At 39.7% G+C, this 41,614-nt stretch carries 38 protein-coding genes and 2 pseudogenes; 7 read left to right on the top strand and 33 right to left on the bottom strand.

What is annotated here, in order from left to right; translation table 11 throughout:
- Positions 1-355: pseudogene (locus tag I5515_RS16740) on the top strand (acetyl-CoA C-acyltransferase); the annotation flags it as partial.
- A gap of 10 nt (positions 356-365) precedes the next feature.
- The gene (gene pcaD, locus I5515_RS16745; protein WP_199968788.1) at positions 366-1,145 is read left to right on the top strand and encodes a 3-oxoadipate enol-lactonase; all 780 of its coding nucleotides are present in this window, start codon (positions 366-368) and stop codon (positions 1,143-1,145) included.
- 71 nt (positions 1,146-1,216) lie between these two features.
- On the opposite strand, the gene I5515_RS16750 is transcribed toward pcaD (I5515_RS16745), so the two are convergent.
- The 14 genes from I5515_RS16750 to I5515_RS16815 all read right to left on the bottom strand — a co-directional run bounded on the left by I5515_RS16750 (position 1,217) and on the right by I5515_RS16815 (position 17,177).
- The gene (locus I5515_RS16750) at positions 1,217-2,704 is read right to left on the bottom strand and encodes an NAD-dependent phenylacetaldehyde dehydrogenase (RefSeq protein ID WP_199968790.1); all 1,488 of its coding nucleotides are present in this window, start codon (positions 2,702-2,704) and stop codon (positions 1,217-1,219) included.
- A gap of 43 nt (positions 2,705-2,747) precedes the next feature.
- Positions 2,748-4,355, bottom strand: coding sequence for a GMC family oxidoreductase (locus I5515_RS16755; RefSeq protein WP_199968792.1), 1,608 nt, complete (start codon positions 4,353-4,355; stop codon positions 2,748-2,750).
- 65 nt (positions 4,356-4,420) lie between these two features.
- Positions 4,421-5,698: a hypothetical protein gene (locus I5515_RS16760; RefSeq protein ID WP_227562755.1), complete on the bottom strand. Its 1,278-nt coding sequence runs from the start codon at positions 5,696-5,698 to the stop codon at positions 4,421-4,423.
- Between the two features lie 83 nt (positions 5,699-5,781).
- The gene (gene tynA / locus I5515_RS16765; RefSeq protein WP_199968794.1) at positions 5,782-8,097 is read right to left on the bottom strand and encodes a primary-amine oxidase; all 2,316 of its coding nucleotides are present in this window, start codon (positions 8,095-8,097) and stop codon (positions 5,782-5,784) included.
- A 209-nt stretch (positions 8,098-8,306) separates the two neighbouring features.
- The gene (feaR, locus tag I5515_RS16770) at positions 8,307-9,221 is read right to left on the bottom strand and encodes a transcriptional regulator FeaR (protein ID WP_199968796.1); all 915 of its coding nucleotides are present in this window, start codon (positions 9,219-9,221) and stop codon (positions 8,307-8,309) included.
- A 196-nt stretch (positions 9,222-9,417) separates the two neighbouring features.
- The gene (locus I5515_RS16775) at positions 9,418-10,374 is read right to left on the bottom strand and encodes a p-hydroxyphenylacetate 3-hydroxylase reductase component (protein WP_199968799.1); all 957 of its coding nucleotides are present in this window, start codon (positions 10,372-10,374) and stop codon (positions 9,418-9,420) included.
- 45 nt (positions 10,375-10,419) lie between these two features.
- The gene (locus I5515_RS16780) at positions 10,420-11,373 is read right to left on the bottom strand and encodes a PDR/VanB family oxidoreductase (RefSeq protein WP_199968801.1); all 954 of its coding nucleotides are present in this window, start codon (positions 11,371-11,373) and stop codon (positions 10,420-10,422) included.
- A 34-nt stretch (positions 11,374-11,407) separates the two neighbouring features.
- On the bottom strand, positions 11,408-12,145 hold the full coding sequence (locus tag I5515_RS16785) for an SDR family NAD(P)-dependent oxidoreductase (RefSeq protein WP_199968803.1): 738 nt from the start codon (positions 12,143-12,145) through the stop codon (positions 11,408-11,410).
- Between the two features lie 9 nt (positions 12,146-12,154).
- Entirely contained in the window at positions 12,155-12,640 is a 486-nt protein-coding gene (locus I5515_RS16790; RefSeq protein ID WP_016137987.1) for an aromatic-ring-hydroxylating dioxygenase subunit beta, read from the bottom strand.
- Positions 12,641-12,650: 10 nt separating this feature from the next.
- Positions 12,651-13,928, bottom strand: coding sequence for an aromatic ring-hydroxylating oxygenase subunit alpha (locus I5515_RS16795; RefSeq protein WP_133973404.1), 1,278 nt, complete (start codon positions 13,926-13,928; stop codon positions 12,651-12,653).
- A gap of 29 nt (positions 13,929-13,957) precedes the next feature.
- Complete coding sequence (locus tag I5515_RS16800; protein WP_199968805.1) at positions 13,958-14,485, bottom strand: nuclear transport factor 2 family protein; 528 nt, start codon at positions 14,483-14,485, stop codon at positions 13,958-13,960.
- A gap of 10 nt (positions 14,486-14,495) precedes the next feature.
- Positions 14,496-14,855, bottom strand: coding sequence for a hypothetical protein (locus I5515_RS16805; protein WP_000387554.1), 360 nt, complete (start codon positions 14,853-14,855; stop codon positions 14,496-14,498).
- Positions 14,856-14,882: 27 nt separating this feature from the next.
- Complete coding sequence (locus tag I5515_RS16810) at positions 14,883-16,031, bottom strand: acyl-CoA dehydrogenase family protein (RefSeq protein WP_199968843.1); 1,149 nt, start codon at positions 16,029-16,031, stop codon at positions 14,883-14,885.
- A 36-nt stretch (positions 16,032-16,067) separates the two neighbouring features.
- Positions 16,068-17,177: an amidase gene (locus I5515_RS16815; RefSeq protein WP_199968807.1), complete on the bottom strand. Its 1,110-nt coding sequence runs from the start codon at positions 17,175-17,177 to the stop codon at positions 16,068-16,070.
- A 148-nt stretch (positions 17,178-17,325) separates the two neighbouring features.
- On the opposite strand from I5515_RS16815, the gene I5515_RS16820 reads away from it, so the two are divergent.
- From I5515_RS16820 to I5515_RS16830, 3 genes are all read left to right on the top strand, one after another.
- Positions 17,326-17,793, top strand: a complete 468-nt coding sequence (locus tag I5515_RS16820; protein ID WP_199968808.1) for a MarR family winged helix-turn-helix transcriptional regulator — start codon at positions 17,326-17,328, stop codon at positions 17,791-17,793.
- Between the two features lie 409 nt (positions 17,794-18,202).
- On the top strand, positions 18,203-19,549 hold the full coding sequence (locus I5515_RS16825; protein WP_199968809.1) for a spinster family MFS transporter: 1,347 nt from the start codon (positions 18,203-18,205) through the stop codon (positions 19,547-19,549).
- Positions 19,550-19,661: 112 nt separating this feature from the next.
- Positions 19,662-20,918 carry an OprD family outer membrane porin gene (locus I5515_RS16830; protein WP_199968810.1) on the top strand — a complete coding sequence of 419 codons (1,257 nt, stop codon included), beginning with the start codon at positions 19,662-19,664 and terminating at the stop codon, positions 20,916-20,918.
- A gap of 35 nt (positions 20,919-20,953) precedes the next feature.
- Here I5515_RS16830 and I5515_RS16835 read toward each other — a convergent pair whose 3' ends face one another.
- The 4 genes from I5515_RS16835 to I5515_RS16850 are packed head-to-tail and all read right to left on the bottom strand — an operon-like array spanning position 20,954 to position 24,788.
- Positions 20,954-21,697, bottom strand: a complete 744-nt coding sequence (locus I5515_RS16835; protein ID WP_016145469.1) for an SDR family oxidoreductase — start codon at positions 21,695-21,697, stop codon at positions 20,954-20,956.
- Between the two features lie 15 nt (positions 21,698-21,712).
- Complete coding sequence (locus I5515_RS16840; protein WP_199968811.1) at positions 21,713-22,411, bottom strand: histidine phosphatase family protein; 699 nt, start codon at positions 22,409-22,411, stop codon at positions 21,713-21,715.
- A complete protein-coding gene (locus I5515_RS16845) occupies positions 22,408-23,529 on the bottom strand; it encodes a phosphotransferase family protein (RefSeq protein ID WP_199968812.1) in 1,122 nt (373 codons plus the stop codon). The genes I5515_RS16840 and I5515_RS16845 overlap by 4 nt, the downstream gene beginning before the upstream one ends.
- A 17-nt stretch (positions 23,530-23,546) precedes the next feature.
- The gene (locus I5515_RS16850) at positions 23,547-24,788 is read right to left on the bottom strand and encodes an acyl-CoA dehydrogenase family protein (RefSeq protein WP_199968813.1); all 1,242 of its coding nucleotides are present in this window, start codon (positions 24,786-24,788) and stop codon (positions 23,547-23,549) included.
- An 88-nt stretch (positions 24,789-24,876) separates the two neighbouring features.
- Between I5515_RS16850 and I5515_RS16855 the strand changes: the two genes are divergently transcribed.
- Both I5515_RS16855 and pcaU read left to right on the top strand, forming a co-directional pair.
- Positions 24,877-25,797: a LysR family transcriptional regulator gene (locus tag I5515_RS16855; RefSeq protein ID WP_199968814.1), complete on the top strand. Its 921-nt coding sequence runs from the start codon at positions 24,877-24,879 to the stop codon at positions 25,795-25,797.
- Positions 25,798-25,839: 42 nt separating this feature from the next.
- Positions 25,840-26,652 (top strand): IclR family transcriptional regulator PcaU, encoded by an 813-nt coding sequence (gene pcaU, locus I5515_RS16860; protein WP_199968816.1) that lies wholly within the window; start codon positions 25,840-25,842, stop codon positions 26,650-26,652.
- 52 nt (positions 26,653-26,704) lie between these two features.
- Here the strand turns inward: pcaU and I5515_RS16865 are convergent, their stop codons facing one another.
- The 15 genes and pseudogenes from I5515_RS16865 to I5515_RS16935 form a co-directional block, all read right to left on the bottom strand.
- Entirely contained in the window at positions 26,705-27,571 is an 867-nt protein-coding gene (locus I5515_RS16865) for an MBL fold metallo-hydrolase (protein WP_199968818.1), read from the bottom strand.
- Between the two features lie 4 nt (positions 27,572-27,575).
- Positions 27,576-27,989, bottom strand: coding sequence for a DUF6691 family protein (locus I5515_RS16870; protein ID WP_199968820.1), 414 nt, complete (start codon positions 27,987-27,989; stop codon positions 27,576-27,578).
- Positions 27,990-27,993: 4 nt separating this feature from the next.
- A complete protein-coding gene (locus tag I5515_RS16875) occupies positions 27,994-28,407 on the bottom strand; it encodes a YeeE/YedE family protein (protein WP_199968822.1) in 414 nt (137 codons plus the stop codon).
- Positions 28,408-28,541: 134 nt separating this feature from the next.
- Entirely contained in the window at positions 28,542-29,000 is a 459-nt protein-coding gene (locus I5515_RS16880) for a DUF6438 domain-containing protein (protein WP_199968845.1), read from the bottom strand.
- A gap of 651 nt (positions 29,001-29,651) precedes the next feature.
- Positions 29,652-32,081: a glucose/quinate/shikimate family membrane-bound PQQ-dependent dehydrogenase gene (locus I5515_RS16885; protein ID WP_199968825.1), complete on the bottom strand. Its 2,430-nt coding sequence runs from the start codon at positions 32,079-32,081 to the stop codon at positions 29,652-29,654.
- Positions 32,082-32,162: 81 nt separating this feature from the next.
- Positions 32,163-33,482, bottom strand: coding sequence for a carbohydrate porin (locus I5515_RS16890; RefSeq protein WP_199968826.1), 1,320 nt, complete (start codon positions 33,480-33,482; stop codon positions 32,163-32,165).
- Between the two features lie 58 nt (positions 33,483-33,540).
- Complete coding sequence (locus I5515_RS16895; RefSeq protein ID WP_199968828.1) at positions 33,541-34,992, bottom strand: NosD domain-containing protein; 1,452 nt, start codon at positions 34,990-34,992, stop codon at positions 33,541-33,543.
- A 23-nt stretch (positions 34,993-35,015) separates the two neighbouring features.
- Positions 35,016-35,843, bottom strand: coding sequence for a type I 3-dehydroquinate dehydratase (gene aroD / locus I5515_RS16900; protein WP_199968830.1), 828 nt, complete (start codon positions 35,841-35,843; stop codon positions 35,016-35,018).
- A gap of 75 nt (positions 35,844-35,918) precedes the next feature.
- A complete protein-coding gene (pcaG, locus tag I5515_RS16905; RefSeq protein ID WP_199968832.1) occupies positions 35,919-36,548 on the bottom strand; it encodes a protocatechuate 3,4-dioxygenase subunit alpha in 630 nt (209 codons plus the stop codon).
- 14 nt (positions 36,549-36,562) lie between these two features.
- On the bottom strand, positions 36,563-37,288 hold the full coding sequence (gene pcaH / locus I5515_RS16910; protein WP_016137964.1) for a protocatechuate 3,4-dioxygenase subunit beta: 726 nt from the start codon (positions 37,286-37,288) through the stop codon (positions 36,563-36,565).
- 10 nt (positions 37,289-37,298) lie between these two features.
- Complete coding sequence (pcaC, locus tag I5515_RS16915; RefSeq protein ID WP_005306044.1) at positions 37,299-37,712, bottom strand: 4-carboxymuconolactone decarboxylase; 414 nt, start codon at positions 37,710-37,712, stop codon at positions 37,299-37,301.
- Between the two features lie 15 nt (positions 37,713-37,727).
- Positions 37,728-39,083 carry an MFS transporter gene (locus I5515_RS16920; protein ID WP_199968834.1) on the bottom strand — a complete coding sequence of 452 codons (1,356 nt, stop codon included), beginning with the start codon at positions 39,081-39,083 and terminating at the stop codon, positions 37,728-37,730.
- Positions 39,084-39,125: 42 nt separating this feature from the next.
- Entirely contained in the window at positions 39,126-39,911 is a 786-nt protein-coding gene (gene pcaD / locus I5515_RS16925; RefSeq protein WP_199968837.1) for a 3-oxoadipate enol-lactonase, read from the bottom strand.
- Positions 39,908-41,266: a 3-carboxy-cis,cis-muconate cycloisomerase gene (pcaB, locus tag I5515_RS16930; protein ID WP_199968839.1), complete on the bottom strand. Its 1,359-nt coding sequence runs from the start codon at positions 41,264-41,266 to the stop codon at positions 39,908-39,910. Before pcaB ends, pcaD (I5515_RS16925) begins: the two co-directional genes overlap by 4 nt.
- Positions 41,267-41,268: 2 nt before the next feature.
- A pseudogene (locus I5515_RS16935) lies at positions 41,269-41,614 on the bottom strand (acetyl-CoA C-acyltransferase); the annotation flags it as partial.

Here is a 41,614-nt window from a genome sequence, read left to right on the forward strand (position 1 = left end):
GGTGGGTGTAGAACCACGAATTATGGGGTTTGCTCCAGCGCCAGCGATTAAAAAATTACTTAAACAAGCCAACCTGACTTTAGAGCAGATGGATGTGATTGAGCTGAATGAAGCATTTGCAGCACAAGCTTTGGCCGTGACCCGTGATTTAGGTTTGCCAGACGACAGCAACAAGGTAAATCCAAACGGTGGTGCAATTGCTTTAGGCCACCCACTTGGTGCATCAGGTGCACGCCTAGTCACCACAGCTTTAAACCAGCTTGAACAAACAGGTGGTCGTTATGCCTTGTGTTCAATGTGTATTGGTGTGGGTCAAGGGATTGCTTTGATTATTGAACGTGTTGAAGCACTTTAAGGAGAAACAAATGCCATCTTTTCAATCTGCCGATGCACAAATTAACTATCAAACTTTTGGCGAGCCATCTTCCCCTGCTCTGGTGTTTTCCAACTCTCTGGGTACCAATTATGGCATGTGGCAAAAACAGTTTAATGAACTAAAAGATCATTTTTTTGTGATCTGCTATGACACCCGTGGCCACGGTTCATCATCTACACCGAACGGCCCATATACGGTAGAGCAACTAGGTGAAGATGTTGTTCGTTTACTTGACCATCTGAATATTACCAAAGCTGCTTTTTGTGGTATTTCCATGGGTGGTTTAACTGGTCAATGGCTTGCTATTTACTACCCTGACCGCTTTAGTCATGTGGTTGTGGCAAATACTGCCGCTAAAATTGGGCAAGAACAAGCATGGCTTGACCGTGCAAAATTAGTACGTGAGCAAGGTTTACAACCGATCGCAGCTACAGCAGCTTCGCGATGGTTTACAGATCCCTTTATCCAAAGTCACTCTTCAATTGTCAACAACCTGTGTAACGACTTAAGTGCTGGCAGCGCAATGGGTTATGCTAATTGTTGTGAGGCTTTGGCTAAAGCGGATGTCCGAGAGCAGTTAAAAGACATTAAAATTTCTGTATTGGTGATTGCTGGAACCCAAGACCCTGTAACTACAGTTTCAGATGGTGAATTTATGCAGCAACGCATTCCACAATCAAAACTTGCAGAAATAGATGCTTCTCATATTTCCAATATAGAACAGCCCGAAGCTTTTAATAAAATTTTAAAGGACTTTTTAGTAAGCTAACTTGAAGTTTAATGATTCAAAAGAAATGGCCTATAAAGGCCATTTTTTATATCTCCATTTAGTCTTTAAAATTAATACCGAATCATGACCGATTTTAATTCGGTGTAATCTTCGATAAATGCATCTGAAAACTCTCTACCAATTCCTGAAGCTTTCACCCCACCAAATGGAACGGATGGATCTAAGAACGTATGCATATTCATCCATAATGTCCCTGCTTCAATTTTAGGAATTAAACGTAAAGCTTTAGATAAGTCATTTGTCCAGATACTTGCGGTTAAACCAAAGCGCGACTGATTCATCAACTGAATAAGTTCTTCATCAGTGTCGAAAGGCATTACCCCAACCACTGGACCAAAAGTTTCTTCTGAAAATAAAGGATCATCGGTATTTTTAAAGGAAATTAAAGTCGGCTGTACAAAATATCCTGTCTGATCTAAAGCCTCACCACCAGCAATAATCTGGTTGTTGGCTTTTGCCATATATAAATAGTGTTTTACTTTATGAAAATGTGGCTGGTTAGAAAGTGGACCAAACATACTTCCCTCGTCCATAGCCGAACCAATTTTAAACTGGGAAAGTGCTTTAGAGAGTTTTTCGACTAGTTCATCATGTTTCGTATGGTGTACAAAAAACCGTTCTGGCGATGCACAAACTTGACCTTGATGCACAAAAGTTGCTTGCAGCAAAGTTGGTAAAATCTCATCAATATTTGCATCTGCCAAGATAGCTATCGCATTTTTACCGCCCAACTCCAGACTTACACGGGTTAAATTACTGCTCATCGCAAGCTTACCAATAGCAATACCTGTTGGTACTGAACCTGTAAATGAAACTTTCTTAACGAGCGGTGACTCAATTAAATATTGTCCTGTATCGCCCTTACCCGTAACCACATTAATTACACCAGCTGGAATACCTGCCTCAATGGCAAGTTCGGCTAAACGTAATAAAGATAAGCTGGCAAACTCACTTGGTTTAAGCACAATGGTGCAGCCAGTTGTTAAAGCTGAACCAATTTTCCAAACACCAATCATCAGTGAAAAATTCCAAGGCACAATCCCTGCAACCACGCCAATCGGTTGTCTTAAAGTAAAGGCCGTATATTTTTCACCTTGCATAGAAGGAATAGAAGGCTGCATGGTTTGACCATTAATTTTTGTTGCCCAACCAGCAAAATATCTTAAGAAAATAACGGATTGTGCGACTTCAAGATGGCGGGAAATATTAATGAGTTTTCCAGTAGACAACGACTCAAGCTGTGCAAGTTCTTCACCATATTGCTCAATTAAATCTGCAAGCTTGTTCAGTTTAACGCCACGTTCATACGGCGTCGTTTCAGCCCAAGCATTTTGAAAAGCATGTTCAGCACTTTTCACCGCATTTGCGACATCTTGTTGACTGCCAATACTAATTTGAGCAACAACTTGTTCAGTCGATGGATTTACAATATCCACTTTATCTAAATGCTCAGCATTAACTAATTTTCCATCAATAAAATGTCCATGTTGTCGCGCCATAAATTGCTGTACGCTTTCTAAAATCTGAACTTCACTCATTTTCTTTTCCTCTTTTCATTTCTAAATATTGATATGACAGCAACTAGGCAACCTGATTCAAAATAAAGTCTGCACCACGTTCACCAATCATGATGGCAATTGCGTTGGTGTTCCCGCTTGGAACTTGTGGGCAAATAGAACAATCCACCACACGCAAGTTTTTAAAACCATGGACTTTTAGGGTCTGATCTGTGACCGAATCTTGCGGAGCATTGCCCATTTTGCAGCTACCTGCGGGGTGATAAACCGTTTTAATGTTCTGGCGCATCCATCTATCAATCGCTTCAATATCATCAGGATCGATATTTGCTGGCTCAATGACTTCTTTGACAATTGCTTTCAATGCGGGTTGTTGTAATAAGCGAAGTCCTGCCTGCACTGCACGAATATTTGCGTCAATATCTTCTTGATGGCCTAAATAATTAGGATCAATGACAGGTAAATCTTTTGCATCTTTACTACTTAAACGTAAAGTCCCACGTGCTTTTGGCTGTACATGTCCAACTTTAATGGTAAGTCCGTGTGCTTGAGCCACTGCTTTTTCACCTGGCGTATTATCAAAATTATCCAGCACAGGTAAAAAATGAAACTGGACATCAGGTCGACCATTGTTGTTGGTGTCTATAAAGCCACCACCCTCCAAAATATTTGTCGTCAATAAACCCGAACGAGTAAAACACCATTGTAAAAAGTGCCTTACTGCTTTTAAACCTTGGTCTTCACCGAGCAAGCTATTATTGGTTGTTACCGTTGCATTGACTGACATATGCAAATGATCATGAAAATTTTCACCCACTGGTAAGTCTTGAATGCATTCAATGCCGAGTTCATCTAAATGCCGTTTTGGTCCAATACCTGAAAGTAATAAAACTTTAGGACTGCCAATTGCTCCTGCACTCAGAATGACTTCTTTTTGGGCCTGTACAGTGATTGGTGACTTCCCGCCAACGCTATAAGTCACCCCAGTAACCTGATCACCTTGAGTTTCAATTTTATGGACCAAGGCATCTGTAATCACCGTGAGGTCTGGATGATTTTCGACTGACTTTAAATAAGTTTTTGATGTACTGGCACGTGAACCATTTTGAGTAGTAGTTTGATAAAACCCTACGCCCGCCTGATCCCAGCCATTCATATCATTGACGTAGTTCATCCCCATTTGCTGGCCCGCCTGAATACAAGCAAGGGTTAAAAAATGGCGATAGCGATTTTCACTGACAGGTAAAATGCCATCTTGTGCGTGATACTCACCAGCAAGGCTTTCATTTTTTTCTGACTTTTTAAAAAATGGCAGTACATGTTGATAAGACCACTGATTGCATCCCCATTCTGAAGCCCATAAATCATAATCCTGACGTTGACCTCGGCAGTAAATCATCCCGTTGACCGAGCTGCCACCACCCAACACTTTTCCTTGTGCAAGGATCATTTCACGATGATTACAATATTTTTGTGGAACGGTCATGTATTGCCATGATTTTTGCTGGAATACTTTAACCACCGTTGCAGGTATAGTATGAAACATACTGCTATCTCGGCTTCCTGCTTCTAATACAAGAACTCGTCCTGCCTTGGCCTGTAACAGCCGAGTTGCAACTACACAACCCGCAGAGCCTGCGCCAATAACGATATAGTCATATTGATTATCCATCTGATTTTATCCTCACTTTATTTTTGTGAATGCACCGCCAATAACACGGCCTCCTTTGCTCCAATTTAATAGATATATTGCAGAATCAACTGCGCATACACATTGGTTTTGTCATAGTAGTTTTGAGTACCGCCACTATGAATATCGTGCTTCGGTTTATAGAGTCCGACTAAAGGAATAATGTTGAGCTTTTTATTGACCGACCAAACTGAAAACACATCGAGTTCTTGTCCATCTACATTGGTTGAAGACTTATTTACTGTTTTGAACTTATAGGCCAAAGCACCCAACATAAAATTTTCCTTCAAGTTCATACTGTAAGAGACTTGATGAATATCTGCATTTTTATTAAATGGACCTGCATAATTTCCGGCAACTTCTCCCTGAAACCATGTGCCAAACCCGACTGTATTTCCATAAAACATCGGGTCGTATTGGTCTGAAAAGTGACTAAAACGGTAACCTAATGAGGGCGTATATTTTGAAGCTAAAAAGTTATAGTTCAGCCCTAAATAGCCCGCATTTTCTTGACTATCTTTTTTGTCTTGAATAACAAACTCAGACTTTATTTGTAGTTCTGGTAAGGGTTGATAGTTCAAGCGTAAAGCATAATTTTTAAGATCTTGTCGCCCTGAAATATGTTCAGCATCTTCAAGGTCTAATACATTTAAATAGGTAAACCCAACGCCCTTATCTTTAAGCTGATACATCAGATCAGTCACAAAAAGCTCAGGTGAAAATTGTGCTTTATTGTCTGACTTTAGATAAGCCAGCTTTAGCGTTGTATTTTCTTGCGGTTTGTACTGAAGCAAACTTGTAAAATCAAAGCTTCGACGAGCTGCCAGATAATATGCTCCGCCTCGATCGAGTGTGCCGTCCGCAGGCACTTTACCGAGGTTTAACGCATCCCCTGCAATGAAAAAGCCATCACCAATCATGATATTTTGTCGACCAATACTTAAATCATAAGTCTTCAACTCATCTCTATGGGTACCGTCTTTAAAGCCAATGATCCACTCATTCACATCTGTTTTACGTTCTTTGCCATTACTATTTTGGCCAGCGTCACCATCGCCAAATGTTGCCGAGCTAATCCCGCTCAAGCTTGCATAGAGTTGATTGTTTTTAAAGGTATATTGTCCTTTAGCACCATATTTAAGATGGCCTTCTTGCCAATTGATTCTTTCATCATCTAGGTTTTCGCCGTTATAGCTTTTACCGCTACTAAAAGCCCCAAAAGTTGCTTCAAAAGTCGGTTTAATTTCAAGCTCGCTTGCATGTCCAGTTGAAAAAAATGAGACAAAGAGAGTCCCTCTCACAACTTGAGAAAGTAGAGTTTTCATACAAAATCCTTTTTTGTGAATGGTCTACCAGACGCTCAAGAATGGGGAATTTGTTGGTTACCCATTCTAGTTAATGTGCGTCTTTAGTGATGGTCATGCTGCGGGTTTTGTTCATCTTCACCCAAGTTTAAAGTCGGAGTGTTGTCAAAGAAGTTCCACGGTTTGATTAAGGTATAGACCCATTCTGTTGGCATGATTGGCCATTCTTCAGCACGTGCCACATGCGTTGTGCCTGTTGTCATCCACACCACAAGGTCTTTATTTTCAATATTTTCATTGTTGCCAATAAATTCACCTAAGCCTGTATCGTGAGTCGAACGGTTTGAATACTTCCCTTCAGGATAGCGTTCATCTGGATTGTACTGCGTCACCCAAATTTGCTTATCCATAAAGTTCAAACGTTTAAATAACCATTCATCTTTCGCAAAATTGGCTCCTTTCGCCACTGGGTGTGTTCCACCAGCAAACGGAATAATTTGATAAGAAACCGGATTGCCTAATTTATTTTCCTTGTTAAAGTTAGTGAGTAACCGAATGGTGGAAGGATCGAATTTTTCAGCTGCATTTTGTTCATTAGTAATGACTTTGCTGTCAATCTGCATCGAGCTTGTACGTACACCGCCTTTATCACTGGCTTTCACCACAGGGTCCATATGTATAAAGCTGTTGTTTTCTCCATCTACATCCATGTCTAAGCGGAAGTTATAAATGTGTTGATGCGTTGTACCCACAATATTATGGTCAATTAAAGTTCCATATTTGGTGTCTTCTTTTGCAGTACTGTCATGCATGGTGCGAGATTTAACGCCTTTAACAGCTTCAATACCCGTTGCACCGGCATTAATTCCAATTACACCATTTTGGGCAAATACCCAGTCAAACATATAATCATAGTTACCCACGGTACTAATCCAGCGCACCACAAGTTCACGGCGCGCTTCACTGGCATCTTGGTTACCAAAAATTTCGTGATGTTTATATTCAGGTCCAGCATACCGCTCAAAAATGGCAATCGCATTTGGAATGACTTGTGGCTGGCCTTTATAATCTGCAATCACAGCATCAAGTAAAACTGCATTTTCAGGTGCATCGGTGCCTGATTGAATGGATGAGGTCAGCGTACCCATACCATATTCGCCAGAATCTAAATAAGACTTAAAGTACCAACCAATGTCAGGGTCACCATATGGCACCACCATTCCACCCAAGTTCCCCTCATACATAACTTTGCGCTTCACACCTTTGTCTTTATAAGTCACAGTTGAAAGCTGTAGACCAACACGAGAGTCTAACGCGACATGGAAACACCAATTACCCCAGTGTACGGTTTGACCTGTAATGGTAAAGTTTTTACCTTCGGGTTCAGTAATATTGAGTGGTTTGGTCTTGCTTGGTAGTGGCTTATCTGACATATAAGGACGATTTGCCATCGGAACAGGAATGATCGCACCTTCTTCAATCTTAATAATTTTTTCTTTATCTAAATCGACTACAGCCACTAAGTTTTCAATTGGATGCGCCCAGTAGTTACCATCCCCGATATCGAGATAAGCGACAACTTTTAGTATATTGAGTTGTTTATCAAGTCCATCTTTACCGCCAAAATATCCAACAGTGAGTGGTGTAGCAATCACTTTCTTCACATCTGTGATACCACGTTTCTGTAAAGCATCTTGATATTCTTTACTCGTCTCAATTACACGCTGTACGGTTTCGAAGTTATCTAGCAGTACCATTCCGTGGGTGTCTTTAAGTACATTCCATTTTGTGACTTGTTGAGTGTTAAGGTTAACTTCACCTTCAATCGCCTGATTGCCCTTTAATAAAATAAAAGAGGCTATACGATCTTCTTTAAATTCTTTATGGTTAATAAAGAAGTCCCAAACTTTGGCTTTTTCCGGCTCCTTGAGCTTTAATTCGGCAAAACGCATATTTTTATAGGCGTATTTTGAGCGGTTAATGACATCAAATGTCTTTTTGATTTCATCAGAATTTAAACTATTGAGCGGGTGAAACGTATTTTCAACTTTAAAAGTTTGATCTAAACCAGACTGAAATACTTCATTAAAAAAGTCTTTTCCAATAATGGGCTTACCATCTTTGATTAATAAAGGCACACTGAGCTTGAAAGGTTTACCGTTCACCAAAACCTGATTGGAATTTGGCTTAGCTCGAACCATCATAGAGCCTTTGGTAATCATATAGGTATTCGTAAAATCATCTTTGACAACTTTGGCACCCTGCTCACTCATGTTTTGATAAAGCGATACCATTTCGGCATGTCCACCATGCGCATAAGCTTGAGTATTGAGCCCCCAAAAGCTCGCAGCGATTGATAAATTAAGCGCCAATATTTTTTGTATATCATTCAATAATCGTTGTTTACGCATGGTTTTCATCCTTTTCATCTATCCCTGAACGATCTGAATCAGACAGTTAAAATGCACTTTCCGATGTGTGAAATTTCTTAGATCAACTTAATTGTTTTGTGATTATTAAGCTTATCTAACCTGTTCTAATTAATTTAATTTCAACACACTTGCATGGGGCTAGCTTGTTCAAGAATGACCTAGAACTTGTCTAAAAATGACATTGAGAGATGAAAGATTTACACCGACATCCCCTCTCTAAATTCTTTAGGAGAAATACCGTAAGTCTTTTTGAAGATTTTTGAAAAATGAGCGCCGTCCCAAAAACCCCACTTCAAGGCAATTTGGGTAATGGAATTTTGTTTATTTCTTTTATCGAGTAAATCTGTTTTGACTTTTTCTAAGCGTTTGAGCTGTATATATTTGTTAATCGATAAATCTTCTTGCAGAAATAAACGGTAGAGATGTCGTAAAGATACTCCTATATGCTCGGCAATTAACTTGGGTGTTAAATCCGGTTTTGCTAAGTTTTCAATAATATAGCGTTCTGCTTTTTCCATCAGATTATTAGAGCTATTAATATCTTTATAATTAATTGTGGGTTTTATTAAAGCAATGAGCGCATCTTCAAAAGCATTCCCATCTTCAGTTGCGTACCAAAGCTTAATGTTTTCGGCAGACATATTTTTCAAAATATTTTTGAGTAAAAAACCACTCATGTTTTGAGTAATCAGCTTTCCAAAATATTCAGTACTTATATTTTCTTTAAGCAATTTTTCACGCGACAGGTGTACCGAAATTTGGCTGACTAAGCCTTGTGGATACATCGAAATGGTTTCAACTGGATCTACCAATACAATATCGCCTTCATTCAGGCTTAAAGTTTCATTTTTATAATCGAGCAGCATTTTTCCCGAATACTGCAAAATTAAAAAACAAAAACGATTATTCACTCGGTCGATTTCATCGGCTTTTCGGACAATTTTATTTGCGTTATTTTTAATAAATGCAATTTCGGTATCGCCCAATAAAAAGCATTGCACCTCGCCAATGAATAAATTACGGGTACCATCAAAGTGCGTTTCGAAGTTGCCACACACATTTTTAATATGGTGTGTCCATGTGAGTAATGCATCACTTACATATTGGTTCATCCCTTACCTCTCAATACGTACCATCGCTCAAGTTTTTACTTTTGCTCTAGTTCGTGGTCTTGGCTTATGTGCAATCTTGTTTTATTAATAAACAAATTGTGTGCCAAAAATTCCTCATCCTTGGAATTCTTTTTTGATTATCGTCAGCTAGATGTAAAAGCTGATAAATCAATTTAATTTATCAGCTTAACCAAGCTTATGCTACACCTGCAAAGTCTCGCAGCATGGTAATAAAAATATCCTTTTGCTCATCAGAATATTTTTTAAACACTTCATTTTGGTGGCTGTCGGCAATATCAAATAAATACTGAGCCGTTTGTTTACCTTTCTCGGTTAGAGCATACAAATTATCGTGATCGACCAACAACCCTTCAAATTTTAGAATTTCAGCCGATCTTTCAACTTCTTGCATTGGCATTGCGATATCTCGCGGTAAATCTTCTTTACTTGAAGCAGTACCACTGGCTAAAACGAGCAAGAGTCGTGATTCACTGGTACGGAACCCAGAAGCCATTTGCTTAGGAATATAGTCGGTTTGATAAGCTTTAAAAGCACGGCTCATCAAGTAGCAGACATTATTATATAAGTGCCCATAATGTGTTTGGTCTACGCCATTCTCTTCAGTTTGCTTAACTTGAAGGCTCGGATGCGGCATGACACAAGAATATGCACCTTGATGGTAGACCAGTGGGCTTCGACCTTGGTCATGGAAACGAACCACTTTACCAACAATAATCCAGTGGTCACCACCTTCAATCACTTGATAACGTTCGCACTCAAACACCGCAGAACAATTTTCTAAAATGGGGGTGCTTCCTGCACCAAGTTGAAAATTGGTGTCTGCAAATTTATCAATATTGCGTCTAGAGAACTTATTAGATAGCTCAATTTGCGTGCCTGATAAAATATTGACTGCAAAATGTGTTGCTTGCTCAAAAACTGAAAAACTTGAAGATTTTTTATCAATACTCCACAAAATAAGTGGTGGGTCGAGCGACACTGAGTTGAAACTATTTGCAGTTACACCGACTTTCTCACCTTGTGCATTTTGTGCAGTAACAATGGTAACGCCTGTTGCAAAATTTCCTAATGCTCGTCGGAACTGTAGTGGATCGACCGTAAACTCATCTATTTGTTGTAATACATTCATCATCTTTCTCCTAAACCTTCTCTTACATCCATATAAATCGCGAGAGCATTAGATATCTAAAACTAGTCTCGGTGTTTTAGAGCGCGAACAGCACACCAATATTTGCTCATTACTGGCCTTTTCTTCATCAGTAAAATAAACATCTCGATGATCAGGTTCGCCTTCAATCACATCGCACATACAGGTTCCGCATACGCCTTGCTCGCAAGACATTTCAATCTCGATGCCTTCTTTAGCCAAAGCCTGCAAAATGGTTTCGCCCGCTTCGACCATAATGATTTTTCCGCTACGCTCAGCCACCACCTCAAATGAATCTCCAGAAGTATCAGTTTCGACTTGGAAATATTCTTTGTGAATTTGCTGCTCAGGAAAATCATGAGTTGTGGCAAGGTTAATCACCCAGTCCATGAAACCGACTGGACCACACGTGTAAATATGGCTTTCAAGATCCATATTTTTAATAGCAGATTCAAAAAATGCGCGGTGGCTGGCACCTTCAGACTTAAAATGGAAAGTTGTGTATTTTGCTAACTCACCATTTTTAATTTCATCAACAAAAGCACAGTTTTCAGAGCTAGCGCCGCAGTAATGAAGCTCAAATGATTCGCCTTCATGTGCAAGTTGATAGGCCATCGTGATTAACGGCGTAATTCCGATTCCACCACCAATCAATACACTGTGTTTGGCTTTTAAAAGTGGAAATAAATTTTTTGGTTCACTGACCTGAATTTGCATGCCATCTTTAATTTCATCAAAAGCCGATACAGATCCGCCACGAGATTCAGGGTCACGTAAAATTCCAAGGCGGAACTTACCTTCATCATTTGGATTTTGGCAAAGTGAATATTGGCGCACCATGCCATTTGGTAAGTGCACATCAATATGCGCACCCGCTTCAACTTTTGGCAATGTTGCAGAAGTTGCAGATTCAAATTCCATGACTGCAATATTTCCACCTTCCACATGGCGATTTTTAACGACAACATCATAAAGTGTAGTCATGATTCAACTCCCTTTTCATCGGTAAGCTCGTGGCTTAACGCATGAATAAACCACCGTTAATATCCCATGTTGCACCAGTCACAAATCCCGCATTTGGACTTGCCAGCAAGCCACAAGTTTCAGCAATAAAATGCATACTTCCCAAAGCTTTAACAGGAATATTTTGGATGAACTGTTCCATTTTTTCGTCTGACACCACACTATGAACGATTGGGGACTCCATTGGACCCGGTGCAACCGCATTAACCGTCACCCCTTTTGCAGCAAACTCTTTGGCAAAGATTTTGGTTAACGTCACAATCGCACCTTTGGTTGCCGCATAGTGTGCACCCGTTGCAGTACCACCATTTTGCCCCGCCAAAGACGCCATATTAATGATGCGTCCATAGCCTTTTTTAGCCATATATTGGCCAATAATTTGACAAGCCTGAAAGGTTCCGCGTTGGTTAACTTGGGTCACCCAATCAAAGTCCGCTGCGGTAATTTCTAATACTGGCGTTGCTTTGGTGACGGTAGCATTGTTAATCAACACATCAAGTTTATAAAACTTCTCTTCAATCCACTGCACCACAGCATGAAAATCTGCTTCGACTGAAATATTTAATTTCACTGGAAACATATTTTGTGCATGCTGGCTTTGCGCCTTTGCATTTTCGGCCTTTTCAAGCGTACTGGCTGACAAAATCACTTGATGGCCTTGGCTCGCAAAATATTCAGCAATAACATTACCGAGTCCAGAAGCAGCACCTGTCACTAAAACAACTTGTTTCATTTGCTGCTCCTAAAGAATATAGCTAATACCAGCTAAGGTATCGGTTGAATTAACCAAGTTAATGATTTTACGGTTGATCTTAAAGCCTGTAGCCGCATCTCGAACCAAATGGTAAGTAATATCTGCGGTGTAATGCTTAAGGTTTTCTTTACGGAACTCACGTAAGTTTTGAGCACAGCGTAAAACGATTTCATTGTCTTGATCTTGAATAACTCGTACACGAGAAACACTGCGTACGGTATTTGCCTTAGGTGCTGTAGAAATCGCTTCACCATTTTCGAGACGCTCTACACGTAAAGTACGCATATGGTTATCGTCATAGGCATAATTTAGATTGTTTTCGTAGTCAGTGAGGTTTGGGTCAATCGGAATGATATAAACGCCTTTTTCATTCCATAAATTGAGCCATTCACGATATTCACTGTGGTCTAACATATCTGCTTCAGCCCAGATGAAAGCAGTGACTTCATTTAATAATTGCAGATTCATATTCATTGCTCTCTCCTTAAGCCGTCATCATCTTTTTCCACTGCTGATAGGCTGCACGCATACCGGTTTCAGCACTGACATCACTTTTTAAACCATCTTCAGTTTGCACTTCGCCCGGTAAACCACGGTTCAACATGATCCATAAATCATTGCCTGCATTGGCGCCGTGTTGTACGCGTTCCCAAGCTTCAGAGTCATCTGGCGTACCAAAACCAAATGGGCCCTGGAAATGTTCATGCAAACGTAGACGGTATTGGTTGGCAATTTGTGGACCACCGTCCATCGTAATTACCGAGTGATGAATTTCTGTTTCAGCAACTGAAATTGGCTGTAACACACGGAAGAACGCCATTGAACATGCAATATTCGGGAATAAATTTAAGTTAAAACCAGAACCACCGACAGCACGCACAATACGGCGTACTTCTAATTCTTCATGACCTTCATCACGCAAAGCTTGAGCCAAGTCTTCAAAACGCTCTTGAATTGGTCGCTCCATGAGCTCTTCGTCTAAATCGACCAGTTCAGGAATCATCACCATGACACTGTGGCCATTTCCTAAATCTTCAACAAAACCCGGCTGGTTTTCGAAGTTAAAGAGTTCTTCAGTTTTTTCATCCACAGAACTTAAGAATGACTTGTGTACCAACGGAAAATGATAGGCATCCGTGGTATTTTCAAGCTGAATTTTCCAGTTACCCGGGAAACGGAAACGATGCTCACCCAACACTTTAATTGGATAACCCGCACCCTGTTTCATAAACAGGTCAATCCATTTTTTGGCTGGCCCAAGGAACTCTTCAAGTGGTTGAATGTCTTCTTTAAATGAAGCGAAGATCATGCCGTTATATTCTTCTACACGTAGACTAACCAACGGTAACTCAGATTTATCTAAACAATCGCCGTAACTTTCCGGAGATGGTACGCCGCGTAAACTACCATCAAGCGCATAACTCCAACCGTGGTACGGACATACAAAACTATTAGTTTTTCCTTTTTTATGTTCGCATACGGTTGCTGCACGGTGACGGCAACGGTTTAAAAGTACATGGACTTTCTTTTTACGGTCACGTACCGCAACAACGGGCTGTTTACCGATGTTAATGGTTTTATAGCTTCCGCCTTCCGGAATTTCGCTGGCATGAGCAACCCATACCCAAGTGCTATAAAAGATTTTTTCCATTTCTTCATCAAAAATGCGTTCATCTTTATAAAGAGAAGTATGGGCACGGTCACTTTTAACTAAAGTTTCGTAATCAGTGCCAATGTTATGCGTTGGGATAATACTGTTCATATCAATAGTCCTTTTAAATATGTCCTGGGTCATTCCTGGGAAGGTACTGGCAGTTCGGCTTCACTGTGCCAATGCGATACGGGACGACTGAAAATATTCTGTGTCTGGAAGTGTTTAATCTTCCATGTTCCATCTGCTTGCTTTTGAAACTTCACGTTGAGCTTTGCTGCATTCAGATGACTACGGCCATCTTTAAACGTTGAAGTTTGCAACATAAGCCATGAAGCATTTGCATGGTTTTGATTTACATCAATTTGCTCTGAATTTACAAAGTGAGCATTCATGACAAAGTGAGATTCTTTTTGGGTGTAACTTTTAAACATGTCGTAAATCGACTGCCAAGAATCATAGCGGCCAAAAGATTTGGCATATTTCTCACCCACACCTTCCCAAATACAATCTTGATCAAAAAGATTCATTAGTTCATCAAGGTCTGTATTTGCATTAAGCTCGTCGCAGATTTCCATATAACGGTTCAGACAATTACGAATGGCGTTATGCGCTTCTAACTGCTCTAGCCGCTCTATAATTTCTGCCATATTCACTTTGTCAGTCATTACGGTCGCCTTAACGTTGGATAATCAATTCGCGCCCAACACGAGCTTCAACTTTGCAATATTTCCAAAGTTTGTATGGACCTTCACCCACCACTGTTGTTCTAAACAAGTTACAAGCGGCATGTACGGTTTCAATATCCGGAACATCTGCAAGCAAATACGTCGTCCAAGGCCAGCCCGCACTTGGGCCAACCATGCTTTGATCATCATCAAGATTTCCAAAAACATGCACGCCCGGTAAGTCATGAATACCATTCCACATTTCACCAAACGCTGCCCAAACCGCTTTTGCTTCAGCAGGCTCTGCATCAAAAAAGTTTTGGTTAATACCCATGCAGAACAACACACGTAATGATTTTTTAGCTTCCATCTCAATATCCTTTTTTAAAATTAAAACTTATAAATAACCTGGGGTTGGCTTTAACCCAAAACTGACCGAACCTGCATTTTGTAAAGTCGCATCGCCCATAAAGGCATGCTGGGTCACCACGTTGGTGTCATTCACAAAACGGCTAAATGGATTGTTGGTATAAATGGCTGTCATGCCCGCGAGCATTTGCATTTTTCGGGTCACTTTGGCGCAAACTCGAGCCGCATGGGTACATGCCAGACGCATATCACTAATTTGTTCAGCAGTTGCTTCACGCCCAGCAATAATTTCATTCCAGACAATGTCCATGGTTTGATAAAACCAAGACTTTGCAGCCTGAAACTCTGCATCTGCTTGAGCAAACTCATATTGAGTCACTGGGCGGTTGGCAATTTCCGACCCACCTGTAATGGATGCTTTACCGGGGGCTAATTTTTCAAATTCTTCTAGTGCGGCAGCTGCAACACCAATACCTACCACGGTTAAGACTTGAGTCGCTAACGACAGTGACGGATATTTAAAAAATGGTTCACTTAGCTTTGAAGGTTCACCGCGTACAAAGGTCCATTTCTTTTCGACCAATACATCTTCGACCACCAAATCATGGCTTCCCGTACCTTTTAGGCCAACAGTGTCCCATGTCATTTCGATTTTAGCTTTCGTGGCAGGCATGACAGCCATACGTGGTAAGCCCTGCATTTCATTGTTTTTAAGTGGTGAAATACCTACACCAACAATGTCAGCTCCCATACAGCCGCTTGAAAATTTCCAACGTCCACGAACCATTACACCTTCGTCTGTAATTTCGGCGGGTTGTGGCGGGAAAATACCTCCAGCAAACACCACATCTGGCCCGTTTTGGTACAACTCTTTAAGCGTTTCTTCAGGCAAGCTACCTAAATACGCAGGGCTCATACCGAAACTTGCCACCCAACCCACTGAACCGTCAGCTTTAGATAAAGTTTCAATCAATTCGCAAAACTGTCGCGGTGAACATTCATCACCGCCAAAACGTTTCGGAACCAATGCACGGTAAACACCAATCTGTTTAAGCTTTTCGATAATGTCTTGGCTCACATAAGCCTGATTATCGAATTCACCTGTACAGGCACGCTCGCGAATTTCCTGACACAAAGCATGTAAGTCAACTGCTTTGTCTTGAGAAGCAAACTCCATTTTAGACAACTTATTCATCATCTAACTCCTTGTAATTTATTGCATTGCATCAATACAAAATTTGGCTATAGCGCATAATTGCTCATCTTTTTGATGCTTTGATACGATCTGTAAGCCCACAGGTAAACCGTCACTCGTTTCAAGTGGTACTGAAATGGCTGGATGTCCTGATAAATTAAATGGTCGAACTAAACCTGTAAGATTCAAAAAAGCGACCGTGTTTTCAGCTTCAGAAACTTTCGGTGGAATTTGTGGAAGTGTCGGTAAAATCAATGCATCATATTTTTCTAATAGTGCATCAAGTTCCTGAATCAGCTGCGCTTTCACAACTTCAGCTTGTTTCACTTGCTCTAAAGTTGTTGCGGCAGCTTTTAACAAACGGATATTTACATCAGAACCAACTAGGCCCGTTTGAGTTAACTCACCAAAAGCTTGCCAATTTTCATAATTAATAATCTGCATGCCCGCATCAAAAGCGGCTTCAAAATGTTCAACTTTTTCTAAAGTGGTCTGTAAATTCGCTTTTTGAAATGCCTGATGAATACAGTTCCAAATAACCTCATCTGCTTTTACATCTAGAACTGCAAGTTTTGGTGCATGAGTACATTGGGCAGGCTTGAAAGTTGGATCAATAATTTGCATCGCTTTTTCAATCATCTCGACTGAATTTGCAAAAGGACCAACGCAATCTAAAGAGCTTGAAGGTGGATAAACGCCTTTTCTGCTCACACGACCAAATGTAGGCTTTAAACCATAAATTCCGCAGCACGCAGCGGGCATACGAATAGAGCCGCCAGTGTCTGTACCTAAGGTAAAATCAGCCTGTTTTGCAGCAACTGCCGCGGCTGAACCACTCGAAGATCCACCTGGAATAAGTTCAGGATACTTTGGATTAACCGGCGTACCAAAAGCGTGGTTAATGCCTGTAATACCAAAAGCCAATTCGTGCAAATTCGTTTTCGCAATAATTTCACAGTCTGCTTTTAAGATGTTTTTAACGACCTCAGCATCATCTTGAGCGGGTTCAACGTCTAATAAAGCACGACTGCCAGCAATGGTTTTTAGACCTTGAATATCAATTGTGTCCTTAACCATGACCTTAAGCTTGCCACTTCCTTTGTGCACGCTTTGGCTAATAATATTCATTCACTTTTCCATGTATTTTTATCTGTTATTTAAAATATCAGAAAATTTAATGGAATTGTCAAGTATTTTTTCTAAATCGTACTCAAGGAAATATGCAAAAATTTGTTTATAATAGAATTCTTCCTTTTCACTAAGTTATTGCTTAGCTATGCTTGATCATTTAGAACAATTTCTTCCTAATAAAGAACCGTCGAGTATTCAAAATTTCCCTTTTTTTTGGGTTTCTCAAGTGAATGGAAAATATTCACAACTCATTGAAAAATCAATAAAAAAGCTAGGTATTGATAATACACGTCGTAAAATTATTTTAAGTACCAATGCTTTAGGTGAAGCGAGTATTACCGATATTGCCAATCTTTCTACCTTAAAGTTAACCACCGCAACAAAGGCGGTATATCGCTTGGTAGAAGATGAAATTGTGGAAGTCTACTCCTCTACCACTGATGAACGGATTTCGATGGTGAAACTAACTTCCAAAGGTGTTGAACTGGTAGAACAAATTAACCAGATTAGTATTGTGACTTTAGCGGGTATTTTGAATGCCTTCTCTGAAGATGAGCTTCATAATTTAAATCACCAATTAAAGAAATTATTTGATCTTATGCCTTCAAGCTAACTTCATCTAAATTTTAAAAAGTAACTAGAAAGTTTAACCACCTTCTAGTTACTATAAAAATTAACAATATTTATCAAAAACTTAAAATAAAAAATATTTCTTCATTTCATCAAATCATCAGACGTTCTACATTTTTTATTTGTTTTAAATACCTATTAGGTATTCAAACATACTCAATAAGTAATGGAATTTTACATATAAAAAGAAAATAATATTTCCATCATATTGGAAATCAAAGCATCTTCTTCAACTACTTTTGTCTTTACATATGGATTGTATGTAAGGCCATTCTCTAATCAAAAGGCTATTTATTATTTAAGGTATTGGGGGAACCAAATTATCTTGCACGAATAATATAAAGCTGAGATTCAACTTCTCTAAAAGAGTTTTATACATAAGGATTAAGTGTATGAACCAAATTGATCTTGCTACTGAAAGGACACAAAAGAAAAGCAATGCATATGCATGGTACGTCGTTGTGCTGTGTATGTTGGCATATATATTTTCATTTATTGACCGCCAGATTCTGGCACTGATGATTGAACCCATCAAAGCGGATCTTCATCTTTCAGATACACAATTTAGTCTGTTACATGGACTTGCCTTCTCACTTTTCTATGCCGTGATGGGGCTACCACTCGCCTATATTGCCGATCGTTTTTCACGACCTAAACTTATTTCAATTGGTATTATTATCTGGAGTCTGGCAACAGCGACCTGTGGTTTGAGTAAGAACTTTATTCAACTTTTTTTAAGTCGTATGGCTGTTGGTGTCGGTGAAGCTGCGTTATCTCCAGCCGCTTATTCAATGTTCAGCGATATGTTCAGTAAAGATAAATTAGGTCGCGCTGTAGGTATCTATTCGGTTGGCGCTTTCTTAGGTGGAGGTATTGCCTTTTTAGTGGGTGGATATGTCATCAATCTATTGAAAGGTGTCACTTTAATTGAAGTTCCTTTATTAGGCGCACTTAAAGCATGGCAAATTGCCTTTTTTGTGGTAGGTTTGCCTGGCATCATTATTGGTTTGCTATTTATTCTGACGGTTAAAGATCCAGCGCGTAAAGGTCAAAAGCTCAACCAGCACGGACAAGTTGACCAAGTTAAATTCAAACAATGCCTTCAGTTTATTGCTAAACACTCAAAAACCTTTGCTTGTCACTATTTAGGTTTTACCTTTTATGCAATGGCGCTATACAGCCTTACCAGTTGGACACCAGCATTTTATATCCGAAAATTTCAACTTGCCCCAACAGAAACAGGATACATGCTTGGCACGATAATGTTGGTTGCCAATACATTAGGTGTATTTTTTGCGGGATGGTTAAACGATTGGTTTATTAAAAAAGGACGTCAAGATGCGCCAATGATTACAGGTGTGATCGGCATTGTAGGTTTGATTGTTCCAATTTCATTTTTTACCCAAACCGATCAACTTTGGTTATCAGTTAGCTTATTAATTCCTGCCATGTTCTTTGCCTCTTTCCCTTTAGTCATTTCAGCAACTGCCTTACAAATGTTAGCTCCAAACCAATTTAGAGCACGCCTCTCCGCTCTTTTTCTTTTGATCAGTAACTTAATTGGTTTAGGTATTGGTACAACATTGGTCGCAATTATTACCGATAAAGTTTTTGGCAGTCCACTAATGGTTGGCTCATCTTTATCTATTGTAGGTGGCCTCTCTTGTGTATTGGCTTTAATTCTACTTTTCAAAGGCTGCAAATTCTTTAGTGAAAGCATGAAAAACAACATTAATTGAATCAATGACTGTCTATTGAACAGTGCTCTCTTTAACCCCTGAAGGGAGCATTATACAAATATTTCACAATACGTAATGCCTAGGACTGGCGCATATATTTTGGAAATGGATTATGGAATTATTACACCGCTTTAACCCACGCACTTTAGCTGTTGCGACTTTATTCTTTATGGGTGGCAACTCATGGGCCGCAAATCCCAATCAGCAAACTGAAGATGAATGGAAGTTCACTTTAAAAAATGCCTATATCAACCGTGATTTTGACAACGATGCCATAAAAGATACGGGCAGTTGGTCTCAGGCAGCATCTTTATTTTATAAGTCGAAAATGCATGACACCCCATTAGTCATAGCAGATAAACCCATTACGATTGGTGCAGATGCTTCCGTTCAGTACGCCGTTCGCTTGAGTTCAGACAAACATGTAGCCGATACGGTTTTGCCTTTTAATAAAGAAACGCAATCTCAGGCATCAGACTATTTAAAATACGGTGCAACTTTAAAACTAGGTTATGACATAACACTTTTAAGTGTCGGTGAGCTTTGGCTAGATTTACCTGTAACGGCTGTAGATGCTAGCCGTCAGTTACTTACCTCTTACTGGGGAACTAATCTTAAGTCACAACTTTCAGATCAGCTTTATGCAGAAATTGGCCGAGTTGAAAAAGTGTCACCACGAAATGAAGAAGACTTTAAAAAGTTTTCATTTACGGCAAATGGAATCACCAAAGAATCTGATGGTTTAAATTATATTGACCTGCGTTATCAATTCACGTCGTCTTTAAAGGGTGAATATTACTTTGGTAATTTAGAAGACCTCTACAACAAACATTATGTAGGACTTGAACATAACTGGAAACAACCAACTTTTGCCCTCACCTCTAAGTTTAAATACTTCAATGCAAAAAATGACGGTAATACTTTTGATATTGATGCACAGAACATCGGTTTACTTGAAACCGTCAAAGCAAAAAACCATACTTTTGGTATAGGTTACCAACAGATTATCGGTGAATCGGCTTATCCATTACCTGATGGTTTCTTACCGGAAACATACTTTATTAACTGGAATGCAACAGGATTCTTTAAAAAACATGAAAAGTCTTACCATTTGATGTATGGCTACGACTTTAAAGATTATGTGCCGGGCTTAAATGCGATGGTGAAATATGTTTACGGTAATGACTTTAAAGCAGCCAATGGTGAAAAAAACCATGAAACCGAGTCGAACGTGATTTTAAACTATGCGTTTCAGCAGCCATATTTAAAAGGCTTTGCCCTGCAATATATTCGTATTGATTACAACGTTAAACATGGTAATGATTTTGGTGAAGACCGTTTATTTGTCAATTACACCAAAAAATTCTAAGTAAAAATTACCCCCTAAAATTTAGGGGGTGTTTTTTATCCTAATTTATTAACTAATCTCAAAGGTAGAACCTTCATGGCAATACTCATTGGTAACCATGGCCACTGCGGTACATAAGCTTTCACAGGTTGTTTTTCGATGGCTTTTACCAAAGCTTTACATCCTGTTTTAGCATCTACTTCAAAGGGTAAATGTTTAGCACCTTCGTTCATTTCAGTACGAATATAGCCTGGGAAAATGGTTGAAACTTTAATGGGTGTATCTAATAATTCAGCACGAATACCTTCGGCTAAGTGAGCTACAGCAGCTTTACTTGCCGCATAGGTCGATAAATGTTTTGGTAATCCACGCATAGCACTCATTGATGACATGACCACCAAATGGCCTGCGTTTTGTTCTCTAAAAATTTCAACCGCCGCTTCACACTGTGCTAAAGCTGAAATAAAGTTCGTTTCAGCAGTTGCCTTATTAATTTCAAAATTACCCTTACCAATCCGGCGACCATTTCCCACTCCAGCATTTACAATAATTCGGTCTAAATAGCCAAATTCTTGTTTAAAGGCGCGGAATACTTCAAAAACCTGATCGTAATTGGTGACGTCCAGACTTTTTGCAATTACTTTAATACCGTACTGATTTTCAAGTTCAGTTTTTAAAGTTTCCAATCTGTCTAAACGGCGCGCACAAATCGCTAAGTTATAGCCTTTTGCTGCAAATTCATGAGCCATACCCGCGCCTAATCCAGAACTTGCACCTGTAATTAAAATTGTCTTTGCCATGCTTTTATCCTTATTTTAAATCCATGTCAGTAAATCTGGACGCTCAGCTTTTATAAAATGATGTTCATTTAAACTTAAAACCTGAGCTTCATTTCCAACCAAACGCAAAGTCGTGAGGCTTGTATTAGCAATTGCCCAATTCAAAGCAAAAGTTCGGTTGGGGCTAAGTTCAAGCAATTTGCCAATTGCTACAGAAATCACACCACCAGAAGTAAAAACAACTGCATAGCGAGGTTTGGTTTTTGCTAACTCATCACAAAGTTGCTGTAAGGCTGTTTCAACTCTTTCTTTAAAGTGCGGCCAAGACTCATCATATTCATGATGAAAATCACCATCTGTCCATCGTCCAATCGCACCTTCAAATATTTTGGCAAGATAGGCACGCGGGTTCGGTTCTTGTGCTACGTCAGCTTTTAACAGTTCAGGCTGTTCAAAACGCGGTTCATAGCGGGCAAAAACCTGTTGATGGTTAAACTCATTCCATAAATTATTATGATGAATTACTGCCTCTGAATAGCATTCATTGAGTGCGAGCTTTGCAGTTTGCTCATGACGCTGCATGGTTCCAGCCACAACATAAGGTTGTTCTTTCAATATTTGCTTAAAGTATCGGCCTAATAAAGTTGCCTGTGCTTCACCATTTTCAGAAAGTTCATCATAGTTACTTTTACCAAATGATGCCTGTCCATGTCTTACCAGATAAATTGTGGTCATCTTCTTAAAATACCCTGTATTTTCTGTATGTATTGCTGAGCAAATTCTGACTCTTGCAATTTTTGCTGCCCAATAAGTTTTAAAGCTCTGATATGTAGCGCATGAATGACAATCCAGAAATCTTTAAAAGCAGGGTTTCTGGTTTGTTTGTGGTAATAACGGTAATAGATTTGCTGTGCAATCACTGCTAAACGGAATACACCAAAGACTTCATAAAAAGCCCAGTTTTCAGGCTTCAGTCCTGTTTTTTGCAGATAGTAATCAACAACTTCTTTACGAGAAAACATTCCCTTTAAATGAGTAGGTTGACGGCGGGTCGATCTAAAAATCATGTTATCTGTAGGTTCAACCCAATATGCCAAGGCACTACCCAAATCCATTAATGGATCACCCAAAGTCGCCATTTCCCAATCAAGTACGCCAATCACTTCAGTTGGATGCTCTGGATCTAAAACCACATTATCAAAACGCCAATCGTTATGAATAATACAAGTTGTGGAATCTTGAGGAATATTATCGTTCAGCCATTTTCTAACATATTTAAATGAAGGAACATTGAGTGTGCGAACCTTTTCATAACGCTTATCCCAACCTTCAACTTGTCTACGGCAATATCCTGCACCTTTGCCTAATTCAGCTAAAGGTGTATTTTCATAAGGAACTTGATGTAACTCAATCAACTTATCAATAACATTTACACAAAGCTGGTGAATATCATCTTCATTAAAACCAAGCTCAGGTGGCAATTTGGCGCGAGGAATAATGCCTTCAATGCGCTCCATGACATAGAAATCACAGCCAATGACCGATTCATCCTGACAAAGTGCCACCATTTTAGGAAGTACTGGATAATAAGGTGCAAGATTTTTCTGCACCATATATTCACGCGCCATATCATGTGCCGACTTCGCTTTCGTTCCTTTTGGAGGACGTCTTAAAATTAAATCGGTATTTTCATACTTTAAACGATAAGTCCAATTCGAAGCCCCACCTGTATATTGAGTAATGATTGCTGGGCCGACTAATTCAACGCCTTGGTTTTTTAACCAGTTTTCAACTGCCCCAATATCAAGTTCTTCACCTTGACGTACTTCACCGCCTATATCAATTACCGACATATTCACTTCCTCTAAACTTATACTTTCTTATGACGACCATAACCACGTTTGGCTAATTCTAATTTGGCAATCATGCCTTTATGTACTTCATCCGGACCATCAGCTAAACGTAAACTGCGTGCTTGAGCAAAGAAACCTGTTAATGGTGTATCTCTTGAAACGCCAGCTCCGCCATGTAGCTGAATTGCCATGTCGACTACTTTTTCTAAAACACTCGGAGCCACTACTTTAATCGCAGATATTTCTGTTAAAGCAGCCATATTTCCTAAAGTATCCATTTTATAAGCAGCATACAAGGTTAAAAGTCTGGCTTGATCTATAGCCACTCGTGCATCAGCTACGCGTTCAAGGTTCCCGCCAAGTTTTATAATTTCTTTGCCAAACGCTGTTCTAGACATGCCTCTGTCAATCATCAGTTCTAGCGCTTTTTCAGCAGCACCAATACAACGCATGCAATGGTGAATACGCCCAGGCCCTAAACGACCTTGGGCAATTTCAAAACCTTGACCTGCTCCACCAATAAAGTTATCAAGTGGTACTCGAACATTATTAAAATGAACTTCGCCATGTCCATGGGGTGCATCGTAGTCGCCAAACACAGGTAACATCCGCTGAATTTCAACACCCGCCGTATCGATCGGTACTAAAACCATGGAATGTTGATGATGACGGTCTTTACTTTCATCTGGGGTATGAGCCATAAAAATAATGACTTTGGCATTTGGATCACCTAAGCCAGATGACCACCATTTTTTGCCATTTAAAACAATTTCATTACCTTCTATGAGTGCAGTCGCTTGCATATTGGTTGCATCGCTTGAAGCCACGTCTGGTTCAGTCATACAAAAAACTGAGCGGATTTTTCCGTCCAATAAAGGCAGTAACCATTGCTGTTTTTGCTGTTCACTGCCATAGCGCCATAGCAATTCCATATTTCCTGTATCTGGTGCATTACAGTTAAAAACGGTGGGTGCCAATAAACTGCGGCCAGTTAACTCGGCAATATGCGCATATTCTTGAACTGTTAACCCTGCACCTAACTTGTCATCTGGTAAAAACATATTCCAAAGACCAGCTTGCTTAGCTTTAGTTTTCAGAGTTTCTAAAAATTCAGGCCACTGCCATTTTTTCCAGTTTCCATCTGGATTTAACTCATGAACTTCTTCCCAAAATTTTCCTTCGACAGGCTCTATTTCTTCTAAAATAAATTTTCTTGTTCGCTCAGCATAATCTTGAGCTTTCTTTGAGAGTTCAAACATTATTTTTCCTTTACATCATTATCTTGTCTTTACATCAACATAACTTGAAACTTAATATGAATGAAATGATTTTATTAAATAACACTTCATGAATAATATTCATAACCTACACGGCCTAGACCTAAGCTTTTTTCACCGAATTGATATCAATTTATATCCACTTTTTATCGCGATTTATGAGCAAAAAAGTATTTCAAATGCTGCAAATAGCCTTAACATTACCCAATCAGCAGCAAGTCATGCTTTACAACGGTTACGCCAACAACTTGAAGATGATGTGTTTATACGAGTAGGCAATAAAATGTCTGCAACGCCTTTTGCAGAACAGATTTATCCAACTGTTAAGCAAGCGCTTTTAACTATTCAAAATATTAGCCAGCAGAAACATGTTTTTGACCCAACAAGTTTAAAAAACTTAAAAATCGCCGTTCATGATGAAATTGAGCCTATTATTCTTCCACGGCTTGCTCAACATTTTCAAAATCTTAATTTAGATTTGCAATTTGTCAGCATGAAGCTAGATCGAAAACATATTACGGCGGACTTGGCGACACAGCAGCTCGATTTTGTCATTGACCTAGAACAGTACTTATCTCCAAAAATCACCTTTGACCATTTAGTAACAGATGAGTTTGTCATTTGCAGTCAACTTAAAGAAGTCGATTTATCTCGTTATATTAATGGTCGGCACATTGGCGTTTCATCACGCCGTACGGGCGCGTTACTTGAAGATATTTATTTAAACCAACACCAAAAAATTTCAAGAAATGTATTTATGCGCTGTCAAAACTACTCAACGGCGTTACAAGTTCTGGCGGCTCAAGCCAACGCGATACTGACCATGCCTCGTATGATTTTGCAGCATTTATCTTATAGTCCTGAAATTCGCTTACATTCTCTACCTTTTGAGATGACCAATATTAAAATGGGGATGTTTTGGCATGAAGATTTGAGGGATAATTTAAGGCATCAATTTTTGCGACATGAAATTATTAAACTTTTTCAGTAAAGCAAATTGATTGACTAAGCTTCTATCGTACAAGGACCAGTAATGAGTAAAGATGAACGGATAATCCAAAATCAGGACAACAAAAAAACGATTCGTCATGAAGATTACATTGCTGGTATTGGTAAAGGCATGTCAATCTTAGATAGCTTTAGTAGTAATCAACATCGTTTAAACATTTCTATGGCTGCCGAAAAAACCGGACTTACTCGAGCGGCAGCCAGACGCCATTTATTAACTTTAGAATATTTAGGTTATCTTGAATCAGATGGTCACTATTACTATTTAACCCCCAAAGTTCTTAAATTTTCAGGAGCTTATTTAGGTGCGGCTCAGCTTCCAAAAGTGTCTCAACCTTTATTAAACCTGTTAACCAACCAGACGTCTCTTATTTATTCAGTGATGGTGCTTGATAGTTATGAAGCTATTACTATTGCCCGTAGTGCTGCACACCAACAAACTGACCGTGTAAATCCATACGGATTGCATTTGGGTAACCGCTTACCTGCTCATGCGACCTCGGCTGGTAAAATTTTATTGGCACATTTAAGCCAAGAAGAACAGCTCGACTGGCTTCAAAAATACCCATTACAGCGTTTAACCAAATATACGCATGTTGAAAACGATAAATTTTTAGAGTTATTAAAAGAAATTCGAGAACAAGATTGGTGCTATTCACGTGAAGAACATGAATTAGGAGTCCATGCACTCGCCGTACCCATTTATGGACAAGACTTTAAAGTAATTGCGGCTTTAAATATTGTTTCACCTACCATGAAGACAACCGAAGAATATTTAATTCAACACATTTTGCCGTTATTGCAAGAGACTTCGCGTGATTTGAGACAAGTTCTTTAAATCTTACTTAGGCTATTTTATTGAAATGGAATTTATTTTGCTTAGGCTATTCTTAAAAGTAATTGAATGGGATTTTTAAATAACGGATGCCATTGGCTTCAGGTTCCGGAAAATTTCCAGCATTCATATTAATTTGAATTGAAGGCAAAATTAATTTTGGCATTGCTAAGGTTGCATCTCTTTCTTGACGCATTTTTATGAACGACTCTTTAGAAACTTGCTGATTTAAATGAATATTACTTTCCTTTTGAGTTTTTATGTCTGTTTGACAGATATATTCATCACGGCCTTCGGGCTTATAGTCATGACATAAGAACATACGCAAATTATCAGGCAGTGTATAAAGCTGTTGTACTGAATCATAAAGCAGAGCGGCACTTCCTTTTGGAAAGTCGCACCGAGCTGAACCATAATCTGGCATAAATAAGGTATCGCCAACAAAGACAGCATCACCAATTACATAGCTGAGACAAGCTGGTGTATGCCCTGGTGTAGGAATGTTATAGGCTTCTATATCCCCTATTTTAAAATGCTCATCATCTTCAAATAAATAATCAAAAGGCTGATTTGCATTGATTTGTTTAAAGTCAAAATTATAGATAGCCGAAAATGTTTCTTGTACAACAGAAATTTTCTTACTAATTGCAACTGTACCACCCAATTTAGATTTTAAATATTGGGCAGCGGTCATATGGTCCGCATGTACATGGGTTTCTAAAATCCATTGCACATTAAATTGCTGAGCCAAAACATAATCGATAATAAGATCGGCATTAGTCGTTTTTGTAGTTGCCGAAGCGGCATCATAGTCAAGTACACTGTCTATGATGGCACATTGACGAGATGCTAAATCTGCAACAACATAGCTAAAAGTATTGGTATTTTCATCAAAAAAATCTTTTACTAGAGATTGTTGCATAGGCTTAGTTTCCTTTGTTTAAAATTCGATAAATAAACATTCCGAATAACATAGCGACAATAAAATATAGCGCTTCAAAATGTCCTAATCCAACAAGTGTTAAAGCGGGTGCTGGACAAATTCCTGCTATTCCCCAGCCTATACCGAAAATAAAAGCCCCAGCAATTAACCTTTGGTCAATCTGTGTATTTGTTGGTAATTGAATTTGTTCATTAAAAAGAGTTTTAGGTTTTTTTATAGCCTTTTGAAATGGAATAAACGCTACAGCAATCGCACCTAACATCACAAACATTAAGCTAATATCCCACTGTCCAAAGATATCTAGAAAACCTAATACCTTTTCTGGATTAGACATACCTGAAATCATTAAACCCAATGAAAATAAACTACCGAATAAAAAAGCAAATATGTTTTTCATAACCCTACCCCAACATGTGACGAATGACATAAACCGTTAACATGCCAGCAAACATAAAAATTGCTGTCGCCGCCATTGAGCGTTTTGATAGCCTGCTCATTCCACAAATACCATGACCACTTGTACAGCCTGATCCTAAACGGGTACCAAAACCAACCAGTACACCCGCCAAAATAAGAGCAAATGTGTCCGCTTTAATTTCAATTTCAGGCTGATAAAAATAGCTATAAATAAAAGGTGTAATAATTAATCCGGCAATGAACCAGAATGCAGAGCCTTTAAATGTATCTTTAGAAGGCTTAATGATTTGAGCGATCAACCCACTAATCCCTACAATACGCCCGTTTATATATAAATAACCGACTGTTGCAATGCCTAGTAGCAAACCACCTAGAAAGGCATAGACAATATTTGACATGTGTTTACCCAAACAATATATGTTTTTATAATGTGTATTATACGCTTATTCTTTTAGAAATACTTAAGATAAAACTCCCAAGTATATAAATTTTCTTAACAAGAAAAAGCCCCAAAAGTTTGGGGCTTTTATCATTAAATTAGATCTTTAATGCCTAACTGATCTGGCAAATTATCCATAATTTTATTGAGTTTACTGTTCGCTGGAGACATACAACCTTTATAGTGGCTTAACTTCGTTTCTGTACCATTTGGTTTAATCCAAGTAATGTAATAGCTAGACATGTCTGTTGCTGTTTGCTGACATCCACCAGTTTTCGCTTGTGTCCCTGTTTCAGGGCGGTAAGTTTTGAGTTCACGTACAAGCTTTTCATAGTCTTTTACATTACCTTGAATTTCTTTAACGCCTACAGCTTTAGTATATTGTTTACCTTCAAAACGAATTAGACCTGTTGGCGCGACTTCTACCGAATAAATTGGACATGCGCCAAAGCATGGGCTAGAAGCATAACGAATTGTTTCTTGTGTATTCGGTGCCTGCTGAACAGAAGCACAACCCATCAAAGCTAAACCAGATAAAGTTGCAAGAACCAAAAATCTCATTACATCACCTATTATTATCAAGTAGGTTTAATTTATCAAATCATACACTTCTTGTCATTAAAGACTATTTTTTGTGATTGTTTTCATGAATTTATACATCTCCATACTTAGGCTATTTTTATAATAATCAAATATCATAATTTCAATCACATAAAAAAAGGCCCATCTTGCGATGAGCCTTAAGCCAATAAAAGCTTAAATTCCTGAAATACAAATTATTACTGGGTAGTAATAACCTGCGATGACCATTCTAACGTAATGCCATAAATTATATAAATATAATATAAATATATATTTACGCTTGTTTTTCCAGCAAAAAAAACCTACTTTTTAGGACTAAAAAGTCAATAATGTTTATTTCTAATTAAAATTCACAACTTTAAGTTAAACAAAACTTAACAAATAGATAAGATTTATTTATAGGTAAAACATTGTGAAAAAATATCTAATCGTTCGACCACATCTAGTGTTCAAGCATTATCAATCTGAGGAATATTTTAGGTTTTGCAATGAGTTAAAGCACTTTTTTACTATTTGGTAAATCTATCTAGTTAAAATAATAGAATTTACCATAGCACTTTAATATAAAAAACATATTAAAATTAAAGGCAAAAGAGAATTACTCTCTTTTGCCTTATTTAATTATTGTTCTAAGCTATAAGCGATTACATAATCACCATGATCAGGAGACTGGCGAGCTCCGCCTGCCGTAACAACCACAAATTGTTTACCTGTTTTCGGTGAAACATAGCTTATTGGGGTTCCTTGGCTACCTACAGGCATGCGTGATTTCCACAGTTCTTTACCTGTAGATGAATCAAATGCACGTAAATAGTAGTCCTGTGTCGCAGCAAAGAAAACCAAGCCACCTTGAGTTGCCATAGGTCCACCAATTGTTGGCATACCGATCGGTGCTTTTAAGCCCATTTTGATGCCCATAGGTCCTGTGTCTTCAACCGTGCCTAGTGGGACTTGCCATGCGACTTGACGAGTTTTCATGTCAATTGCAGTCATCGTACCAAATGGTGGTTTCTGACAAGGAATACTTAAGGCAGACATAAAGCGGTTTTTATTCACTTTATATGGTGTACCTTTCATTGGTACAGCACCCATACCTGTATTTACTTTTTCACCACCACTCGCCTGAATCTTAATATCTTCAGGAGTTTGCTCCATGAGTTGAACCCATAAACCAAGGCGCATATCGTTCACGAACATATAACGATGAGTCGGATCAAAAGCAATACTACCCCAGTTCATGCCACCCAAAGAACCTGGGAAGCTTAATGAAACGTCAGTACCCGGTGCAGTAAATAGACCTTCATAACGCATCGACTTGAAGTTAATACGGCACATGAGCTGATCAAACGGCGTTGCACCCCACATATCTGATTCAGTTAAAGTCTGATTACCAATTTGAGGCATTTCAACTGAACGTGGTTGAGTTGCACTGTATTGCTCATCTGGAATATTGGCCGACTTAACTGGCTGTTCAATCACTTTAGTCAGTGGTTTACCCGTTACACGATCAAGCACAAAGAATTGACCTGATTTGGTTCCAATCACAACAGCAGGTTTAGTCGTACCATCTTTCAATGGGAAATCAACTAGACTTGGTTGCATTGGTAAGTCAAAGTCCCATAAATCATTATGAACAGTTTGATATACCCACTTTTCTTTACCTGTTGTCGCATCAAGTGCCAAAACAGAAGTATTGTATTTATGATCTAACGGATTACGGTTACCACCCCAAATATCGACAGATGAGCTACCCATAGGTAAGAACACCGTATTCATTTGCGGGTCATATGACATTGCAGCCCATGAGTTTGCCGAACTACGTTTATAAGTTTCACCTGGCTTAAGAACATAGTTAGGATCTGGATTACGTGCGTCAAATGCCCAGCGAAGTTTGCCAGTAATGACGTCATAACCACGGATAACACCACCCGGCATATCTGCTGCTACGTTATCTGCAATACGGCTACCCACTACAATGGTTGTACCCGCAATAGTCGGTGCAGAAGTCACTTCAAAACGTGGAGCTTTAGTTCCAGCCCCCAAACCTTCTAACAGATCAACTGTTCCATTTACACCAAAATCAGCACAGCGCTGACCGTTATCTGCATTCACTGCAATTAAACGACCATCAGGCGTATTGGTATATAAACGGCGTGGACATGCTGTATTGGTTGCAACTGTGGTTACTGCGTTTGCACCAGCCAATGTTGGTTGTACAAGTGGTTTGGTCGAATCAAAGTATGCAACCCCACGGCAACGTTCCCAAGCATCAGCTTTAGAGTTCACTTCAGCTTTCCAGAGCTGTTTGCCCGAGTCAGCATCTATCGCAAAAATATTATTATGTGGCGTACATAAGAAGACTTTATTTCCAACTTGTAATGGCGTCATTTGGTCTTCGGCACCATTACCACTGCCTGTTGTAAAATCACCCGTTCTAAAACGCCAAGCTTCTTTTAACTTATGAACGTTATCTCGGTTAATTTGATCGAGAGCGACAAAGCGACTACCGCCTGCATCATTACCATAATTTTCCCAATTCACCTGTTTTTTCGCCGGGTCAACTGGTACTAAAGGTAACTTTTCACCTGAACTTGCTACTGTTGGATGCGGTTGGAACATTTGATAAAACGCAATCAACATCCCAACAACAACTAATCCACCAACTGTATAGGCTGAAGATGCCAAACTAGTTTGAAATTGGTAGCGTCGAATTGAAGGTAAGGTAAATAGTAATGCAGCAAAAAGACCAGCAGGAAACATTAAACGCGAGAATAGCGGCCAGAATTCCCAGCCTGCATCAATCAGCGACCAAATTACAGTACCAACAAAAACAGCCGCAAAAATCCAGACACCCAGTACCTTTTTACGAAAAATACTAATCGCCGAAATGGTAATGAACAGCCCCGATATAAGGAAATACCAAGACCCACCTAGAGACACCAGCTTTCCACCGCCTACGATGTAAAACACACCTGTAGCGAGTAAAACTAGAGCCAATATAAAACACCATATTTTGAATAAGATATGAAACTTAGAATCTGACTCAGACATAGATCCTACTCCACATATACTGAACACAATAGTTCAAGCATTTGGGCCAGTTAAACTATGTCTAACCAGCCATCAACATTGTTAAAAATTGACTTTAACGCTTAAGCCCGCCACCCAAGCATCATCAACCGCTTTTACACCAGCAGGTTGATGGATATATTGAATGTTTGGACGTAACATAACGGCCGGAGACCATTGATAGGTATAGTTCAACTCAACATTTAGCTCGTCGTCTTGAATTGGAATATAGTCAGATGCAATCGGATCATAGCTATAGTATCCACGGCTTTCGTTTGTCGCGATCTGCTTATCTTTAGCACGATCATTCACCACATAATTGGCAATACCAAAACCTATCGAGTCATTTGGACGACTATCAAATGGCCCCTTATACCAAAGTGCAAGTTGTTGAGTACTTTGTACAAAGGTGGTTGCTTTATCATTTACCACACCATTCAAACTTATATATAAACCACGCTTTGGATCTTCGCCTTTATGCGTAAGTTGTTGCTGGGCATTAATCCAGAAACTTTGTTTTCCATCATGAACTTTGCCCGCAGTTTTAATATCATTTGCTTCGGCGGTTGAATACAACGCACCTACTTTATATTCACCCGGTAAGCCGTTAAAAGCAGCAAGTTTTGGTTTCCATGCCAGTTCAACCGGTATGGTTGCACCCTTCACGTTATTCATATCCAGATTAAAACCATCACTATTTGACCCAGTTTTAATGTTGTCCGGATTTACTTCATACACACCTATTCCGAAAGTCCACTCAGGGGCAAACTGATATTTAACGTTTGTCGCCCAAACATCGACGGGTGAGTTGTACCAAATTGAACCAATTGATTTTCCTAACTGTCCACCGCAAAGCAATAAGTTCTGAAACTCACATTGAGAACTATTAAAGTCCTCTGACATGCCCATACGACCGAATTTGACTTGTACTGTGTTATCAGCAAAGCCCTTTTTCACCCATGCTTGAGATAGGCGCCAGATTTTGCCACGACCATAAATCTCTTGAGCATTGCCTAACTGGCTTGAGCGTGGGTCTTTAATACGGTCTAGCGTAACTGCATTACCGTCACGTTTAGTCACGACTAAGCTGGCCGTCGTATCTTTCCATCCAGCAATTTTTTCTAAATCAAAGCTTGCACCCAATGAAAGCTGCGCGGCATTTTCAAAGGTATTACTGTCGTTGTATCCACCATCTAAATTTGTGGCCGCTTGGCTCATGATAGAAGCCGTAAATTTATAGCCCTGTTGCTCTAACTGCTGACGCTCACCATTCCAATCACCTAGCAACCATTGGCGGTCTTGTGACCATGGTTCATTAGCAAGCGTAAATTGGCTACCCAATACAGCAATCGTTAACACACTCAGTTTCATTACGTTTGGCATTTCAAGTCCTTTTTATCTTTTCTAAAATGCGCCTCTGCTTGAGGCGCTTTATTTGTTGTTATTTAACTTGCGTAAAGCCAAGCTCGGAAGTTGCACCAAGGTGATCAGTTACATTTGCTGTAATTGAGGCAACTTTTGTTGTTGGCTTCCAAGTGGCTTTTGCGTTGCCTTGTGCATCTGTAGCAACTGTTATTGTTCCTAAATATTGTTCTGCTTCTTTTGAAGCCGCATTTTTATTTCCAAAAAACTCAACTTGGTAACGTTGGTTTGGCAAACCATTAACTTCTATCTTAACTGAACCTTTATCTGCTGTTAACTTAGGTGCTTTAATGCCCTGATTAGGTTGAGGATTACAACCTTGTTCATTTGGTTGAGTACATGTTTTTTGTAGCTTAGATGGTTCAATCACTACACCGCCACCGCGAGAACCAACAAAGCCTTCATGCTCAAGTGCTGGGACACCAAAAATAATGGCACCTAGACGTTGATTCGTAACACATGAACCACCTGCCTCGCAGCGTTTAATATCTTTACCATTGTCCCAAATCAGGTTTTTAGTCAATGTCGTTTTTGCATTGGCATCTTTTTCTGAGCGAATAGCAACACCTATACGGTTACCATGAACTTTATTGCTATCAAGAATGTTGCCATCGCCAGTCATGTTTAGACCAATCGAGTTATTGATCATTTCGTTGTAGGCAATATAGTTACGCTTACCCCAGTTAATCTGTAAGCCATCCGAGTAATTTTCAAACTTGTTACCCACTACGGCATTGTCATTGCCCCACAAAATTTCAATACCTTGTGATGGTTCTGGGTTTGCCTTAGTTGAAATGAAATGGTTATTTGCAATTAAGTTAAACGCAGCACCACGCGTCAGCTCTAAACCATCACCATTGTCTAAGAGGATATTGTCCAACACTTTATTGTTATTGGTGGTTGTCGCAGTTGGGTTACCTTGACCATCGTCACCCGTGATCATGACACCAGCACCACCATAATTATTACTAATACGATTATGCTGAATCAAATTATTGCTTGAACGATTAACCAATACTCCAATACAGAAACGATGAATATCCAGCCCTTTTAAAGTGACATTATTTACATCACGCAGTACTAGGCCCGGCAAGGTCATCGTACGAACATTGGTCCCGTATTGCCCAGGATTTGCACCAGGACAAGCTTTTTCACCTTCACCTTTAATATAATTTGAACCATCGAGCGTAATATATTCACCAGTTTTATCCCACTGGGTACCAATGATTTTTACAGGTGCTTTAATTTCAGGAAGTGTACTATTTAATTTAATCGCATAAGGTGCTTTGCCCACTGCCTGAATCAAGATATCGCTCGCTTCACTAGGGTTAGCATTAGCTTGCTCAATTGCCCAGCGTAACGAACCTTTATTACTATCATCTTGATAACGGTCAACAACATAAGTCTGCGCTGCGGCCATTCCAGAAACCATCAAACCTAATGCAAGAGTAGTTAAACGTAATGTATTCATTTCACCATGTCCTTATGATTGAATTATGGGTTTGTTGGTTGAACAGTTTTTAAAATCTGTTTGAGCTTAGTCACATCAATTTGACCCGGCGCAGAAGCTTCGCCAATCATGCCAAAGCTATAACTTCCCCCCATGTTTGCTGTCGCCACACGAGAAATCGTACCTAGCTGCCCCATCGACATCGTTAATAATGGTTTAGTGGTTTGCTGACTTACTTTTAAAGTTGCATTCATTAAAGTGAAAACATCTTGTTTAGATTTCGGCATTACAGCAATTTTGAGAATATCAGCACCCATTTGATCTTGTTTTAACAAGCGCTTTTCAATTTCATCTTGGCTTGGTGTTTTTTGGAAGTCATGATTAGACATGACCACTAGCACTTTCTTTTGATGGGCTTTTTGAACAATCTCTGAAATGACTTTTTGGTCACGGAACATTTCGACATCTAACCAGTCCATAAACGGACTTTTTAAATAAGCCTGATAGGTCTTACCATAATCCGCATCACTAATTTCAAGCTGCCCGCCTTCATTTTTAGTACGAATTGTGGCAATCATTGGCTTATTACCTAAAATCTTTTTTAATTCATGCCCCAATGCAATGACTTGTTTGGTATCACTCGCAAAACTGAGTAAATCGATACGAAATTCAGCCAAATCAGCATCGGCTGTATTTGCAATCACTTGAGCTTGTGCCAAAGCTTGTTCTTTGGTTTTTGCAGTAATTGGAACAATTGTTTTAACTGCTGTATTCGCAGGTTGTGTTTGAGTAGCTAAAGCAACAGGTTCAGCATTCACCTGTGCAGTAAAAAATGGGAGTGCAAGCAAACTCAAGCTTAATAATGTTTTCATTTTCATCTCTGTCATACCATCCTTTAAAAAGGCTACACGCATCCATGTGTAATCATGTGTAGCCTTAGGTGCTTCTTAAATATCAAAAAATACAGTTTCGTCATCGCCCTGAATACGAATATCAAAACGGTAAACAACTTCACCATTTTCTTCAGAACGTTTTGCAATAAGGGTCTGGCGACGTGGTGCCCACTCAATGCTATTTAGAATTGCATCATTGGCATTTGCTTCGGCTTCATCTTCAAAATAAACACGTGTATGAAGACCCAAGTTAATACCGCGAGCGAAAATCACTAATGCAATATGTGGTGCCTGAATTGAACCTTTACGGCCTGCGGTTGCGCCCGGTTTAATTGTATTAAAGCTCCAAACACCTGTTTCAAAGTCTGCACCTGTGCGACCCCAACCTTGAAATGCTGGATCAGCTTTTTGCTCACGCGTATCAGCCTGACTTGGGTAAATACCATTTGCATCGGCTTGCCAAATCTCAATAAGCACATCACGCAGTGGTAAACCTAATCCGTCAAATACTTGACCCTCAAGACGAATACGCTCACCTTTAGTTTGGTCTTGTACCAACTGGTTATTAAAGTTGTTTTCAAACACTTCAATATTTGCCTGTTGTGGCAGTAAACCAATGTGAACGTAAGGACCACCTGTTTGAGATGGAGTTTCTTTTAATTCCTGAAAATTCCAATTGTTCATACTAATGCTCCTGATTAAGTCAAATCGTTTTCGAAGTAAGTCGCTCGACGGCCACGCAAAGTGATGTCAAAACGGTAACAACGGCTATCAGCTTCGATAAAGTTGTTTTTATCTTCTAGTGCAATCAATGCACGACGTTGATCTTCAGAAGGAATCGTTTTTAAGATCGGGCAAGTATCAATGAGCGTGTCGCCTTCAAAATAAAACTGTGAAATTAGGCGCTGAGCCCAGCCATCAGCAATTAAAGAGAAGTGAATATGAGCAGGACGCCATTCATTAATACGGTTACGCCATGGGTACGGGCCCGGCTTAATGGTACGGAAAATATAAAAACCGTTCTCGTCAGTTAATGTACGCCCACAACCACCAAAGTTAGGGTCCATTGCACCAATGAACTTATCGTTTGGATGACGATAACGACCAGAAGCATTGGCTTGCCATACTTCTAAAAGCGCATTTTTAACAGGACGACCAAATTGATCACGAACATAGCCATGAACAATGACGCGCTCACCAATTGGTAACCCATCTTTGGCATAGTTCAAAATCAAATCATTATCTTTTGGACCAAATAGGTTTGAAGAAAAATGTGGTGAAGTTACTTCTGTTAAAGTCTCATTAATAGAGATCAATGCATTTTTTGGCGAACGTAAAACACTTGTCTTATAACCTTCCGCATATGCAGGTGGATGATCTTCTGTATTACGTTGGGCGTAAGCACCCCAGCTATGTTGTGACATCTTTATCTCCTTAATCCTGTTCTTTCGCTGCAACTGAGTTGACTTCTATTCCCAACTCTTTAAAGACTTCTTCAGCCATATGCATTGCAGCGTTTGCAGCAGGTAAACCCGCATAGAGTGAACTGTGTAAGATCAACTCTTTTAAATCTTCTTTGGTTACACCATTGTTGAAGCAAGCACGTAAATGCATGCGTAGTTCGTCTTCGCGGCCAAGCGCCAATAAAATTGCAATAGTGACTAAACTACGTGTGTGGCGTGGCAGGCCTGGACGAGACCACACCTCACCCCATGCGTAACGACTAATAAAATTTTGGAAATCTTGGTTAAAGTCATTTAGGTTTTGCAAAGACCGACCAACATGCTTTTCACCCAAAACTTCAGTCCGCACTTCAATGCCTTGTTTATAGCGTTGTTCATCATTCATTGTGATAGACCTCTATTAAGTTGCATCGGTATGCGCAACAAGTGATTTAACAAATACAGCAACGGCCGCAGCAGTCGCCGGAATTAGTAATAAACTGAGAATGGCTGTAAATGACCAATCATTGCCAAGTAATACAGCCCCAATCCAAGCACCAAATACCGCACCAAAACGCCCAATTCCGGTCATCCAAGACACACCCGTTGCACGGCACTGCGTTGGATAAAAACGAGCACTTAACGCTGGCATTGAAGATTGCGCACCATTAATTGCGATCCCAGCACAAAGAACCAATACAGCAAGTAATGTTGAGTTTCCTAAGCTTTGACCCACAGCAATTGCGAACAGACCAGCAGCAAAGTAGAAAATGGCAATGACTCGGTTCGGGTTAAATTTATCCATCGCCCAACCAATAAACAACGCACTCACCACACCACCAAATTGGAACAATCCACCAATAAATGCGGCACGCTCCATTGAAGCACCGGTTTCACGCATGAGGGTTGGCAACCAGCTTGTAAGCAAGTAAACAACCACTAAGCCCATGAAATAGGTCAACCAAAGTAAAAGTGTTCCTTTTGCATAAGGTTTAGAAAACATAATTCCAAAGACATTTTTCTTTTGAGCTGTTTCAGTTTTCTCTTCAGGTACGTGAAATGCAGTTGCATTTTGAATTTGAGCAGGTGCAATATGATTTAAAATTTTGCGTACTTTTTCAGGATCTTTACCTTTCACAATTAAAAAGCGATAAGACTCAGGTAAGACAAAAACCACTAAAATCATTAAGATCAAAGGTGACCAGCCACCAAGCAAAAATAAGCTATGCCAACCATAGGTCGGAATCAACCAGCTACTAATAAAGCCACCCGTTGCCATACCCAAGTTGTAACCACAAAACATACATGTCACGAGTAGTGAACGGATGCGTGTTGGACAGTACTCAGAAAATAATGTGGTGGCATTTGGCATAGCTGCACCAAGCCCAATACCTGTCAAAAAGCGTAAAACGACAAGGTTATCTAAGTTCGTTGCATAAGCGGATGCCAAGGTAAAACCACCAAACACAAGCATTGCAACGGCCAAAACAATTTTGCGACCAAAACGGTCAGCTGTTGGACCAGAAACTAAAGCTCCAATAATCATTCCACCAAGTGCCGCACTCATTACTGGCCCTAACTGAGAACGGTCAACGCCCCAGTCCTGTGCCAATGCTGGAGCGATAAAACCCATTGCAGCAGTATCAATACCATCAGTAAAAATAATTAAGAAACAGATGATTGCGATCATCCATTGATACTTACTGAGTGGAGCATCATTAATCAATGCTTGAGCATCGATACTTTTGTTTGGTGCAGCGTAATCCTGAGACGCCATATTTGCCTCCTTAAGGCCAATTCCTTTTAAATCACTAAGCTATTAAATTTGCTGAATAAACCTAGTCAATTCCTGAGTAAATCTTTGCGGTTGCTCAATATTAGAAAGATGTGATGCTTCCAATTTGGCAAGTTGACTGTTGTTGATAGCAGTTCGCATAAATTCAGCATCTGCTACAGTAGTCACTGGATCTGCTGTTCCTGCAATGAGCAGTACCGGAATTTGGATTTGCGTAATTTCATCTCTTAAATCGGCATGAGCCAAAGCACGACATGCATTGGCATAGCCTTGAGCTGGTGTGCTTGCAAGACTTTGAATTGTTGTCTGTGCGACTACATTATGTTGATAATCAAATTTTTCGCTAAACCAACGTGTATGAGTAGTTTTCACTAATTCAGCCAAACCATTTTGCTCTACAGATTCAGCACGACTCAACCAAGCTTCAGCTTGCCCAATTTTGGCTGCCGAGTTCGCAACAGTAATGCTGTGAAAACGCTCTGAGCAATAAACACCTAACCAAAGTCCTGTAATGCCACCCATTGAAATTCCACAAAAATGAGCTTTTTCAATACTTAAGGCATCTAAAATATCAACAACATCTTCACCTAAATTTGACAAAGATGATTCACCAATCACATCACTTTGGCCATGACCACGCGTGTCGTATGTAATGACATTAAAATGACTTTTAAGCTCATCTACTTGAGGCTGCCACATTCCATGATCTGTTCCCAATGAATTAGAAAACACAAGTACTGGAGCATCTTTTAAACCTTCGGTATATACAGCTAGCTGTTTACCTTGCCGATTAGTTATAAGCTGTTTCACTTTATGTCTCCTCCTTGTGCTTCTTGCAGAACAGCATCAATTTGAGCTTGAATATTGCCCAAATAGTTTTCTGCTTTAAATATTTCCAAAATTTCTGTTGAACTAAAATGTTCTTTTACTTCATCTAACTGAGTAACAACTTCAGATAAATGCTGGTTTTGAGCCACGGCTGTTTTACAAGCTGCTTCAACTAAATGATGAGCATTTAAACGGCCAATTTTCGGAGCAAGTGCCATCATGACGGCTTCCGCCATAATCAGCCCATTCGTGCACTCAAGGTTCTGTTGCATATGCTCAGTATTAACCTCGAAACCTTGTAAAACCTCGCCAGTACGACTTAATGCACCCGCACAAAGCTGAAAAATTTCAGGAATTGCTAACCATTCTGCATGCCATGCACCTAGGCTACGCTCATGTTCCTGCACCATACTTTGATAAATGCTAGACATAAGTGCAGGCACACGATTGGCTGCTGCGAGTACGGAGGCTGCTGCAACTGGATTACGCTTATGCGGCATGGTAGATGAACCACCACGGCCCTTTGCAGTTGGCTCAAACAATTCAGCAATTTCGGTTTGCATCATGAGTGACCAATCACGCGCCATCTTGCCCGTATTCCCGACAATGATGCCGAGCACACTTACGATTTCTACAATGCGGTCACGCTCACCATGCCATGTACTTGTTGGTACAGTCAGATTCAACTGCTTAGCAAAGGCACTGACCACAAGTGAACCTTGATCTTGTAAAGATGCTAATGAACCCACAGCACCACCTAATTGAGCGGTGAGTACGCGTGATTTCATTGCTTGGACACGATCTAAATCACGTTTAAATGCAGAAGCCCAACGAGCAAGCTTATGTCCTAAAGTAATCGGTAAAGCTTGCTGTAACCATGTACGCCCAATCATGACTTGATAGCGATATTGCTTGGCTTGTTGTAATGCTGTGGTGTAACACTGTTGAAGTTGTGCTTCCACAATATTCAAGGCATCGCGGCATTGCAAAATACATGCTGTGTCTAAAATATCCTGACTCGTTGCGCCCCAATGCACATAACGGGAAGCATCTTCATCAACATCTTTAACAATTGCCGTAAGTTGTTTTACAAATGGAATTGCAATATTTCCTGCTAAACCAGTTGCCTCTGCCAAGGCTGAAAAGTCGAACTTTTCTAGCGCCTGCTCAGCTACTTGGGCAATTGTATTAGCCGCATTTTGAGGAATCACACCAACTTGTGCCTGTGCTTGAGCTAATGCAACTTCAACCTGAATCATATATGTGATTAAAGATGAATCACTAAAGATGTCAGTGACGTCTTTTTGATAAAACAAGCTGGCATATAACTGGCTCATGATTAGACTCTCTCAATAATCAATGCGATGCCTTGGCCTACACCAATACACATTGAACACAAGGCATAACGTCCACCTGTTTGCTCAAGCTGGTTTAGGGCCGTGGTAACTAGGCGTGCACCTGAAGCACCGAGAGGATGGCCTAAAGCAATTGCTCCACCGTTTGGATTTACCTTGTCAGAATCATCTGGCAAACCTAAATCACGAGTCACTGCTAAAGCCTGTGCAGCAAAGGCTTCATTTAACTCAATTACATCCATCTGCTCTAAAGTCAGGTTGGCTTGTTTAAGTAGTTTTTTAATGGCTGGCGCTGGAGCAAAACCCATAATGCGCGGTTCTACACCCACA

Origin of the sequence: Acinetobacter calcoaceticus (genome assembly GCF_016508255.1) — a bacterium.
Lineage (GTDB): Bacteria > Pseudomonadota > Gammaproteobacteria > Pseudomonadales > Moraxellaceae > Acinetobacter > Acinetobacter calcoaceticus_E.

Coding starts and splice junctions, on each gene's coding strand:
- I5515_RS16810 (WP_199968843.1), bottom strand. CDS start 16,031: ATGGAGTTTGCTTCTCAAGACAAAGCAGTTGACTTACATGCTTTGTGT.
- I5515_RS16780 (WP_199968801.1), bottom strand. CDS start 11,373: ATGACTACACTTTATGATGTTGTCGTTAAAAATCGCCATGTGGAAGGT.
- I5515_RS16920 (WP_199968834.1), bottom strand. CDS start 39,083: ATGGCGTCTCAGGATTACGCTGCACCAAACAAAAGTATCGATGCTCAA.
- pcaC (WP_005306044.1), bottom strand. CDS start 37,712: ATGAATGATGAACAACGCTATAAACAAGGCATTGAAGTGCGGACTGAA.
- I5515_RS16760 (WP_227562755.1), bottom strand. CDS start 5,698: ATGAAAACTCTACTTTCTCAAGTTGTGAGAGGGACTCTCTTTGTCTCA.
- I5515_RS16875 (WP_199968822.1), bottom strand. CDS start 28,407: ATGTCAAATATTGTCTATGCCTTTCTAGGTGGTTTGCTACTAGGCATT.
- pcaU (WP_199968816.1), top strand. CDS start 25,840: ATGAGTAAAGATGAACGGATAATCCAAAATCAGGACAACAAAAAAACG.
- aroD (WP_199968830.1), bottom strand. CDS start 35,843: ATGAAAACATTATTAAGCTTGAGTTTGCTTGCACTCCCATTTTTTACT.
- I5515_RS16885 (WP_199968825.1), bottom strand. CDS start 32,081: ATGTCTGAGTCAGATTCTAAGTTTCATATCTTATTCAAAATATGGTGT.
- I5515_RS16795 (WP_133973404.1), bottom strand. CDS start 13,928: ATGAACAGTATTATCCCAACGCATAACATTGGCACTGATTACGAAACT.
- I5515_RS16865 (WP_199968818.1), bottom strand. CDS start 27,571: ATGCAACAATCTCTAGTAAAAGATTTTTTTGATGAAAATACCAATACT.
- I5515_RS16775 (WP_199968799.1), bottom strand. CDS start 10,374: ATGATGAATGTATTACAACAAATAGATGAGTTTACGGTCGATCCACTA.
- I5515_RS16825 (WP_199968809.1), top strand. CDS start 18,203: ATGAACCAAATTGATCTTGCTACTGAAAGGACACAAAAGAAAAGCAAT.
- I5515_RS16870 (WP_199968820.1), bottom strand. CDS start 27,989: ATGAAAAACATATTTGCTTTTTTATTCGGTAGTTTATTTTCATTGGGT.
- I5515_RS16830 (WP_199968810.1), top strand. CDS start 19,662: ATGGAATTATTACACCGCTTTAACCCACGCACTTTAGCTGTTGCGACT.
- I5515_RS16855 (WP_199968814.1), top strand. CDS start 24,877: ATGAATAATATTCATAACCTACACGGCCTAGACCTAAGCTTTTTTCAC.
- I5515_RS16750 (WP_199968790.1), bottom strand. CDS start 2,704: ATGAGTGAAGTTCAGATTTTAGAAAGCGTACAGCAATTTATGGCGCGA.
- pcaB (WP_199968839.1), bottom strand. CDS start 41,266: ATGAGCCAGTTATATGCCAGCTTGTTTTATCAAAAAGACGTCACTGAC.
- I5515_RS16805 (WP_000387554.1), bottom strand. CDS start 14,855: ATGGAAGCTAAAAAATCATTACGTGTGTTGTTCTGCATGGGTATTAAC.
- pcaD (WP_199968788.1), top strand. CDS start 366: ATGCCATCTTTTCAATCTGCCGATGCACAAATTAACTATCAAACTTTT.
- I5515_RS16800 (WP_199968805.1), bottom strand. CDS start 14,485: ATGACTGACAAAGTGAATATGGCAGAAATTATAGAGCGGCTAGAGCAG.
- pcaG (WP_199968832.1), bottom strand. CDS start 36,548: ATGAACAATTGGAATTTTCAGGAATTAAAAGAAACTCCATCTCAAACA.
- I5515_RS16820 (WP_199968808.1), top strand. CDS start 17,326: ATGCTTGATCATTTAGAACAATTTCTTCCTAATAAAGAACCGTCGAGT.
- I5515_RS16785 (WP_199968803.1), bottom strand. CDS start 12,145: ATGAAACAAGTTGTTTTAGTGACAGGTGCTGCTTCTGGACTCGGTAAT.
- feaR (WP_199968796.1), bottom strand. CDS start 9,221: ATGAACCAATATGTAAGTGATGCATTACTCACATGGACACACCATATT.
- I5515_RS16850 (WP_199968813.1), bottom strand. CDS start 24,788: ATGTTTGAACTCTCAAAGAAAGCTCAAGATTATGCTGAGCGAACAAGA.
- pcaH (WP_016137964.1), bottom strand. CDS start 37,288: ATGTCACAACATAGCTGGGGTGCTTACGCCCAACGTAATACAGAAGAT.
- I5515_RS16790 (WP_016137987.1), bottom strand. CDS start 12,640: ATGAATATGAATCTGCAATTATTAAATGAAGTCACTGCTTTCATCTGG.
- I5515_RS16840 (WP_199968811.1), bottom strand. CDS start 22,411: ATGACCACAATTTATCTGGTAAGACATGGACAGGCATCATTTGGTAAA.
- I5515_RS16890 (WP_199968826.1), bottom strand. CDS start 33,482: ATGCCAAACGTAATGAAACTGAGTGTGTTAACGATTGCTGTATTGGGT.
- tynA (WP_199968794.1), bottom strand. CDS start 8,097: ATGAAAACCATGCGTAAACAACGATTATTGAATGATATACAAAAAATA.
- I5515_RS16835 (WP_016145469.1), bottom strand. CDS start 21,697: ATGGCAAAGACAATTTTAATTACAGGTGCAAGTTCTGGATTAGGCGCG.
- I5515_RS16815 (WP_199968807.1), bottom strand. CDS start 17,177: ATGAATATTATTAGCCAAAGCGTGCACAAAGGAAGTGGCAAGCTTAAG.
- I5515_RS16895 (WP_199968828.1), bottom strand. CDS start 34,992: ATGAATACATTACGTTTAACTACTCTTGCATTAGGTTTGATGGTTTCT.
- I5515_RS16755 (WP_199968792.1), bottom strand. CDS start 4,355: ATGGATAATCAATATGACTATATCGTTATTGGCGCAGGCTCTGCGGGT.
- I5515_RS16845 (WP_199968812.1), bottom strand. CDS start 23,529: ATGTCGGTAATTGATATAGGCGGTGAAGTACGTCAAGGTGAAGAACTT.